Origin of the sequence: Lacticaseibacillus brantae DSM 23927, assembly GCF_001436115.1 — a bacterium.
Taxonomy (GTDB): Bacteria; Bacillota; Bacilli; order Lactobacillales; family Lactobacillaceae; genus Lacticaseibacillus; species Lacticaseibacillus brantae.
Genome location: NZ_AYZQ01000002.1, coordinates 57,672 through 115,342, shown reverse-complemented (window position 1 = coordinate 115,342; position 57,671 = coordinate 57,672). Strand labels below are relative to the sequence as shown.

General features: G+C 48.2%; 60 protein-coding genes (2 of these 60 cut by a window edge). 29 read left to right on the top strand and 31 right to left on the bottom strand.

Annotated features, from left to right (window positions below; genetic code table 11):
• Positions 1–274 carry the start of an alpha/beta hydrolase gene (locus FC34_RS04735; protein ID WP_057894256.1) on the bottom strand. 572 nt of this gene lie to the left of the window's left edge, so only the first 274 of its 846 coding nucleotides appear in the window; its start codon is at positions 272–274; its stop codon lies off the left edge, out of view.
• Entirely contained in the window at positions 271–1,086 is an 816-nt protein-coding gene (locus FC34_RS04730) for a hypothetical protein (protein WP_057894255.1), read from the bottom strand. The genes FC34_RS04735 and FC34_RS04730 overlap by 4 nt, the downstream gene beginning before the upstream one ends.
• 63 nt (positions 1,087–1,149) lie before the next feature.
• Between FC34_RS04730 and FC34_RS04725 the strand changes: the two genes are divergently transcribed.
• A complete protein-coding gene (locus FC34_RS04725; protein ID WP_057894254.1) occupies positions 1,150–1,974 on the top strand; it encodes an aldo/keto reductase in 825 nt (274 codons plus the stop codon).
• Positions 1,975–2,023: 49 nt separating this feature from the next.
• Complete coding sequence (nrdI, locus tag FC34_RS04720) at positions 2,024–2,503, top strand: class Ib ribonucleoside-diphosphate reductase assembly flavoprotein NrdI (RefSeq protein WP_235803400.1); 480 nt, start codon at positions 2,024–2,026, stop codon at positions 2,501–2,503.
• Between the two features lie 60 nt (positions 2,504–2,563).
• Here the strand turns inward: nrdI and FC34_RS04715 are convergent, their stop codons facing one another.
• Positions 2,564–3,487, bottom strand: coding sequence for an alpha/beta hydrolase (locus FC34_RS04715; RefSeq protein ID WP_157052253.1), 924 nt, complete (start codon positions 3,485–3,487; stop codon positions 2,564–2,566).
• A 172-nt stretch (positions 3,488–3,659) separates the two neighbouring features.
• Between FC34_RS04715 and FC34_RS04710 the strand changes: the two genes are divergently transcribed.
• Positions 3,660–4,121, top strand: coding sequence for a MarR family winged helix-turn-helix transcriptional regulator (locus FC34_RS04710; protein WP_057894251.1), 462 nt, complete (start codon positions 3,660–3,662; stop codon positions 4,119–4,121).
• Between the two features lie 75 nt (positions 4,122–4,196).
• The gene (locus tag FC34_RS04705; protein ID WP_057894250.1) at positions 4,197–5,201 is read left to right on the top strand and encodes an acyltransferase; all 1,005 of its coding nucleotides are present in this window, start codon (positions 4,197–4,199) and stop codon (positions 5,199–5,201) included.
• 44 nt (positions 5,202–5,245) lie between these two features.
• Here FC34_RS04705 and FC34_RS04700 read toward each other — a convergent pair whose 3' ends face one another.
• Genes FC34_RS04700 through FC34_RS04685 form a run of 4 tightly spaced genes read right to left on the bottom strand, consistent with a single transcriptional unit; the run spans position 5,246 to position 9,750 of the window.
• A complete protein-coding gene (locus FC34_RS04700) occupies positions 5,246–6,133 on the bottom strand; it encodes a DNA/RNA non-specific endonuclease (RefSeq protein ID WP_057894249.1) in 888 nt (295 codons plus the stop codon).
• A gap of 58 nt (positions 6,134–6,191) precedes the next feature.
• Positions 6,192–7,163: a LacI family DNA-binding transcriptional regulator gene (locus FC34_RS04695; protein ID WP_057894248.1), complete on the bottom strand. Its 972-nt coding sequence runs from the start codon at positions 7,161–7,163 to the stop codon at positions 6,192–6,194.
• 15 nt (positions 7,164–7,178) lie between these two features.
• Positions 7,179–9,092 carry a cation:proton antiporter gene (locus tag FC34_RS04690; protein ID WP_057894247.1) on the bottom strand — a complete coding sequence of 638 codons (1,914 nt, stop codon included), beginning with the start codon at positions 9,090–9,092 and terminating at the stop codon, positions 7,179–7,181.
• A gap of 7 nt (positions 9,093–9,099) precedes the next feature.
• Entirely contained in the window at positions 9,100–9,750 is a 651-nt protein-coding gene (locus FC34_RS04685; protein WP_057894246.1) for an HAD hydrolase-like protein, read from the bottom strand.
• A gap of 184 nt (positions 9,751–9,934) precedes the next feature.
• Between FC34_RS04685 and FC34_RS04680 the strand changes: the two genes are divergently transcribed.
• Together FC34_RS04680 and FC34_RS04675 are read left to right on the top strand one after the other, a co-directional pair.
• Positions 9,935–11,125, top strand: coding sequence for an MFS transporter (locus FC34_RS04680; RefSeq protein WP_057894245.1), 1,191 nt, complete (start codon positions 9,935–9,937; stop codon positions 11,123–11,125).
• A gap of 111 nt (positions 11,126–11,236) precedes the next feature.
• Entirely contained in the window at positions 11,237–11,575 is a 339-nt protein-coding gene (locus tag FC34_RS04675) for a hypothetical protein (protein WP_057894244.1), read from the top strand.
• Between the two features lie 51 nt (positions 11,576–11,626).
• Here FC34_RS04675 and FC34_RS04670 read toward each other — a convergent pair whose 3' ends face one another.
• The 5 genes from FC34_RS04670 to FC34_RS04650 all read right to left on the bottom strand — a co-directional run bounded on the left by FC34_RS04670 (position 11,627) and on the right by FC34_RS04650 (position 17,047).
• Complete coding sequence (locus FC34_RS04670) at positions 11,627–11,893, bottom strand: SemiSWEET family transporter (protein ID WP_057894243.1); 267 nt, start codon at positions 11,891–11,893, stop codon at positions 11,627–11,629.
• A gap of 111 nt (positions 11,894–12,004) precedes the next feature.
• A complete protein-coding gene (locus FC34_RS04665) occupies positions 12,005–13,150 on the bottom strand; it encodes a cation:proton antiporter (protein WP_057894242.1) in 1,146 nt (381 codons plus the stop codon).
• Positions 13,147–14,328, bottom strand: a complete 1,182-nt coding sequence (locus FC34_RS04660; protein WP_057894241.1) for a multidrug effflux MFS transporter — start codon at positions 14,326–14,328, stop codon at positions 13,147–13,149. The genes FC34_RS04665 and FC34_RS04660 overlap by 4 nt, the downstream gene beginning before the upstream one ends.
• A 231-nt stretch (positions 14,329–14,559) precedes the next feature.
• Positions 14,560–16,152: an ABC transporter permease gene (locus FC34_RS04655; protein WP_057894240.1), complete on the bottom strand. Its 1,593-nt coding sequence runs from the start codon at positions 16,150–16,152 to the stop codon at positions 14,560–14,562.
• Positions 16,145–17,047 (bottom strand): ABC transporter ATP-binding protein, encoded by a 903-nt coding sequence (locus FC34_RS04650; RefSeq protein ID WP_057894239.1) that lies wholly within the window; start codon positions 17,045–17,047, stop codon positions 16,145–16,147. Before FC34_RS04650 ends, FC34_RS04655 begins: the two co-directional genes overlap by 8 nt.
• A gap of 175 nt (positions 17,048–17,222) precedes the next feature.
• Between FC34_RS04650 and FC34_RS04645 the strand changes: the two genes are divergently transcribed.
• Positions 17,223–17,819 (top strand): TetR/AcrR family transcriptional regulator, encoded by a 597-nt coding sequence (locus FC34_RS04645; RefSeq protein ID WP_162259765.1) that lies wholly within the window; start codon positions 17,223–17,225, stop codon positions 17,817–17,819.
• 58 nt (positions 17,820–17,877) lie between these two features.
• On the opposite strand, the gene FC34_RS04640 is transcribed toward FC34_RS04645, so the two are convergent.
• Positions 17,878–18,153 carry a hypothetical protein gene (locus tag FC34_RS04640; RefSeq protein WP_057894237.1) on the bottom strand — a complete coding sequence of 92 codons (276 nt, stop codon included), beginning with the start codon at positions 18,151–18,153 and terminating at the stop codon, positions 17,878–17,880.
• 82 nt (positions 18,154–18,235) lie between these two features.
• Positions 18,236–19,135 carry a proline iminopeptidase-family hydrolase gene (locus tag FC34_RS04635; protein WP_083479271.1) on the bottom strand — a complete coding sequence of 300 codons (900 nt, stop codon included), beginning with the start codon at positions 19,133–19,135 and terminating at the stop codon, positions 18,236–18,238.
• A gap of 201 nt (positions 19,136–19,336) precedes the next feature.
• On the opposite strand from FC34_RS04635, the gene FC34_RS04630 reads away from it, so the two are divergent.
• From FC34_RS04630 to FC34_RS04610, 5 genes are all read left to right on the top strand, one after another.
• Positions 19,337–21,676, top strand: a complete 2,340-nt coding sequence (locus tag FC34_RS04630) for a cation-translocating P-type ATPase (protein ID WP_057894235.1) — start codon at positions 19,337–19,339, stop codon at positions 21,674–21,676.
• 185 nt (positions 21,677–21,861) lie between these two features.
• On the top strand, positions 21,862–22,668 hold the full coding sequence (locus tag FC34_RS04625; RefSeq protein ID WP_057894234.1) for a transporter substrate-binding domain-containing protein: 807 nt from the start codon (positions 21,862–21,864) through the stop codon (positions 22,666–22,668).
• Between the two features lie 78 nt (positions 22,669–22,746).
• Positions 22,747–23,463: an amino acid ABC transporter permease gene (locus FC34_RS04620; protein ID WP_057894233.1), complete on the top strand. Its 717-nt coding sequence runs from the start codon at positions 22,747–22,749 to the stop codon at positions 23,461–23,463.
• Positions 23,464–23,474: 11 nt separating this feature from the next.
• The gene (locus FC34_RS04615; protein WP_057894232.1) at positions 23,475–24,224 is read left to right on the top strand and encodes an amino acid ABC transporter ATP-binding protein; all 750 of its coding nucleotides are present in this window, start codon (positions 23,475–23,477) and stop codon (positions 24,222–24,224) included.
• 128 nt (positions 24,225–24,352) lie between these two features.
• The gene (locus FC34_RS04610) at positions 24,353–25,780 is read left to right on the top strand and encodes an MFS transporter (protein ID WP_057894231.1); all 1,428 of its coding nucleotides are present in this window, start codon (positions 24,353–24,355) and stop codon (positions 25,778–25,780) included.
• Between the two features lie 39 nt (positions 25,781–25,819).
• Here FC34_RS04610 and FC34_RS04605 read toward each other — a convergent pair whose 3' ends face one another.
• Positions 25,820–27,358: an ABC-F family ATP-binding cassette domain-containing protein gene (locus FC34_RS04605; RefSeq protein WP_057894230.1), complete on the bottom strand. Its 1,539-nt coding sequence runs from the start codon at positions 27,356–27,358 to the stop codon at positions 25,820–25,822.
• A 355-nt stretch (positions 27,359–27,713) separates the two neighbouring features.
• Here FC34_RS04605 and pepF point away from each other — a divergent pair, with 355 nt between their 5' ends.
• Positions 27,714–29,519: an oligoendopeptidase F gene (gene pepF, locus FC34_RS04600; protein ID WP_057894229.1), complete on the top strand. Its 1,806-nt coding sequence runs from the start codon at positions 27,714–27,716 to the stop codon at positions 29,517–29,519.
• A gap of 34 nt (positions 29,520–29,553) precedes the next feature.
• Here the strand turns inward: pepF and FC34_RS04595 are convergent, their stop codons facing one another.
• Entirely contained in the window at positions 29,554–30,030 is a 477-nt protein-coding gene (locus tag FC34_RS04595) for a flavodoxin domain-containing protein (RefSeq protein ID WP_057894228.1), read from the bottom strand.
• A 216-nt stretch (positions 30,031–30,246) separates the two neighbouring features.
• Here FC34_RS04595 and FC34_RS04590 point away from each other — a divergent pair, with 216 nt between their 5' ends.
• Positions 30,247–30,744 carry a peroxiredoxin gene (locus tag FC34_RS04590; RefSeq protein ID WP_057894227.1) on the top strand — a complete coding sequence of 166 codons (498 nt, stop codon included), beginning with the start codon at positions 30,247–30,249 and terminating at the stop codon, positions 30,742–30,744.
• 126 nt (positions 30,745–30,870) lie between these two features.
• Here FC34_RS04590 and FC34_RS04585 read toward each other — a convergent pair whose 3' ends face one another.
• From FC34_RS04585 to FC34_RS04560, 6 genes are all read right to left on the bottom strand, one after another.
• The gene (locus FC34_RS04585) at positions 30,871–31,320 is read right to left on the bottom strand and encodes a DUF2798 domain-containing protein (protein WP_057894226.1); all 450 of its coding nucleotides are present in this window, start codon (positions 31,318–31,320) and stop codon (positions 30,871–30,873) included.
• Positions 31,313–31,735, bottom strand: coding sequence for a MarR family winged helix-turn-helix transcriptional regulator (locus FC34_RS04580; protein ID WP_057894225.1), 423 nt, complete (start codon positions 31,733–31,735; stop codon positions 31,313–31,315). Before FC34_RS04580 ends, FC34_RS04585 begins: the two co-directional genes overlap by 8 nt.
• A gap of 117 nt (positions 31,736–31,852) precedes the next feature.
• Positions 31,853–32,332, bottom strand: a complete 480-nt coding sequence (locus FC34_RS04575) for a DUF2798 domain-containing protein (protein WP_057894224.1) — start codon at positions 32,330–32,332, stop codon at positions 31,853–31,855.
• An 89-nt stretch (positions 32,333–32,421) separates the two neighbouring features.
• Positions 32,422–32,856, bottom strand: coding sequence for a pyridoxamine 5'-phosphate oxidase family protein (locus tag FC34_RS04570; RefSeq protein ID WP_057894524.1), 435 nt, complete (start codon positions 32,854–32,856; stop codon positions 32,422–32,424).
• A 158-nt stretch (positions 32,857–33,014) separates the two neighbouring features.
• Positions 33,015–33,998: an AEC family transporter gene (locus tag FC34_RS04565; protein ID WP_057894223.1), complete on the bottom strand. Its 984-nt coding sequence runs from the start codon at positions 33,996–33,998 to the stop codon at positions 33,015–33,017.
• Positions 33,999–34,002: 4 nt separating this feature from the next.
• The gene (locus tag FC34_RS04560; protein ID WP_057894222.1) at positions 34,003–35,667 is read right to left on the bottom strand and encodes a malolactic enzyme; all 1,665 of its coding nucleotides are present in this window, start codon (positions 35,665–35,667) and stop codon (positions 34,003–34,005) included.
• A 115-nt stretch (positions 35,668–35,782) separates the two neighbouring features.
• Between FC34_RS04560 and FC34_RS04555 the strand changes: the two genes are divergently transcribed.
• From FC34_RS04555 to FC34_RS04515, 9 genes are all read left to right on the top strand, one after another.
• Entirely contained in the window at positions 35,783–36,664 is an 882-nt protein-coding gene (locus tag FC34_RS04555) for a LysR family transcriptional regulator (protein ID WP_057894221.1), read from the top strand.
• A 4-nt stretch (positions 36,665–36,668) separates the two neighbouring features.
• On the top strand, positions 36,669–37,610 hold the full coding sequence (locus FC34_RS04550; RefSeq protein WP_057894220.1) for a magnesium transporter CorA family protein: 942 nt from the start codon (positions 36,669–36,671) through the stop codon (positions 37,608–37,610).
• A gap of 166 nt (positions 37,611–37,776) precedes the next feature.
• On the top strand, positions 37,777–39,159 hold the full coding sequence (locus FC34_RS04545; protein ID WP_420805041.1) for an Nramp family divalent metal transporter: 1,383 nt from the start codon (positions 37,777–37,779) through the stop codon (positions 39,157–39,159).
• A gap of 547 nt (positions 39,160–39,706) precedes the next feature.
• Positions 39,707–41,068 (top strand): MFS transporter, encoded by a 1,362-nt coding sequence (locus FC34_RS04540; RefSeq protein ID WP_057894218.1) that lies wholly within the window; start codon positions 39,707–39,709, stop codon positions 41,066–41,068.
• Between the two features lie 2 nt (positions 41,069–41,070).
• Positions 41,071–41,430, top strand: a complete 360-nt coding sequence (locus tag FC34_RS04535; RefSeq protein ID WP_057894217.1) for a DUF488 domain-containing protein — start codon at positions 41,071–41,073, stop codon at positions 41,428–41,430.
• The gene (locus FC34_RS04530; RefSeq protein ID WP_057894216.1) at positions 41,417–41,968 is read left to right on the top strand and encodes a 5-formyltetrahydrofolate cyclo-ligase; all 552 of its coding nucleotides are present in this window, start codon (positions 41,417–41,419) and stop codon (positions 41,966–41,968) included. The genes FC34_RS04535 and FC34_RS04530 overlap by 14 nt, the downstream gene beginning before the upstream one ends.
• Positions 41,969–42,051: 83 nt before the next feature.
• Complete coding sequence (locus FC34_RS04525) at positions 42,052–43,170, top strand: hypothetical protein (RefSeq protein WP_057894215.1); 1,119 nt, start codon at positions 42,052–42,054, stop codon at positions 43,168–43,170.
• A 209-nt stretch (positions 43,171–43,379) separates the two neighbouring features.
• On the top strand, positions 43,380–43,994 hold the full coding sequence (locus FC34_RS04520; RefSeq protein WP_057894214.1) for a flavin reductase family protein: 615 nt from the start codon (positions 43,380–43,382) through the stop codon (positions 43,992–43,994).
• A gap of 20 nt (positions 43,995–44,014) precedes the next feature.
• Complete coding sequence (locus FC34_RS04515) at positions 44,015–44,962, top strand: AEC family transporter (RefSeq protein WP_057894213.1); 948 nt, start codon at positions 44,015–44,017, stop codon at positions 44,960–44,962.
• Positions 44,963–44,995: 33 nt separating this feature from the next.
• On the opposite strand, the gene FC34_RS04510 is transcribed toward FC34_RS04515, so the two are convergent.
• From FC34_RS04510 to FC34_RS04500, 3 genes are all read right to left on the bottom strand, one after another.
• Positions 44,996–45,622 carry a thermonuclease family protein gene (locus FC34_RS04510; protein ID WP_057894212.1) on the bottom strand — a complete coding sequence of 209 codons (627 nt, stop codon included), beginning with the start codon at positions 45,620–45,622 and terminating at the stop codon, positions 44,996–44,998.
• A complete protein-coding gene (gene lexA / locus FC34_RS04505) occupies positions 45,622–46,251 on the bottom strand; it encodes a transcriptional repressor LexA (RefSeq protein WP_057894211.1) in 630 nt (209 codons plus the stop codon). The genes FC34_RS04510 and lexA overlap by 1 nt, the downstream gene beginning before the upstream one ends.
• Before the next feature lie 418 nt (positions 46,252–46,669).
• Positions 46,670–46,861, bottom strand: coding sequence for a hypothetical protein (locus tag FC34_RS04500; protein ID WP_057894210.1), 192 nt, complete (start codon positions 46,859–46,861; stop codon positions 46,670–46,672).
• Between the two features lie 206 nt (positions 46,862–47,067).
• Here FC34_RS04500 and FC34_RS04495 point away from each other — a divergent pair, with 206 nt between their 5' ends.
• The 3 genes from FC34_RS04495 to FC34_RS04485 all read left to right on the top strand — a co-directional run bounded on the left by FC34_RS04495 (position 47,068) and on the right by FC34_RS04485 (position 50,258).
• A complete protein-coding gene (locus FC34_RS04495) occupies positions 47,068–48,237 on the top strand; it encodes an AI-2E family transporter (protein WP_057894209.1) in 1,170 nt (389 codons plus the stop codon).
• Positions 48,234–48,704 (top strand): hypothetical protein, encoded by a 471-nt coding sequence (locus FC34_RS04490; protein ID WP_057894208.1) that lies wholly within the window; start codon positions 48,234–48,236, stop codon positions 48,702–48,704. The genes FC34_RS04495 and FC34_RS04490 overlap by 4 nt, the downstream gene beginning before the upstream one ends.
• A 126-nt stretch (positions 48,705–48,830) precedes the next feature.
• Positions 48,831–50,258: an MFS transporter gene (locus FC34_RS04485; RefSeq protein WP_057894207.1), complete on the top strand. Its 1,428-nt coding sequence runs from the start codon at positions 48,831–48,833 to the stop codon at positions 50,256–50,258.
• 53 nt (positions 50,259–50,311) lie between these two features.
• On the opposite strand, the gene FC34_RS04480 is transcribed toward FC34_RS04485, so the two are convergent.
• Positions 50,312–50,695, bottom strand: a complete 384-nt coding sequence (locus FC34_RS04480; protein ID WP_057894206.1) for a hypothetical protein — start codon at positions 50,693–50,695, stop codon at positions 50,312–50,314.
• Positions 50,696–50,735: 40 nt separating this feature from the next.
• On the opposite strand from FC34_RS04480, the gene FC34_RS04475 reads away from it, so the two are divergent.
• A complete protein-coding gene (locus FC34_RS04475) occupies positions 50,736–51,725 on the top strand; it encodes a zinc-binding alcohol dehydrogenase family protein (RefSeq protein WP_057894205.1) in 990 nt (329 codons plus the stop codon).
• On the opposite strand, the gene FC34_RS04470 is transcribed toward FC34_RS04475, so the two are convergent.
• The 5 genes from FC34_RS04470 to FC34_RS04450 form a co-directional block, all read right to left on the bottom strand.
• On the bottom strand, positions 51,722–52,099 hold the full coding sequence (locus tag FC34_RS04470; protein ID WP_057894204.1) for a hypothetical protein: 378 nt from the start codon (positions 52,097–52,099) through the stop codon (positions 51,722–51,724). The genes FC34_RS04475 and FC34_RS04470 overlap by 4 nt on opposite strands.
• Positions 52,100–52,107: 8 nt before the next feature.
• Entirely contained in the window at positions 52,108–52,407 is a 300-nt protein-coding gene (locus FC34_RS04465) for a hypothetical protein (protein WP_057894203.1), read from the bottom strand.
• 140 nt (positions 52,408–52,547) lie between these two features.
• Positions 52,548–53,519, bottom strand: coding sequence for a glycosyltransferase family 2 protein (locus tag FC34_RS04460; protein ID WP_057894202.1), 972 nt, complete (start codon positions 53,517–53,519; stop codon positions 52,548–52,550).
• Between the two features lie 16 nt (positions 53,520–53,535).
• Positions 53,536–55,647: a glycosyltransferase family 39 protein gene (locus FC34_RS04455; protein ID WP_057894201.1), complete on the bottom strand. Its 2,112-nt coding sequence runs from the start codon at positions 55,645–55,647 to the stop codon at positions 53,536–53,538.
• Complete coding sequence (locus tag FC34_RS04450; protein WP_057894200.1) at positions 55,622–56,029, bottom strand: GtrA family protein; 408 nt, start codon at positions 56,027–56,029, stop codon at positions 55,622–55,624. Before FC34_RS04450 ends, FC34_RS04455 begins: the two co-directional genes overlap by 26 nt.
• 114 nt (positions 56,030–56,143) lie before the next feature.
• Here FC34_RS04450 and FC34_RS04445 point away from each other — a divergent pair, with 114 nt between their 5' ends.
• Entirely contained in the window at positions 56,144–56,821 is a 678-nt protein-coding gene (locus tag FC34_RS04445) for a response regulator transcription factor (protein ID WP_057894199.1), read from the top strand.
• A 60-nt stretch (positions 56,822–56,881) separates the two neighbouring features.
• Positions 56,882–57,671 carry the 5' portion of a sensor histidine kinase gene (locus FC34_RS04440; protein ID WP_057894523.1) on the top strand. It continues 431 nt past the right edge of the window, so the window shows 790 of its 1,221 coding nt (coding positions 1–790); its start codon is at positions 56,882–56,884; the stop codon falls past the right edge of the window.

Sequence of the window (57,671 nt, the reverse complement as noted above, 5' to 3'; positions counted from 1 at the left end):
CCTTTTTAGGCGAACCCGTCCACGTGACTTTCCCAGACGGCGCCACGGTTGCAGTGAGGACTTTGGTTGCGCCATCAGCTTCGGCATTTTTGATTAATGTATTGGTTGACCCGGCGCCGCCACTATATCCATGTAGATAAACTGTTGCAGGATTGCCAATCGTTGTTTTTGCGGTAATTGGTTGGCTGGCAGCTTGACTATTTTGCCACCAGAGTCCCCCACCAATCGCAGCAAGTACCACAATAATGCCCGTCCAAATCCACCATTTTCTCATTCTTGAATCAAGTCCTTTCGGCGTACAAGATAACTTATCGCCGCTAATAATAAGCCTAATACAATAACAACACCAGCAACATGCTGCCAAGTGGGTGCAAAATGAACCACAACCAAAGTAAGAATGTCGCCATCGGCCCAGCTCCCAACCAATCGGGTGGTAATTTGCTCAATCCCTACCAACAAGGCCGCAATCCCACCTAAGAAACCGATGAAATAGGTCGTACGCCCAACCACTAGTAACCAGCGCCACAATTTGTGACTCGTCAATCCCATGAAAAACCAAACGATGACAATCAAAATCCCAGCCACAATTGTCCCAGTTTGCGTCATTAACACAAAAAGCGGGTAAACCACACCCAGGCCGCCTTGAAAGTAGGAATCAACACCCTTAGACAGATCTTGATGGATTGCTTTGGTGACTGGTGCTGGCACGGGTTTGACGGTCGCAGCACCAAGGTTTTGCGTAATCATCTGCTCGGCCGGTTTGAGATTGATTGTTAAATTGTCATTCATACTCTTATTGAACCCCTGACGAAGTAAGCGTTGGACTTCACCTTCTGACAGAAGCTTTGCATCATTGACTTTGAGGCCAGCCTTTTGAACTGTCGTGGTCAATTGATGATTAATGTTTTTTGAAATTTGCGTGAGTGCTGGCCCGCTCGAAACGAAATCGCTCGTTTTGTCAGGCGTCCCAACCGTCAGCATAAAGGCGCATGACACGGCACCGATGACCAATAGTACCGCATAGATGATGGCAAAAAATCCGAGCCAACCGCGGCTGGTCCAGCTGATTTTTTCTGTTGTTTGCAATGCACTCACCCCCTGTCCTATAGTATACCTGAAACGACAGCCATCCCCAAAGGAGGAACCAGTATGAGTTTTCAACTTAATGACGGGCTTACCGTCCCAGAAATCGGTTTTGGGACCTACCAACTAAATGGTGCCACTGGCGTGAACACAATGGTGAGTGCCTTGAACAATGGGTATCGCCTCTTAGATTCTGCTTTCAACTATGAGAACGAAGGCGCAGTCGGCCAAGCCATTCGTCAGAGTGGCATCCCGCGGACCGATATTCTTGTCTCTTCGAAACTTCCAGGTCGCCATCATCGTTATCAAGACGCCATTGCAACCATTCAGGAATCCTTGTACCGGGCTGGGCTTGATTATTATGATTTATATCTCATCCACTGGCCTAATCCACTAGAAGATCACTATGTTGAAGCGTGGCAAGCCCTCATTGATGCCCAAAAGTTCGGTCTGGTACGTTCGATTGGGGTCTCGAATTTTCTGCCTGAACATTTGAATCGCATCATTAAGGAAACTGGCGTGACGCCGAGTCTCAATCAAATTGAATTACATCCTTACTTTAATCAGGCCGATCAACGCCAATTTGATACTGAGCACCATATTCTGACTCAGGCGTGGAGCCCACTCGGCCGAGCCAGCGAAATCCTCAACGACCAAACTTTGACCGCCCTAGCAACCAAATATCACGTTTCGGTGGTCCAACTCATTTTGAAATGGGATATCCAGCATGGTGTGATGCCAATTCCAAAGTCCAGCAACCCTGTGCGCCAGCGTCAGAATTTGACGTTGGACTTCACAATCGATGCGGCCGACATGGCAGCTATTGATCAGTTGACCAAGCCTGACGGCCGGACGCATGATCAAGATCCAGCGCGTTATCAAGAATTTTGATTTTCACGCCGAGGCTGAGCCAAAACGTGCTACAGTAAAAGGACGGAGGATGACACTTATGCAACCGATACAGATTCGTTTTATTTCAATCTCTGGCAATACCCGCGCCTTTGCTGAGCACTTACAGCGCTTCGCCCAAGCTGCACATGACCAGGATCCAAGCCAGCCCACAATTGAATTAGAAGAAATTTCTGACGCAACCCTGGACACTGATGAGACCCAGCCTTACGTTGCCATGGTCCCAACTTACCTTGATGGGGGTAACGGTATCGACAATGGCGTCAAAGAGTTAATGACCAATGCACTGGGTGAATACATTCAAGACGGTGATAACGCCCGCTATTGCCTCGGCATTATTGGCAGTGGTAATCGTAATTTTAACGAACAATATTGTCTCACTGCTAAACGTTATGCCCAGGCTATTGGCGTGGAGATGATTGCCGACTACGAACTTCGCGGAACTGATGCCGACGTGAAACGGATTTATCCCATTCTTGTGACGACCTTTGCCCAAGCTGCAGCCCGCTAGCCAAGATTTAGGCCACAACAAAAGGAGCTATGACAAGTCATTGTCTTAGCTCCTTTTTGCTTAGCTCATATGCTGTTGCAGCCAGCCGATAACTTTCTGGGTGTAACGCTTGGGATCCTTGCCATAGCTCTGCGCATGCTTAGCACCAGGTACGACCCACAATTCTTTGTCAGCCGAGGTTGCTTTGTAATTCTGATAGACCATGCTTGTCGGCACAAACGTATCTTTCGCCCCATGAATGAACATGATTGGCAGATGATTCTTCTTCAAGGCATTGATGCTGCTGGCCGCAAAGACGTTGTAGCCTGTACGAATAGAAGCTGTCAGTGCCACTGCTGGCACCAGTGGGAAACTCGGGAGATTGTACATCTGCTTAGCTTGATACCCGAGCTCATCCATGATGCTGGTATAACCACAATCTTCAACAATCGTCTTCACCTGTGAGGGCAGCTTCTCACCACTCATATACATTACTGTTGCCCCACCCATTGAGACACCAAACAGGGCGATTTCACTCTTGTCACCCAGTTTCTGAATCACTTGCTGCGTCCACTTTGTGTAATCAAGACGATCAGGCCAGCCCCAGCCAATATAATTCCCCTGCGATTGGCCATGCCCCCGGTCATCGGGTGCGAGAACATTATAGCCGGCGTTATGAAACATGCGAATGTATTCAGCCATATCTTCTTTCGTATTCATATAACCATGAGCGACGACCACGGCCTTGTTTGTAGGTTTTGTAGCTGGTAGATACAGCGCATCAAGTTTTAAATCGCTATTCACTGCGGTTTCATGCCAAGTGGCAGGCGATTGCTGCTTCAACCAGGTTTGGGCGGCTTTCTCGCTCGTTGTTTGCTTATTGCTCAGAAAGTCTTTATGCGAGGGCACAAAAGCGTATTGGTAGAAGTACAAACTTGCTGCGGCCAACACGATGATAAAACCACCAAAAACCAAACCAACCGTCCATTTAACCCACTTAGGTATGCGTTTCAATATTACATCCTCCGAATAGTTCACGTAATTAACTGATTCTTACAGTTTACATAATCAAGATTGATTTGCAAGCAATTGGATAACTTTTCAGCAAAAAATTTCGCATTTAAAATGAACATTTGGTAATATTCATAGAAGAATAACATTAAAGGAGAACCACCTTATGAGCAACGATGCCTTACTGTCTGCCTTTGTTGAGACCTATTTCACAACAATTAAAAATTTTAATGATTTGATTTCGGCACCAATGGCGGAATACAAACTGTCCTTTGAACAATATCAAATTTTGCATGACGTTGCTGAAAATGAAGCCATCAGTCTCACTGACATTGTCAATAAGCGCCACGTGACCAAGCCTGCCATTGCGCGGCAAATTCGCGTGCTGCGCGACTTAGACTACTTACGCCAGGAACAATCCAATCTTGATCGGCGGCGATTTCTTCTTCACCTGACGCCACTAGGTGTCCGGGTTGAACACAATGTAACTGAAGCAGCACGAATGCAGTTCAATCGGTGGCTCACTGTTCTAGGACATGATAAGGCTGAACAATTGCTCTCACTTCTCAATGAAGTCGGCGAGAAATTGATTAACACTGATTCTAAAGGCGAGTCGCCACAAGCATAAAACGCCACCACAATCCATTTCAACTATGGTATGTTATTTACTGGGTTTGATTAAAGTTGGGATGGGGTTGTGATTATGAAAGAACGGAATGTATCATTTGATTTATTAAAAATTCTCGCGTGCTTCTTGGTTATCGTGAACCATTCATCAGCTGTCTTCATCCAGTTTTCTGGCTTGAATAGCAGCTGGGTCTTGGCGACGGTAACTTTTTTTATTGCAAAAACGGCGGTGCCACTCTTCATGATGGTTTCAGGCGCGCTTCTGTTGAACAGGCAACGGTCGTACACCTATAGTTTTACTAAGGCGGGCCATTTCTTCTTGCTGCTGCTCATTTGGGACTATGGCTATTGGCTGTTGGGGCCGCGGCCTGTTGCTTGGTGGCGGCTAGATGCTTACTTGCAGCATTTCTTCGCCCAGCCGGCGGCGATTCATCTCTGGTATTTATATATGCTGGTCGGCTTTTACTTGATGCTCCCATTCATCAGTCGCTTGACAGCGAACTTTACTAAAAAGGATTTTGAAATTTTTCTAGGCTTCTGGATCGGCTTTGGCACCACAGTGCCTTTCTTTCAGGCGTTGTTGCATTTTCACATCAGCCCGTATTTTCAATTACCACTCTACATGGGCTTTCTCGGTTATTTTGTTTTGGGTCGATACTTGTTCCTATATCCACCGCGTAAAATGTGGCTCGTTCTGGTTGGCCTTATCAGTTTAGTCGTCGTTTCTGGGCTGACAATCAGTCAATCACTGGTGGACCAGCGCGCATACCTTGGGTTTGACAATGTTTTGTTTCTCCCAGTTGTCTTGATTGCAATCACACTCTTTGGACTGATTGCAGCCCCCACATCACCGAAACAATCAGCCGTCTTAGCCTGGATCAGCCAACTGACGTTTGGAATTTACTTGAGTCACTTTGTTATTCTCCATACAATTGTTAGACACTTAGAGCCACTGATCCCCGCCGGCGGCCTATTAAAGAACTTCACTTATCTACTGATTGACGCACTCGTGTTTATTGTTGCTGGTGCCTTAACATGGGTCTTACAGCACATCAAACCATTCAATCGTCTCGTTAGCTAATTAAAAAACCGTAACATCGCCATTCATGGTGATGTTACGGTTTTTTAATGAACTGCGCCAGTTTGATAGTTGATGCTGGCGCCCAACTGGGTGTTGAATGTCCAGACATTCACGTTAAGTGCTTGTGGCTGCTTAATGGCCTGGGCAATCACCCAGACGCCCCGGGGTACAAGCTCAGTGCCAGCATAAATCGGAATTGCCTGATACGCGACAGCATCATCAGGATGAGCAGCAAGATAATCTCGGGTGACTGTTTCCGAATAGGCCATCCCCCCGGGATCTTTTTGCTGGTTGCTCCCGACGTTTTGGGCCCGGGTCCCCAGAATGACATTGTGCGTTAACATATCCCCGCCCAAAGACCAGGCTAACAAGTGACTCTTGTTATAGATATACCCGCGATAGCCCGGTAATTGCATGATTTTATTATTCCGGACCTGACCATGCCACTGGTGTGTCACGGTATTGTATTGCCCATCTGCGAATTCACCCGCAATCTTGGTCGCGGCTGGAAAAGCAGGCCGCTTCGTCACTCGAGACGAATGTGCCGTGACCATTTGTTCTGTCACAATCGCTGTAACCATTTGTGTCCGTCCCAGCCCGTCTAAGCCAGAATAATTAACCTGGGGGAGAATCTCCCCTTTTTGCTGAGCAGCCGCGACAGTCGCTTTAAACGCGCCGACAAAGACCGGGTCATTGTTATTCACGGGCATGAAGTACTCGGGATATTTGGCAATGTCAAATGGCACCTGGGCGAGTTGCTGCCCGTCTGAGGTCGCTTGGTTGGCTGCCGGGCTTGAAGATTGGGTGGACTGGACTTGTTGACTGGTGGTGTTAGTGGTTTCGGATTGCGAGGCCTTATTGGCATTGGATTGTACTTGGCAGCCACTTAGTAGGAGGCCAAGTACCAGTAGCACAGGAACAAATTTCTTCATATCATTCTCTTTTCTAGTAGGCGTAAACCCACGGGAGCTTTGTTAGACTTAGCTAATTCTAAAAACTTTGTCGCCGTTCTAAACGCGTGCTGACAATCATCTGTAAAGCAGGCCGATTTGGGGTCGCCAGCTGAGATTTCATCAACTGCACGGCCCAGAACCCCATTTGTTCAGTGTCTACATGAATGGCGCTGAGTGTGGGATAAACGTGGCGCGTAATTGAAGTGTCATCAAAGCTAACCACCTTCACTTGGTCCGGGACAGTGACACTGGCGGCTTGCAAGGCTTGTAAAGCGCCGATGGCCATCGCATCGCTGGTGACAAACAAGGCTTTAGGCATCACACCCAACTGAATTGCCACTTCGGTAGCTTTGCGACCACTCTCAGCAGTGAAGTTTCCCTGAAATTGGCGCGGCGCGGGTAGTTTTGCGTCAGCCATCGCTGCCAAAAAAAGCGGTAAGCGCACGTCGGCTAGCTGATCTTTGCCGTCACTGGTTTCTTCGCTGCCACTCAAAATACCAATTTCAGTCAGATCAGCGGCTTTAAATGCCTCAGCCACCTGTTGCATGGCTCCTTTAAAATCTGGGACGACTGTATCTGCAGCAATAATAGCCGTAGCCATATCAACAATCACGACATGCGCCGTCAGGGCTGCGAATTGGCGCTGTTGATCCGCACTAAATTTACCAATCGCAATTAAGCCATCAATATTGCCTAAATCAGAGATATCCCCGGCGAAAGTCTGAACGAGTTCAAACTCCACCTGTTGCGCTGCCTGTTCAATCGCCATGCGAATGGCTAAGTAATATAAGTCGGTCAACTCGCGATCTTTGGTGTACCACTGCACTAGGGCAATGCGGGCGACCTTGGCCGTGTGCTTTGTCTTGGTATAGTTCAAATCCGAAGCGACTTGAAGAATTTTGGCCCGGGTCGTGGTGGACACCGATAAAGTCGGATCCGCATTCAACACCCTGGACACTGTGGCACTGCTGACGCCCGCTTGCTTGGCAATATCTGCTAGTGTTGCCATGAGAATCCTCCTTCATTAATGTTGCTGCATGTAAACCATCTGGTCGTAAGAAATCTGTTCGCGCAACGCCTTGGCGACCTCATTGGTCATCAGTTTTTGGCGAAGTTGATTATCAATATACTGGTATTCCACCTGAAAAGCTTGAACGTATAAACTATTTTCTTCAGCTTGGAGATCGTCTTGGGTCAAAAACCGACTGTGCCGTTGCTGGTACATAGTCGCAAGCATTCCCATCTCTGGTGTTTCTTCGCCAGTCCGAGTCCAAGCCATGACGGCGTTATATCCGATGGTTTCGGCTTGAAGAAAGGCCGACTGACCATTTTTAACCACAGCTCGCATCTGAGGCGTCGCTTGCCCGCGATTAGGAATCTTCCCACGTAAACGCACACCCATAACCTGCCATAGTAACGACATGAGCATCCGTCGAAAAATATTGGAATTGTATTGCCCAGATTGCGCAGCCAGGTAGCGATTGTATGCTGGGGCGACAAAGGCGGGTAACTCAGCACTGTCGGTCGCTGCTTTGATGGCCGCCCGTTCGACGGTGTCTGCAGCCGCTAACAGCGCGCGTAATTTGGTCCTGTCAAAGCGCAGTCGCACACCAGACTGTTCCTGTAGCATGCCTTGCACATGCGCCCGAGCCACGGTATCTGGTTGATGTTTCAACCACTCTGCTGTACTAGCAAGCATCTCTTGCCGCGCCGTAGCCTCATCTGGCCCAACTGGTGCCGGTGCTGCCGGAACAAATACTGGGGCCAAGATTGTGGGCACAATCAAACTAAAGAGAATGACCAAGGCGGCGACAACCAATAATTGACTCCGCTCAGGAAAGTTCAGAGGTAACGATAATGCTAAAGCCAGCGTCATTGTGCCGTGACTGCCAAACATTGCCACCAACCAACTACTTAGGTTTCTAGGCAATCTCAGGGGTAGATTGAGGGTGAAGCGAACAAAAACAAAGCGCACGAGCAGCATCACGGCATAGATGGCAAACGCTAACGCTGATAAGCGCAGCCATTGCGTCCCGCCTTCATGAAAGACCAGCGGTAATATCAGTCCCAACAACACGAAGACGAGCCCGTTGAGCATATCGCTCACGACCTGCCAAACTGTGGTTGTGACCACTTGTAGGCGGGTCGATGTCATGCGCAACCGATCTCTTTCCAGGCCGTGAACCAGGCCAGCAGCGACGACAGCCAAAATGCCTGACACGCCAATTTGATTACCAATCAAATAGACCACAAACGGTGTCGCCAATTGAATCGGCACCATAATGGCGCTTTGATCTAAACCAAGCGATTGTAACCAAAGCCGGAACCAGACAACCAAATAACCCAAGGCAAACCCGAGAATGAGCCCACCAAAAAATTCAATCAAAAACTCACTAATCCCATGACCGATAGCCACCTGACCAGAGGCGATAACTGTCAGGCCAAAATCGAAAATTACGATGCCAGTTGCATCATTCAATAGTGATTCGCCTTCAAGAATCTGGGTCAATCGTTCCGGCAAAGTGAGTTGCTGAGTAATCCCGTTGACCGCAGTCGCATCCGTCGGTGACAAAACAGACGCTAAAACAAAAACCGTCCAGAACCCCAAGGTTGGAATTAGCCAGGCCGTTAGACCGGCTACAATTAGCACGGTGACCAGCACCAGTCCCACTGACAGCATCAAGACGTTCCACATGTTGCGACTCAGCGCCCGGCGCGACGTATTCTGGCCGTCATTAAACATCAATGGCGCGATAACGCCCAACAGGAATAATTCTGAATTGAATCCCTTCAGCGCGAAATTTTGATTAGTTAGACCTAACCCCACTCCCAATAGAATTTCAATGAGTGGCAGTGGCACTTTGGGGACAAACCGTTGGATAATTTGCGCCAGAATAATCAACCCAACAATGACTAAACCATCAAGTATTATTGTCATAATTGCCTCACATCAATTCCGAAACTGCGGCGTCCAAATCGCCTGGTGTCGCGACAATGACAGTCGCCTGCGCCTGTTGCAATTCAGCCTTGGAACCAAAACCGTACGTGACGCCAATCGTGCGCAACCCGTTGTCACGGCCACCGACCATGTCAGTATCCCGATCCCCAATCATTAAGCTGCTCTGATCCGCACCACTTTGTTGGAGTGCGTATTGCAGCACCTGCGTTTTGGTACTCCGAATCCGTTCATCCAGTGTAGCCCCATATTGGCCTGTAAAATAGTGTTCCAAGTTGAATTTAGCCGTGATTTCTTTGATCATCCCCTCGGGTTTAGCCGAGGCGATGTTCAAAACATACCCAGATGCTTGCAACTGAGTTAAGGCCGCTTCAATGCCAGGATACAGTGTTAGTTGGAAAATCCCGTCCTTGGTATAAAATTCCTGATACGTTTGAATGGCCGCTTGAACGGCAACATCATCCATCTCTGGATAGTACTTGTGTAAGCTATCGGTCAATGCCGGGCCAATGAACAAGCGGTACTGATCATCAGTCAGCGGCCGCAACCCCAGTTTATTCACGAAGTATTTAATCGAATTAACAATTCCTACTTCTGAGTCGGCAATTGTGCCGTCAAAATCAAAAAATAATTCTCCCATGATAGCCTCCATCTTGAAACATAACTGCCTCCATTCTACTAGAGTATCGAAATGGACTCAAAGAAAACCTGTGCCATCGGATTTCGATGAGCTGCAGGGCCTCAAACGGGTAAAGCCAGCCAGATAGCGCTACACTTAATGCTAAGAAAACTTGCGCCGCCACGGTGCTCATAGGGGCGATAATATGTTAACAACCTGGCGTCGAAACGCGACCCACTTTTTAATTAGTCAAAATCTGTTTGTCTTCGGCTCTTCAACTGTTACTTTCGCGGTGCTATGGTACATCGCTTTACAAACATCATCTGGGACCTGGATGACCTATGCTTCTTTAGCTGGATCATTGCCCGCTATCCTCGTATCCTTGTTTGCGGGTGTTTGGGCTGATCGGTGCAACCGTAAATGGTTGATTGTTGGAGCCAGTGCTGGTGTCACGGTCTTAACCGTTCTCTTTGCCATCATTTTCCTAACCCTGGATCACAGTCTGTGGTTATTGCTGGCAATTTCAGCAGTGCGGTCATTTGGGACAGGAATTCAAACACCAGCTGCCAATGCGTTGCTGCCGCAACTTGTGCCGCGGGATCAAATCACGCGAATGAATGGCCTCAACCAAATTATTATGTCGATTATGCTCCTGATGTCGCCATTATTAGCTGGTTGGATTCTGGGTGACTTGGGTATCTTTTGGATTTTCGTGGTGGATGCGACCACCGCTGTTCTGGCTATGCTGTCGCTTGCAACAATTACAGTCGAGAAGGTGGCACGGGCCCAAGGCACCGATTCGAACTTTGCTGAACTCAAAGATGGGCTCAGCTCAATCTGGCATAACCATACGTTGGCCTTGTTCATGGCTTTTACTGCCTTGGCCTTCATTTTGATTGCGCCCTCATCTCAATTGTCCACCCTCTATGTGAAGCGGACATTTGGGAGCGGCGTGTGGCTCCTAACTTTTAATGAATTGGCCTGGACCATTGGTGCCAGTCTTGGTGGTGTCTATATCGCTTCGCACAAAACGTTAAAGAATAAAGTTGGCGTGATTGCCCTCGGCTTTGTGGGGAGCGGGGTGTCCTTTGCAGTCATGGGCCTCAGTGAACCATTCTGGGTTTACCTCTTATTCATGGGTATTTCTGGAATTTTCTACCCGATTATGCAAGCTGCCCAGAACATTTACATTCAGGAGACTGTCGCCCCGGCATTGATGGGCCGAACATTTGCTGTCTTACAAATTCTTTCAACCGGGATTTACCCAATTGCGATGTTAGGTTATGGCCCGTTAGCTGATGTCATCCCGATTGGCCCAATTTTTGTCGTCACCGGGCTGGCACTGGTCCTGGTTGGTTTAGCTTTTGCTCGCGTTTTGCGACCCGCCCAAAACTAAATCAATTGACAAGATTCAAAGCTTTGATATTATCAATCAAGAGACGCAACCGGTTACACTTAACGCTGTCTCAGACCAAATTAAACCCTATTGAGAAATGGAGTGATTCTTGTGAAAGCATTACCTTGGATCAAGAGTGCGGCCGTTGTTGTTTGGCTGAGCCTCTTTGTACACGTGATTCTTTTACCATTTAGCCTGATTGCAGTTGGTTCAATTGGCGCGTTATTACTCGTCTTGACCACCGTGCAAATCGTCTTGCAACAGCGTTTGACTGGCCGCGCCGTGCCACAAACATCCACTGGCTTCAAGTGGGGCGTCACCGGTGCCTTCGTGGCGCTAGTTGTTGCCTTACACTACAGTCCAAGCGTGATGGTCAGCAGCGTGTTAGCGACGGTCTTTATCGCAATCATTTTGGCGCCAATCTTCTTTGGCCGCAAACGCCAAGCCTAAAATTTTCCACAAAAAAACGTGTCCTCAGAATCCTGAGGGCACGTTTTTGTTTTAATGTAAGGCAGTAAAAAAGGTAATTGCCCCAAGGAAAATGCCGGGCACATTGGCGAAAATAATCGGCCAATCGCGTTCTTTTTTGAGGATGCCATAGCACGTCCAAAAAATACAGTTGATCATCGCAACCAGTGGTTGAATTGGGTTGCCATATTGGCCATTTAAATTACTCATGATTTGAGGAATATATGAAACGTACATCAGAATTGACATAATTGATGAGACGCGGCCAAGAATTTGAACAGTCTTACTCTCTTCATTCATCTGTTTCACCTCTGAAATCATGGTAACACACTGAAATCAAAAAGCGATGGTGCTAAGCCTCGCCAAATCGCTGGACAAGGCACAAGCGCGGGCTTGAATCGCAGTCAAAATTTATGCTCGTCTGATGGCATCCTTGAGCATCAGTGGTGCAATCAATGTGGTCAAAATAATCACCACAATCACGGCAGAATAATACTCGCTACCCAATAAGTGGGCATCAAAGCCAATTTGCGCCACAATCAAGGCCATTTCGCCGCGGGAAACCATGCCGGCGCCAATCACGTTACTATCAGCCAAGTTGTCGCCAGCCAGCCGTGCGCCTAAGCCCCCACCCAACCACTTAGTCAGAAGGGCCAGCACTGTCAGAATCAGAATGAAGAGAATATCTTCCCACAAGCCGTCAAAGCGCATATTGAGACCAATGCTAACGAAGAACACTGGGATAAACACGGCATACCCGATGGCTTCAACGTTTTGGTCAACTTCTTTGCGGTAATCCGTTTGGCTGACAGCAATTCCGGCAAAGAATGCGCCAATCACTGCACTCAGACCAATCAAGTCCGCCACGTAGGCCATGCCCAAGCACAACAGCAGTGACATGATGGTCACTGCAATACTTGGATAAAGGCGTTGGGCCAAGTGCATTAAATATGGCGCCAACCATTTCACCACAATGTAGATTGCCCCGAAGTAGGCCACTTGCTCAACCAGCGTCAACCAAAGAGGTGCCGCGTTCGCCTTTTCGCCAGTCCCAAGCAAACTCACCGTGACACTGAGGATCAGCACCGTCAAAATATCATCAACCACGGCGGCGCCAAGAATGGTGGCGCCATTTTTGCCGTCCAAAGCATTCAATTCTTTCAACACTTCGACAGAAATCGAGACCGAAGTCGCCGCAAACGTGATCCCGAGAAATAGACTACTGGTGGGACTGAATCCCCAGCTCTCGCTGAAGAAAAAGATTACTGCAATCGGAAAGATGACCCCAATCACCGCGACAAACAATCCCGGTTTGAAATACTTCTTAAGTAAGCCAAGATCACTTTCTAACCCTGCAATGAACATGAGCAAAATGACCCCAATCTCAGAGAATTCCGAAACCAAGTGTGTCGGTTGAATCCAGTTGAGGACTGCGGGGCCGAGTAAGATGCCTGCCAACAGTTGCCCAATCACCGCTGGCATTCCGACCTGACGGCTGAGGTGGCCAAGGATGAGCGTTGAAATGAGAATCAGGGCTAACACGCCGAGAAAATTCATGATTGTTCTCCTTTAAATGTGAACAAAACGATAACCGCTAGTACTTCACTGGCAAGAATCAGGCTCGCCATCGGGGTCACGCTATTGGTACCAAACGCACCGACAAGCGGCGACATCAAGCCACCAATAGCGTTCATTCCCAGGCCCAATAACGCAGACGCTCCGCCCGCGTGTTCGCCAGACAATTGCATGCCTAGACTAGTCGCCGTCGTATTGACCATCCCGACCAGTGAAACAACGACTAACAGGCCTGCCACCATGATGGCAAATGCATTAATCGTCATGGCATTGATGAGCAAGACAATCGCTGCAACCGTCCCCAGCAGCACAGAAATTTTGAGCAACTTCTGTTCTGAGAATCGGCCGGTGAGATTCCCTGTTAGTTTGGTAACCGTGACAATCCCCAAACCATTGAAGGCATAGAATAAGCTGAAGACCCCCGCGCTCAGGCCGTAATAATCCTGATAAACGAATGTCGACCCCGATATATAACTAAACAAAGCGCCATAAACAAAGCCTTGCGCTAAGACATAGGTCATAAACGCCCGGTTGCCAACGAGTTGCCCCATTTCGATGAAGGCGCGACTGATGTGATTCGTTCGCCGATCAACTGGTAAGGTTTCTGGTAATGTCGTCATGGTCAGCCCTATCAGAATGAGCCCGATAACCGCCAGTAAAATAAAAATCCCGCGCCAACTCGTGAAGACCAGAATACCACTCCCGATGACAGGTGAAATAATCGGAAAAATCCCATTAATCGCCATCAGAATCGCTAAGAAACGTGTCAGCTGGTGACCATTGAATAAGTCTCTGGCAATTGATCGCGATAAGACTTGTCCCGCAGAGCCGCCCACACCTTGTAACACCCGTAAAATAATCAGCCACCAGATGTTATCCGTGATTGCAGCTAAGAATGAAGTGACCATAAAAATAACCAGACCAGCATAGAGCGGCTTTTTGCGACCAAGGTAATCTGACAACGGCCCCATGAGCAGTTGACCAACGGCTAACCCAATGAGGCTGGCCGTGATGGTCAGTTGTGCTAAAGCTGGCGTCGTGTGTAATTGCTGCTGTAATTCAGGCAAGCCAGGCAGATATAAGTCCATGGATAATGGGCCAAAGGCTGACAAGGTGCCTAATAGAACCAGCAACAACCAGCGGTGTTTAACGTTAGGCATTGGCATCCTCCACCTCAAACCCTAGCCGCTTGCGATCGCGTGGGGTTTTGACCCATTGGATATGATAGAGATCGATTGCAGGCATACTATCTCCTCCCAAAATTTAATCGTGTGTTTATTGTCCCGCATTCTGTCAGGCCTGACAAGTCGGCTCCCAGCCGGCACAAAAAAAGAACCTGCAATGACAGGTTCTTAATGACCATCTAAAAGTTGTCTCATGGTCAACCATGATCAGCCAATTTCCAAATCACGCCGGCGATACCAGCTCATACCAAAGAGAATCAAGATTACGGCTAAGCTCAACAACCACAAGGAAGTCGTCCAATCGACGGCCGCCACGGGAACTTTTGGCATCCAGCCATAGGGAGTCAATTTGCCCAGCCACGTTGGCAGTTTCAATAGATGACCAAAGTAGCCATCGAAAAAGGCCAAGTACGCCAAGAGCCAAATCAGGTTACGGAGTTTTGGTAGGGCCCCGATGATGAGGCCTTGGCCCAAGACCATCACAGTCATTGGTGCGACCATGCCCAAAAATGCCCGGCCAAAGACTGATAATGCCAATGGATGGGTCATATTAACCAACCCGCCGACATACATTCCCAGCAAGCCGGCAGCTAACACCGCCACACTGAGCACCCAACCAAAAGCCGCATAGCCGCTGAATAAGCGTAAGCGACCAACGGGTTTGGCATGCAAACTTTCGAGGTATCCCTTTTTCTCATCGGAAAACAAATGATTCATGACCATGATGCCGGGGACTGCACTCAAGATGCCAAAGAGCATAGTCAAAATAACGAGGAAGTTCATCACCACGGTGTGGCCACCATTACCCGCAATCACATTGCTGACGACCTGGTTGGTCTGTGCCAGATTATCCATCAGATTAAAGGCTGAGCCATAGGCATACCCAAAGACGAAAATCATCACGAGCCACACGACGCCGGTCAGACCCTGAGTCCGCACGAGCAATGTCAGAGGGCCTTTCAAGGTCCAGTTGGCCCGCTTGGCGCCTGGACGATCGGGCAGTAAGCCGGCATCCAAGTCGCGCCGTGCTAGTAAGGAAGCAGCCAGCGCATAAAAGCCCAGCACGCCAAGCACCAGAAGTGCTACAGGGCCCCGTTGATTGGTACTATAGACGCCAAACTCGGTTCCCCAGGCAACAATCGCTGCCCAGGTCCAGTTAGGGGCCTGTAGACTAGTCGCAAGAACCATCACCAAGTAACTCAGCGTCACGAACAGATAGGCGCCTATGGTCGTATTACGGGCCGTACCAAACACTTGGGCCATGACCAGACTGATGAGGCCAAACATCAAGCCAGTCAGCCCCACTAAACCAGCAAACAACCAGTCCCCACCGATTGTATGGCCGGGCATGCCAATCAGCATTAAGCCAAAACCATTCAGGGCGGTCAAGATGCCATTAAACAGCAGTAATTCCGCCGTCAAAGTATTTAACCATTGAAATCGAGACATGGCCCGAGCCAACAATAGCTCAACAATGCCCCGCTCCTCATCCCCGCGGCTATTGGCAACACTGATGCTCAGGTTCGCAACCACTGCCACTAAGATGACCCAAATGAGCATCTCATAGCCAAAAAGTCCGGCCGTCGTGTACGGCCGAGCCAATTTTGACGGGCCAAACAGTGCCGTCATAGCAGGTGACTGCAACACCACAGCCATCGCATCCCGGGCCGCCTGCGTGTGGTACAGCGTAGGGAAATATGCCCCCACACCGACAGTCATGGTGACAATACCGACCAAGAAACTGACGAACTTCACCCAATCTTTTTTGAGAAGCAACTTAAACAAAGTCCAATCAATCATGGGCATTCACCGGCTTTTCTCGGTAATAATGCAAAAACAAATCTTCTAACGTTGGTGGTTCAGCGGTCAGGCTCTCCGGTTGCGCCTGAGCCAGTAACGCGGTGACTTGTGCCAATGCATCCCCACTGACCTGAAAAGCGGCGTGGTGGCCGCTTGCTTGCAACCCAGTGACCCCAGCCACTTTGGATAAATCTGGCAGGGGTTGGATGGTTTTGACGGTGACCGTGGTCGCAGTCAAATGCCGCATCTCAGCGAGCGTGCCCGTCTCGATGATTTGACCATCCCGCAGAATCGCAATCCGATCTGCTAGCCGCTCCACTTCTGACAAAATGTGACTGGAAAGGAGCGTACTTCCCCCATTGGCTTTGAATTCCCCCAACACTGCCTGGAAGGTGGCCTCATTGAGTGGATCCAGGCCACTGGTCGGCTCATCCAGAATCAGTAACTCTGGCTGGCTCGAAAACGCAGCAATCAAGGCCACTTTTTGCCGATTACCCTTTGAATACGTGCGCGATTTCTTTGAAGGGTCGAGTTCAAAGCGTTCAATGAGTTCATCTGTTTCGGCCGAATGTTTCTGACCACCCAATTTGAGCAACAAATCAATCATTTCGCCACCGGTCAAATTTGGCCACAAATAAACATCGCCGGGCACGTAAGCCAAGCGCCGATGAATAGCAACCGCATCGCGCCAAGCATCTTGGCCAAAAATTTGGGCCGTACCAGCCGTTGGCTTTAAAATGCCCAGTAAGGTCCGAATTGTCGTCGACTTACCAGCACCGTTGGGGCCAATGTAACCAAAGACCTCTCCAGGTTGAACCTCAAAGCTGATCCCTTTAAGGGCGTGAAATTGGCCAAAATTTTTGGTCAGTCCTGATACTTCCATGACATTTGCCATTTTAAACTGCCTCCTGAAAGAATTGTCCCAATCATAGGCACGGCCATTAACCCTGTCAATAGTTTTGAACTCATAAAATATTTGAGTTCAAAACTTTCTAGCATGAATTCTGGCAATAGTGGATTCGTTGAACTATATTTATCGCAAAGTACATTTCATTTTGGGGAGTGATCTTGTGGCAACGCAAGCACAACGTAAGGCGCAAAAACGCGCACATATTTTGGACGTGGCCGATCGCCTGTTCCGCCAAGAAGGCGTTAAAGCGGTGAAAGTGACCGATATTGCCAAGGCGGCCGGTGTTTCGCAGGTCACCATCTTTAATTATTTTGGCACCAAACTCAATCTCGCTCATGAGGTTGTCGTCAAGGAGACTGTCGATGGTTATGAAGAATATGAACAGCTGCTGGATGATCCAACTTTGAGCTTTGAAGAGAAGGCCCGCGAAATGATTCGTCGCGAAAGTCAGACGGCTCGCCAGCTTCATCCCGATTTTGTTGCATTTTTGGTTGATGACTACCAAGGAAAACACGGCAATTTTGACAGTGTGACTGCCTACAATGATGGCCGCGATGACTTCTGGCAGAAGTTTCTCAAACTCGGTCGGGCAGAGGGTCAAATTCGGCCGGAAGTCAGTGATGCGGCCATCATGGCATTTACGACGATGCTCATCAACTACATTCAAAGCCGACCCGCTGGAGAAGAGTATCAGCAACCGGTCGAGCTTTCATCAGGTTTAAGTGAAATCTTTTTTCATGGCATGTTAAAAAACTAACCAACAAAAAACAGCAGTGACCATATCAGACGGTCACTGCTGTTTTTAAGCTTAACGTTTAGGCTTTGATTTTAAACTTAGGGTGGCGACCATGCCGCAGAGGAATGCCGCTTTGCAGCATGACCTGCTTGGTCTTCTCGCGTTCAATCTTCAAGTGTTGGTGACCAACAGCAACTTTCACGGCGCCGTGAATCACCATCGCAATGGGAACCAGGTGAATGAGCGCGAGTGGAATAATCAAGGCTGGTTCCTTTTCTAGTGCGGAATCAAACGCATTCCATGAACCAATCGCTGCCTCTTTGGCATCTCGAATCATTTTTTCCTGCTTAAGCATCGTACATTCCTCCTTCATCAATTACCTCCATCATACGCTATTTCCCGGGAAATAACGTCTTTGGGGCCTTTAGTCTAGCGAATTAGCGATGAGCCGCCAACCATTGACCCAAGGATTCAAAATAGTCACGGGGATTATCGAGCATCTGCCCGTGCCCAGCATTGGGCGTAATATGCAAAGTGGCATCGGGAATAGTGTCAGCCATCCGCTGGGCTGCATCCAGCGGCATCGTTTCGTGACCGCCAAAGGTTAAATAAGTCGGCACATTAATCCGATGAATGTCCTTGCGACGGTCCCAATCCTTGAGGGCACCAACCATGACGAATTCGTTGTCGCCCTGGAAATAATTGTAAACCGGTGTGGCCATCACTGAAATCAAGTGTTTGGGTTGGGGATCACTGGCATGATGCAGATAGTTCTCACCCAGTTGGGCAACCAGTGCTTGATAATGTGCGTCATCGAAATGATGGGCCGCTTCTTGGGCTTGCATATAAGCAACTTCTTCTGGTGAAAACATCGATTCGCGAATCCGATTGATGTTTACAATATACTCATCCAAATTATCAATCATGCTGGAAAGGATGAGCCCCTTCAAGTGCTGGCCATATTTAAGGGCATATTCAATCGCCAACACCCCACCCCATGACTGACCGAGCAAGAAGAACTGATCCAAGCCTAACGCTTGGCGGACTGCCTCGACTTCATCGACATAATAGGCGATATTAAAGAATTGCTCGCGAATTTGGGGGTCAGAGAAATCCGGTTGATCCGAATACCAAGAGCCCAACTGATCATAACGACTGACCTTGACCCCAAAAGGTTTCAATTCTTGGGCGAAATTCTCAAAAATTTCGTTCGTCCCCCCTGGGCCTCCATGTACCGTCATCAGTTGAATGTCACCTTCGCCTAAAGTTTGGGTCCAAAGATGATATCCATTGTCTAAGGTCACAAACCGGCTCCCTTGTGGATTCAATTTCACAATTACCATCGCCTTTCCTTTGTCTTCATTATGCGAGTTTCGTCAACTTCGTACAAGGCTTTGAATGTCATGATTGTGATATAAGATGCTACACTTAACGTGATAGTTATAGGAAACATCACCAAAATTGACCAAATCTTAACCACTCAAAATAGCTGTACGTGCTAGAGTAGATTATCAATCATCGTTTGAGGAGGATGCCCATTGGACGAAACAAACTTACAAACCGGCTTAGATGACAAGGCGGTTCAGCAACGACTAGATGCTGGTCAACACAACCTGCCATTAGCCCCGCTGACACGCTCAATCAGCCAAATCATTCAACAGAACACGTTCACTCTGTTCAACTTTGTGAACCTGGCTCTTGGCGCGCTCATTGTGACCACTGGTAGTTACAAGAATCTGTTGTTCCTGGGCGTTGCAGTTGTCAACACTGCCATTGGGACTTTTCAAGAAATTCGGGCCAAACGCCGCATTGATCATTTAAGTTTGATTGCGGCCGCCAAGACCACTGTCTTACGAAATGGGCAGGAGACAAGTATCGATCAGGAATCAATCGTGTTGGGCGACCTCATTTTGCTCAAACGCGGCGATCAAATTCCGGTCGATGGCAGCGTTCGAGCTACCAACGGCGTCGAGGTCGATGAAAGTCCACTCACGGGTGAAGCTCGCCCCATTACCAAGCAAGTCGGCGATCAACTGCTCTCTGGGAGCTTCATCCTCGCTGGCCAGGTCACCATGCAGGCCACCGCTGTTGGGGAAAATACCTTTACTTCTAAATTAGCTTTAGAAGCCAAGGCTGAAAAAACAAATTCTAGTCAACTCCTGGCCACCATTAATCGCATTATCCGTGTGCTGACTTATGTCTTGATTCCACTTGGTATTGCACTGTTTGCAGTATCAATGTGGCGACGAGGTGTTTATAACCGGGCGATTTTGACGACCAGCGCTGCGATGATTGGCATGATTCCTGAAGGCTTAGTCCTCTTAACCAATGTGGCGTTGGCGGTCTCTGCCCGTAATTTGGCCGCCCGGCGCGTCTTGGTCCGGGCGCTACCGGCAATCGAAGCCTTGGCACGAGTTGATGTCATTGCACTCGACAAAACCGGGACAATTACTTCTGGCAAACTCAAAGTTTCCCGCGCACTGCCCGCTGATGGCGTCAGTGAAGCTGATCTCACGCAGGCAGCTGCCACCGTTATCTATGGATTGAACGATGACAACGAGACTGCCCTCGCCATTAAGGGTGCCTACACCCAACCAAGTCAACAACAACCAATTGCAACGATGCCGTTTAGTTCGGCCCGGAAATGGTCGGGGGTCACGATTGCTGACAATCAAAGCTATGTCGTTGGTGCCCCTGAATTCATTTTTGCAAAGCCGTTACCAGCGCCTATTCAGCAAGAAATTAAACAGGCCGCTGAAACTGGTATTCGAGTCATTGCCGTCGCCCAAGTCAGTGGGGCACTGCAGCAACCCCTAACCAATCCCACTTTCATCGGATTGATTTTTATTACGGATGAAATTCGGCATAACGCGATTGACACCTTCAGCTTCTTTGAGCGTCAAGGGGTCCAACTGAAGGTCATCTCTGGCGACAACCCGGTCACGGTTGCGAATATCGCCAAGCAAGCCCATTTGACCGGTGCAGATGCTTACTTTGATATGAGTACCGTCACTGACGCCACTGACTTCCATGATTTGGTCAAGCAGTATAACGTTTTCGGGCGGGTGACGCCCGATCAGAAGAAATCACTGATTAGTGCCTATCAAGATCTCGATCACACCGTCGCCATGACAGGTGATGGGGTCAACGATGTCTTAGCCCTGCGGCAAAGCGATTGTGGGATTGCTATGGCCAGCGGTGCTGAAGCAGCCAGCTCAATTGCTGATTTCGTCTTGCTCGATTCCAACTTCGATGCCATGACTGGTGTTTTGAACGAAGGTCGCCGAGTAATCAACAATATTGAACGCGTCTCAGCAATGTATCTGGTCAAAACCATGTATTCTGTCATGTTGGCCATCATCTTCTTATTTATGGCCTCTGACTTCCCAATCGTCCCGATTAATTTGACCCCAGTTTCAGCTATCGCGGTCGCCGTCCCTTCATTCTTCTTAACGCTAGAACCTAACTTCCGGCGAGTCACTGGGCAATTCATGCAGAAGGTCATGACGGTGGCGGCACCTGCTGCCATCGCCGTGGTCATCTACACGCTGGTTCTCACTTGGCTGCAAGCCTGGCTTCACATGCCATTTGAAACCACATCAACCCTGGTTGTCTTATTGATTGCGGCTGTCTCGTTCAACGTCTTACTGTTCGTCTCTCAGCCCTTTAACCGCAATAAGATCTTCATGCTAAGTTTAGTCCTCGTTGCCTTGTTTATTGTCTTCTTCGTCATTAATGGCGTCTTCTCTCTGGTGAGTCTGTGGTCATGGTATCTAATGATTTTCTACGTGCCATTACTCATCTCAACGCTGCCGGTCTACTTCTTGCTACAAGAATTCTTGGGTAAGCGAGTCTTGGCTCGAATTAACTGGCGGTAAACTTTGGCATCATGGCGCATCAATTTGATGTGGCCATGATGCTTTTTTCATGAAAAGACTGATAACCATGGGGTTTTTAATGCGGACAAAAAGTAAGTAGTGTATAATGGTTTTTGAACTTATTTTACGAGAAATGGGGCACCCGCCCTTTAATGCCATAAAATAAAAATGGAGGAATGATACTTATGAAAAAAATGCTCACTGCCATCACCGGCATCGCTTTGGCGCTAATTCTGGTTGCTTGTGGGAACAGCAACTCACAATCATCCAGTACCAGTAAGTCTGACAGCTATTCAAGCGAACTTGTCACAAAGGACACCCTCACTGTTGGGCTTGAAGGCACCTATCAACCGTACAGCTACCACGACGATGGTAAATTGACCGGTTTTGAAGTCGAAATGGCTCGGGCCGTTGCCAAAGACATGGGCGTGAAGGTGAAGTTTGTCGAAAGCAAGTGGGATTCACTCATTGCTGGCTTAGACGTGAACAAATACGACGTCGTCTTCAACAACGTTGCCCAAACACCGGAACGCGAAGCTAAATACGCCTTTACCACCCAGTACATTGCTGGTAAAACTGAATTAGGGGTTAAGAAAGACAATACGACCATTAAAACCATTAAAGACGTTAAAGGCAAGAAACTGGCGCAAAGCGTGACGAGCAATAACGCTGTCGACGCCAAGCAATTAGGCGCCGAAGTTGTGCCCGTTGATGGCTTTGCCCAGTCGGTTGCTTTGATTGATCAAGGTCGAGTGGATGGCACTTTAAATGACTCCGCTTCCTTCCACGCCTATCTCAAGCAGAATCCAAAGGCTGACATCAAACTCATCAGCGCTGGCAACACGATTAAACCCCAACCAATTGCGGGTATTATGACTAAGTCTGACAAGGCTTTGTTGAAGCGGGTTGATCAATCACTGAAGAAGCTTAAGGCTAATGGCACCTTATCCAAGTTGTCTAAACAATTCTTTGGTTCCGATGTGACAAAATAATGGCTCACTGGACAGCACCCCAAATCTCAACTTGATTTGCGGGTGCTGTCCTTGTGTTAGCCAACTAATTAAGAAAGGATGATTGCCTTGGACACCTGGACCATTATCACTAAATCGCTGCCACCAATGCTTGAAGCCATGCTGAAATACACCATTCCCCTCACACTGATTTCCTTTGCCATTGGTTTACTTATCGCTGTTCTGGCAGCCCTCGTGCGCATTTCTGAAAGCCAACAGCCCTTCATGAAACTATTGAAAGGCATTGTGTGGTTCTACGTCTGGATTTTCCGCGGGACGCCGTTGCTGGTTCAATTATTCATCGTCTTTTTCGGCTTACCAATGCTTAAAGTGAGCGGGCATCCTATTTTTGAACTCAACGCTTGGACCGCTGGGATTATCACGTTTTCCCTCAACACAGGGGCGTATGCCTCCGAAACTGTTCGAGGCGCGATCTCATCTATTCCTCGTCCTCAATGGGAGGCGGCCTATGCATTAGGCATGACGCGGGGCATGGTCTTACGGCGCATTATTTTGCCTCAAGCCGCCCGAGTTTCTTTACCCCCGCTTTCCAACAGTTTCATCAGTTTGGTGAAAGACACCAGTTTGGCTAGTGGCATTACGATTATTGAAATGTTCCAAGTGAGCCAGCAGTTTGCAGCGTTGTATTATAACCCGCTGCTCTCCTACTCCCTGGTCGCATTCTTATACCTCATGCTCTCGTCAATCCTGAATATCCTACAAATCTATCTTGAGAAATGGACTAGTCGTTATGTCCAAGCCAGCCAAGAATTCTAAGGAGGTGCGCCATGCTTAAATTAACGCAAATCAACAAGGATTTCGGCAACGGTCATGGCCTCCATGACGTCTCGGTTGAATTTCCCGCTAACAAAACAACGGTCATCGTTGGCCCCAGTGGTTCTGGGAAAACGACCTTGTTGCGGACAATCGATTTTCTTGAAATGCCCGACTCTGGTCAGTATGAATTCGATGACTTACATTATGATCTCAGCCGACCGTTGACCAAACAGGAAGTACTCGCCGCACGGAAAAAGCTCGGAATTGTCTTCCAAGGCTATAACCTTTTCCCTCATCTGACCGTTCTGGCGAACATCACCGAAGGCCCGGTTCATGTGCTGAAACAGTCCAAACAAGATGCCGAAGCCAACGCAATGTCCTTGCTTCAAAAAGTGGGCTTAGCTGACAAGGCAAACGTGTATCCTGATCAACTGAGTGGCGGCCAGCAACAGCGAATCGCGATTGTCCGCATGGTCGCCATGACTCCCGAATATATGCTGTTTGACGAACCAACCAGCGCATTGGATCCTGAGCTCGAGGTTGAAGTGTTGAAAGTCATTCTCGAGTTAGCGAAAATGCAAGACTCCATCGTCATCGTGACGCATAATATGGATTTTGCCCGTGGCGTTGCCGATAAAATCGTCTTCGTAGAAGATGGCAAAATCGAATACCAAGGTGACCCTGAGCAATTCTTTGCGCAACCGACACCACGGATTCAGGCCTTTCTAGCTGCCGGCACCTTTGATCCTAAACAAGCATAATCATACTGTGTTGTTCCTTTCGGAGCGACACAGTTTTTTTGTGCCTTTGGTGAGCAAGCGCATCAATTGACATTTTAATGAGTTAGCTCAAAATTATCAGTGAATTCGTTTGCGAAAGGACGACGCATATGGCACAACAACCGACCGGCTCAGAAAGCCGTAATATCTCAACTTTGATTGCTTTAGGGATTTTCAGTTTCATGTCTACCCTCGATGGCTCCATCGTCAATATTGCGATGCCCATCATGTCTAAATCGCTCCATGTTTCTTCCAGTGAGATTGAATGGGTCGTTTCCATCTATTTGATTACCATTAGCTCTCTGCTGATGTTCTTCGGCCGACTGGGAGACGTTGTCGGCCGCAGCCGCGTGTTCAAGATTGGGACGGCCGTCTTCATTATTGGCTCGTTCCTCTCTGGATTGAACATGGGGTTGGGATTACTGCTGGCGGCGCGCGTCATTCAAGCCACCGGTGCTGCGATGACGATGTCCAATAGTTTCGGGATTACCACCAGTACCTTCCCGGTTAGCCAACGCGGACGAGCAATGGGGGTCATTGGAACTTTTGTTGCTTTAGGGGCTGTCGCGGGACCAGCATTTGGCGGTCTCATTCTCAATTATTTGCCTTGGAATTACATTTTTTGGATTAATGTGCCAATCGGCATCATTGCAATTCTGATTGGTTTGCACGGCCTGCCAAAAGAAGCTCCTGCCCGGTCAGCTCAGATTGATTGGCTGGGGACAGCCACCTTCACCGTGGTCATTGTCAGCTTCTTCTACGCTATGCTTGAGGGCCAAGAGATTGGCTTTACTCAACCCGTTATTCTGGCTTGCTTTGCCATTGCTGTCGTGGCATTCATTGGGTTTATTTACGTTGAAAACCATGCCAAAGCACCGTTACTAGATCTTTCAATTTTCAAAATCCCTGACTACACATTAGGTCTCATTGCTGCCTTGCTCGTCTTCATCAATGGCTTCTTCTTCAACGTTTTAGGACCGTACTATCTGGTTAATGCGCGTGGTTTCTCATCTGGTTTCTCTGGACTATTGCTCTCAATTGTTCCCTTAACTATGCTGGTGTCTGGACCAGTTGGTGGGGTCTTGGCCGACAAGTTTGGCGGGCCAATTATTGCGGCTATTGGTCTCATTCTTGCGACAATCGCGCAATTTATGACCGCTACTTTCGGGTTGAATACGTCATTGGGCTTCTACGCGCTCACGACGATTATCTTGGGGATTGGCTTAGGGCTATTCCAGTCGCCGAATAATGCGACCGTCATGTCTGCCGTGCCTACGGATCGCTTAGGGATTGCTGGTAGTGTCAACGCCTTATCCCGGAACCTGGGGATGATTCTAGGGGTCAGTTTCTCAACGACTTCACTCTTTGGGATTATGAGTGCCCAAGCAGGGCGCCATGTAACTTCATATCCGCTCAAGCAGAATGATCTTTTCATCTCCGCGATGCGCTGGTCATTCCTTATTTCAGCAGGTTTACTGGTCATTGCCGCACTTATCGCACTGCAGCGCTTGCTTCGGCGTTCAGCTAAGAAAGCTTAGCCACACAAAAAGCCGCCAAATTTTTGGCGGCTTTTTTGATTAAATCAGGGCTTCAATATCAAGCACCTTATCGACCCAAGAGTCGTCATAGAAGTCTTCTTCATGGGTGACCAGCAAAACGCCACCTTCAAATTCCTTGATGGCTGTGCGCAACGCATTCTTCGTGTCGTCATCCAAGTGGTTCGTCGGTTCATCTAGGAGTAAGAAGTTACATGGCGTGAGCAGCACTTCGGCAATTTTGACCTTGGACTGTTCGCCCCCACTCAGTTGCTTGAGTGGCTTCATGACTTCTTCAGACGTCAGCCCGGTCCGCGCTAGCACTTGGCGCAATTCCTTGGGTTTAATCTCGGGATATTCCGCTTGCAGATATTGAAGCGCGGTTGCCAGTGGGTTAGGCCATTTCAAGTCCTGCTTAAAGTAGCCAAACTGCACGGTGCTAGCCACTTCAAACTCACCACTGATGGGCTTGATTTCATTAATGATGGTCTTAATCAGGGTCGATTTCCCAATCCCATTAAAGCCTTTGAGGACGACTGTTTGATGGTTTCCAATTGAGAAATTCAACGCTGGTAAGAGTGCCTTCGTGTAGCCAATTTCCAAATCGGTCGTTGTTAACAGAATCTGAGTTGCCGTGGCTGCATACGGGAACCGGAAGTTCGGCGTTGGCCGAGTGCTTGGTGGCGTGAGCACATCCATGTGGGCCAGTTGTTTCTCACGGCTCTTGGCACTAGTCGACCGGGAGCCCGCCTTAAACTTGCGAATGTAAGCTTTGGTTTTTTCGATTTTCTTCTGTTGGTTCTCATAGGCCTTCAAATAACTCTCGCGATTTGCTTCCTTTTGGCGGAATGCTTGCTGCAATGTCCCGGTATAACGGGTCAACTGGCCAAATTCCAAGTCACAGATACAGTTAGTCACACGGTCCAAGAAGTCGTAATCATGGGAGATCACGACAAAAGCGCCCTCGAAATGATTCAAATAATCGCTCAACCAATCAATATGATTCGTGTCCAAATAGTTGGTCGGTTCGTCCAGTAACAACATATCAGGTGCTTCCAGTAGCAACTTGGCCAGAATCAACTTCGACCGCTGGCCCCCGCTTAACTCAGAAACGTCATGATCAAAGCCTAAGGCATCAATGCCCAGACCAGTGGCCACGGTTTCCACAGTCGTATCAATGTCATAGAAGTTTTTGGCTTCGAGCAAACTTTGAATGGCACCAGCCTTCTCAAGCAACTTGTCATCCATATTGGTCGCATAATCGGTGTAATACTGATTCATTTTGGCTTCTTCTTCAAACAACTCATCAAAGGCGGTTTTCAGGAAATCAAAAATGGTCATCCCCGGTGTCAGTTTGGCATACTGGTCCAAGTAACCGACATGCAAATGCTTTTGCCACGTAATCTTACCCTCATCTGGAATGAGATCACCCGTAATGATATGAATCAAGGTACTTTTCCCGGCACCATTTTGGCCAGTAATCCCCATATGGTCTGTGGGATTCACCACTAGACCTGTATCACTATATAGTTGTTTATCTAAAAACTGATGGCTCAAATGTTCAACTTTTAAAAGACTCATGGTTTCCTCCAGTCGCTTGTTGCCAAGCAATAAAAAAGGGGCGGCTGTCCCAGCCGTCCCGCACGTGTTCTTGCAATCACCGATTCGACGCCACACCAAAAGACACTCGGGTAGTCGAGTCGATGACCCACATTCGGCTCTGTACGCTGGTCATCGTGAACTGTACAGAGCAGTTTTTCTTGTGAGTGGATGCAAAATGAACACTTCTTCCGTTGTAAATTGATGTTAACTTTACGCTAAATTGCTCCTTCTGTCAAATAGACCAGAGCTGTTTTCAGAAAATCTCAAGTCATTGACCCCACGCCGAACAATCGCTAAGCTAAAGGAGATTACAGACGATAAAGGGGGATTTAATATGACGGAAGCCTTGCCACGACGTAAAGATGTCGATCCTGCACTCACTTGGGATTTATCAGCCATTTACCCAGACCAAACGGCCTTCGAGCAAGATTTCAAAGATGTCCAAGCCTTGACGAATGATTTTGAGCGGATGTATACCGGCCAGCTCAACCGTGCAAGCACCATTATTGATGCGCTGGGTGACTATGAGAATATTTTGACCAAACTCGATCGCATCTCACATTGGGGCTTTATGCCTTATACCACTGATACGACCAACGCTGATCTGGCCGCCCAATTGAATCGAGTTGACCAACTGGCTGCCAAAATTGCTGGCCAAATCAGTTTCGTTGAGTCCGAGCTCAAAGCGCAACCGCAGGCCTTATTGGCTGACGTCGCAGGTCAAGCCCCTGACTTTGCCAGTTATATGCGCCATCTTGAGGCCCAAGCGGACCATCGGCTGGATCCTCACGTTGAAAAGGCCCTCGCTGAACTTGGGCCAACGCTGGCCGCGCCATCCAAAATTCGGGACCAAGCCATTTTTGGGGACATGGACTTTGGCACTTTCACCGCCCATGGCCAAGAATATCCGCTTTCATTTGTCAGTTATGAAGAAACTTACCAGAACCACCCTGATACTGAAATTCGGCGAAATGCGTACGCACAGTTCAACAAAACCTTGCGGCGCTACCAGAGCACCATGGCAACTGCCTACTACACCCAGGTTTCAACAGAGAAGACGCTCGCAACCATGGCTGGTTATGATTCAGTCATCGACTATCTACTGGCCGATCAGGAAGTCACCCGCGATATGTTTAATCGCCAAATCGATGTGATTATGACCGAGCTCGCACCAGTGATGCGGCGCTATGTGACTTACGTCAAAGAAGTCTGGGGTCTGGATTACATGGGCTACGCTGATTTACAAATTGACCTTGACCCGGACTACGCCCCAACAATTTCAATTGAAGACAGCAAGCAGTACGTTAGCGATGCTGTGGCGATTATGGGGCAAGCCTATCACGATCGGATTATGGCGAGCTACCCAGAACGCTGGACGGATTTCCCAGCCAACCAAGGGAAAGATTCTGGTGCATACACTGCTGGGCCTTACGGCGTACACCCATATGTCATGATGAGCTGGAGTGACAGCTTGCCAAGCTTATACACCCTCATTCATGAACTTGGTCATACCGGTCAGATGACGTTGGCCCAAGAGCACCACGGCTACCTAGCAGCGGCACCTTCCATGTATGTGGTTGAGAGCCCGTCAACATTCCACGAATTGCTCATGACCCACAGCCTCGAAGAAAAAGCGACTGACAATCGCCTGAAGCGGTTTGCCTTGTCACGCTTACTCGGTGATACCTACTTCCACAACTTCATCACCCATTTATTAGAAGCAGCTTTTCAACGGGAAGTTTACAAGCTGATTGATGCCGGGGAGTCATTTGATGCCGCCCGCTTGAATCAGATTAAACGCCAAGTGCTGACAGACTTCTGGGGCGATGCTGTCAAACTCGAAGAAGGGGCAGAACTGACTTGGATGCGCCAAAGCCACTATTATATGGGTTTGTATTCCTACACCTATTCAGCCGGCCTAACTGTATCTACCCAAGCTTATCTGCGAGTACTCAATGAAGGGCAACCCGCAATCGATGCGTGGCTCAATTTCTTAGCACTAGGTGACAGTCTCAATCCAATTGATTCCGCTAAGGTCGCTGGGGTGGATGTCACCACCGCAGAACCGCTCCACAACACAATTAAATTTCTCAATGATACCGTGGACGAAATCATCGACCTAGGCAATCATCTCGACTAAAAAAGCTGAACTGGCCTTGGGCCGGTTCAGCTTTTTAAATTTGTTGTTGGACGTGACGCACGAGTGGCGTGATCCGCTCAGCCTCACTACAAGCCAATTCATTGTGGTACTTGCGATTTAAGTAAGCGAGTTGTACCCGCCGCCAAAGTGGCACGGCATCAGTCGTCACTGAGCCTTGGAAATAATAGAACGGCTCGTTGGTCGTCAGCAATGCCTTCGTCTTGGCGGCGACTTTATCTAAGTTCATACTTGTTTCTTTCAGCAACCCAGTGCCAAACACCAATACGCGCCCAGCACAACTGGCTTGGTAACGCCGGTAGAAGCGCTGCAGCCCCGTGACATGGCCACTGACTACGTGCCCGCCATAGATAACGATGCGCCGATTATTGAGATCCTCTGCTGTGACAAACTTACTATCCAGGATCTCGCAGTGCAGTGCCCGCGCAATCCAAAGCGCATATTGTTGGGTGAAGCCTGTTTTGGAGGTGTAAATGACAATTGCGTCTTCCATCTTGATTCCCCCTTGCGACCGCGTTTCGACTCTTGTTAAGCTGATTGTAGCAAGACGGCCTAACGCCCACCAACTATAACGATTGCTATTTATTATTTATTTAATTTTGGCCTGACAGCTGTCCGCTCAACTCGCGTCGCTGCTGGCAGTCTCGGGTTGCTATTTTAGCGGGAATTGCGTATTCTACGGGTATGACAAAAAATGGAGGCTTTGAGCATGCAAATTACAAGACATGGTGCGACGATGCAAACCAACGGTGATGCACTGGCACTCGGGCACGAATTACCACGGTTCAGCGTTGAAAATGCACAACATCAGCCTGTGTCAAATGCTGACATGACCGGGGACATGGCACTGATTAGTGTCGTTCCAGATATCAATACTCGCGTATGTAGTATCTCAACCAAGGCATTTAATCAGGCAATGGACAGTTTTCAAGACATCAGTTTCTACACGATTTCAACCAATACCGTTGATCAACAACAAAACTGGTGTGCTGCCGAAGATGTCACCAAGATGCAATTGCTTTCTGACACGGACGCATCCTTTGGCCGCGCTATGGGCCTTTACACCCCTGACAACGGTACCGATGCCCGCAGCGTTTGGATTACCAACCGGGACGGCGTCGTGGTCTACCGCGAACTTATTAGCGAACAGACAGACGAACCAGATTATGCCAGCGCTTTGGCTTTCCTCGAAACCCATCGTGGCTAGCCTTCAATAGATGCTGTGACAAAAGCTGGTTTGAGAATGAAGATTCGGTCTGGATTCTCGATCTTTTGGAATGCAGCATTATAAAAAGAGCCCATGACAAATTGTCATGGGCTCTTTTGGCGTGCACTAGTTTTGAATCCGACTCAGGCCTGCTCGAGATAATGGGCCAACAATCAATAGTTGCAGGGGCAAGGCAACCACAATGTTAATCAACCACCCAGTAAAATACTGTGACCAGCCGATTTGACCAGTCATGATAAGCCCATAGGCGGTCATCAAGCTAACCATGCCCAACACCATTAACGTCGAAATCGTCAGTGCAATCCTGATTGGGGCCGTATTCTCAGGATCCTTAATCAAATACTTAAACACAATTCCCTTCACAATTGGGCCAACAAGGGCCAAATCCAAAATCCCGGCTACAATCAGGCCAAGTGGGAAACCGATGAGTGCTTTAGTCACAGCGGTTCCATTAACCCCGACCACGCGCATCACGTTATACAGACTCATGACCAGGACCATCATCCCCGCCATCATTCCGGTAAATAAAATTTCTTCTTTCAAATTCTTAGGCATGCTTGTCTACTCCTTTAATGATGTTTTCTAGTAATTGGGTCATTTCGCGGACTTGTTGATCTTCATAACCTACCAAGAGCTGCTGATCAGATTCTTGCATGTAGGCTTGAATAACTGTTTCCAGTGCTTGCGCCTTGGGCAGCAACAGAACTTGTTTCTGCCGCGCATCACTCGCTAAGTTCTCCCTGCGAACCAACTCCGCCTTCTCCATCCGTTGTAATATTAATGTAGCGGTTGAGCGTTGAATATTGAATTCCTGTTCGATGTCGCGCTGCGTCACCATTTCACTACGACTAAGGTAGTCAATCATGGCCATTTGGGTACTGGTCAGGTCATACTGCTTGGCAAACGCATCAAAGTCCCGTGTCAGTTGATTCGCCGCCAGTTTAACCAAGCGGCCAAAATATATCGTCATGCTGTTCCTCCAATTCGTTAGTCAGCTAACAATTATAACGAAAAAAAACAGATTTTTCAAGTCACCAAAAAACGGTTGTGACAATGACCAACTGAGGTCTTGTCGCAACCGCTAATTTTAGTCTTGCTGTTTTGAACTGATTGGATGGGCCTTCTGATAGTGGGTCAACCACCAACGGGCCAAGGGCCCAACAAGCAGGAATTGCAAGGGCAAGGCCACCAAAATATTTAACCACCAGTCGTGCCAATAAATGGCTACGCGCCATTGACCGGTTTTAAACAGGCCATAAACCGTCATAAACGTGACCATGACCAGCACCATCAAACCGGAAATCGTCCACTCGGTCCATAAAGGCTTTGTGTGGTCAGGGTCTTTAATGATGAACTTAAATACAAAGGCCTTCACTAATGGCGCCCCAATCATAAACGCAATGGTACAGGCGATGAAGAAGCCGATCGGAAAGCCAAGTAAGACCTTCTTCAAAGCCAACAGATTAATGCCGATGGCGCGCATCACATTGTATAGACTCATACCCAACGCCATCATGCCGGCCATCATCCCCGTATAGAGTAGTTCCTCTTTGAAGTTCTTCGGCACGGCCACATCCTCCTCGCCTGTCAGTTGAGACCAAAACAGCAGCGCCAAAACCATTAGGTCTGTACGCTGCTGCTTTGGTCATAAAATGTTTAGTGGGTAAAGTGATCGGTTGGCTTAGCGACACCTTCGTCTAAGTCTCCGGCGTGTGGGCCAGCATCGAGTAAGTAAACCCGATCAATAGCGATCACAACTGCCGCAATAACGGCTGGTAAGTGACGTTCTTCAGCAAACTTAACTGAATCTTGATAGATTTGGTCGTCGTCGTGGAAGCCTTCCACATGACCTTCGAACCGGAAGCCCTTCAAAGCGGCGTGGTCAACAGTGGCAACTGCGGCCTTACCGTTCACATGCAGGTTATGCCAAGCTTGCTTCCCAGTTTGTTCATTGTAAATCAGATGGGTGTCATCAAAGACCCGCATTGTACCCTTAGGGCCGACTTGAGGATTCCCGTCTTCATCAGCGGTGGACAAGAAATTGAGTTGCGCGCCAATCATGTCTTTCATTGCTTGTGTTAATGCTACCATGAAATCATCTGCTTCCTTATAAATTTTCAACAAGGCCATGCTAACACTTTTTAAGCATGGGTGCTAACATCTTGTCTTCCCCTGAAAACCCACAAAAAAAAGAACCTCACAGCGTCTTCACAACACCGTGAGATTCTTGTTAATTATGAGATTCGAGATTAGAAGTTTGCGACTAACATCATGATAACTGGCACAACAACGGCGAACAAAACAGTTGATAATGTTACGACGTTCGTTGCGTATTCAACATCACCATGACCTTCAGTTGCTAAGATTGGCAGCACAGCTAAACCAGGTGCAGAAGCCTGCACGATGAGGGTTTGTGCTTCTAAGCTAGGCATATGGAAGCCCATGTTCATCCCTAAGATAATCAGCCCAGCAATCAAAGCAGGTGCAATCACGAACCGACCAAGTAAGGCCACGATAGTATCGCGATCGAACTTGATTGACTTGAAACCAGCTTTGGCCAGGATGGTCCCGATGTAAATCAAGGATAATGGGGTAACCAAACTACCAACATAAGTTAAACCGTTCACGGCAAAGCTTAACCAGCCAACGTTAACAAATGGAATCCGGAGTAACAAGAAGACCAAAGCAACTAAGAAACCAACCAGTGGTGCTGGTAAAAGCTTCTTCCAGTTGAAGGTAGACTTGCCAGAACCATCTTGGGTCTTGGTTGGGTCATCCCAGTTCATTAAGAAGGCCCCTAATGTCCAGGTTGATACCGTGTTAACCACGTAGTACATGAGGAAATAAGGGACAGCCTTATCACCGAATAACGCCATGTTCAATGGTAACCCGATGAAAATCGTGTTGGCATTAACAAACATGTTAATGAATGTCCCACGACGACCAGGACGCACTTTTAAGATCCAGACAAGTAAGAATGCTACAATGTAGCCTAAAATCACGGCGCCAAAGCCGTAAACTAAGCCTGATGATAAGCTAACTAACTTATCCAACGTTAACCGTTGTAAAACTTGGATAAAGATTGATGCAGGCAAAGCGACTTGCATCAGTAATTTAGAGATTGTTCCCCCGAACTTGTCATCAAACCAGCCCTTACGTTGTAAGATATAACCCAACGCAATAATGATCACAATTGTTAAAATACTTTGAATTGAAGTTGCTAAAGCAGTCAAGAGCTTACCCCTCCTTGTTTACCGTAATATTATTTAATGGTTGATATTCAGGAACCCACTTCATATCAGCGACTGCCTTTTCGACGTCTTTGATTTCTTCCTTGTTTAAACCATCAGCAACAGCTTGCTTAGCAACAGCTAAAGCAACTGTTTGGCTGAATGCATCCAATTTCGTTACAGGAGGCAAGACAGCGGCGCCAGGTGCATCGGTGTTTACGATCCCACCTAAGCTGTGAGCAGCAGCAGAAATCATGCTGTCACTGAGTAACTTAGCCGTTGAAGCAATCGTCCCTAAACCAAGACCTGGGTATACCAAGGCATTGTTGGCTTGGCCGATTTGGTAAGTCACGCCATTGTAGTCCACGTCAGCAGCTGGAATCCCAGTTGCGACTAGGGCTTTACCATCAGTCCACTTGATCAAATCTTCAGCCTTAGCTTCAGCAAGCTTGGTTGGGTTTGATAATGGGAAGATGATTGGCCGTTCTGTGTGCGCAGCCATTTCCTTAACAATACTTTCAGTGAAAGTACCAGGAACAGTTGAAGTCCCAACTAAGATGGTTGGGTGGATTTCCTTCACAACAGCTTCAAGATTGGTTAAACTGTCTGGATTGCTGAATTCGCTCCGTGAACGCGCAAAAGGCTTTTGTTCAGGGGTTAAGTCGGTCATGTCATCAAACAATAAACCTTGCTTGTCAACCATGTAGAAGTGCTTCTTAGCTTCTTCAGGGCTCATGCCTTCTTGAATGAATTCTTCATAAATCCGGCTGGTGATCCCAGCACCGGCAGTCCCGGCACCAAAGCTCAAGTAAACTTGATCAGTCATCTTCTGCTTGGAAATGTTCAAAGCACCTAACAAACCAGCAAGCACGATGATCCCAGTCCCTTGAATGTCATCATTAAAGGTTGTGATCTTGTCCTTGTAGCGGTTCAAGATTTCAGCAGCATTGCTCCGACCGAAGTCTTCAAAGTGCAAGTACAAGTTAGGGAAGCGACGTTCAACAATTTCAACGAACTTGTCAACAAAGGCGTGATACTTGTCACCGTAAACCCGTTCATGACGGTTACCTAAGTACAAGTCATCATCTAAGAGCGCCTTGTTGTTCGTCCCAGCATCAAGCACAACTGGTAACACTTGGCTTGGGTCAATCCCAGCAGCGGCGGTATAAACCATCAACTTACCAACAGCAATATCGACACCTTGTGTACCCCAGTCGCCGATACCAAGAATCCCTTCAGCGTCGGTCACAACAATCAAACGGATGTCACGGCCATTAGCACTGTTCATGATGGCTGCTTCCATGTTGTCTTGATCGTCGATTGACAGGTAAGTGGCATTTTGTGGTTGAAGGTATAATGCACTATAGTTTTCAATCGTGTCAGCGATGGTTGGGTCGTAAACCACTGGCATGAATTCTGCAACGTGTTCAGAGAACAACTTGTAGAACAAAACGGTGTTGGTATTGAAGATGTCCATCAAGTAGAGACGCTTCTCTAAATCATTCACCTTCGTTTGGTACTGGGCATAAGTCCGCTTAACTTGTTGATCCAAAGTCAAGACAGCAGGTGGAACTAAGCCGTTTAAGCCTAATTCATTCCGTTCTTCTTTAGTAAAGGCTGCGCCCTTATTTAAGAATGGGTTAGCTAGAATCTGTTCTGGTGTGTAATTCATATATATTTCCTCCCATCAATATTGTTTACAAGCTGTACTCTAAACCCTCGAAAAAGTTATAGTCAACTTATTGCGTTACAATAAATATTATTTATAACTACAGAAAGGAAGCCGCATGAATACTCGCGATTTAGACTACTTCATTAAACTTGTGGAATTAAAAAACTTTTCTCAGGTGGCCCAAGCTTTCCATGTCACCCAACCGACCATTACCTTTGCCCTTAAACGGTTAGAAACGCAATACAACCAGACATTAGTCAGTCGGGACCACAGTCGCCAGCAACTCATTGTGACTGAGGCCGGACAGAAGTTGTATCAACACGCGTTAGTCATTACCCATGAACTCGCCTTGATTGAAGCTGAGCTCACCGCGCCTGAGACAATCACATTCGGCCTCCCGCCCATTATTGGCAATTACTATTTCCCAACAATCGTCCAGACACTGGCCGATACAGGCGTCATGAGTCAGCTGACCACTAAAGAAGCTGGATCAGCGGCGTTACTCGCATCGTTGCAATCCGGCGAAATTGATGTTGCTCTGCTTGGCTCCAGCGGCCCTCTGGTCAGTCCCGATTTACATGTGACACGTTTGGCGAGCTTTCCCTTTACCCTGGTCATGTCACCGGATTATCATTTAGCTAAGTCCAAAGGGGTCCGTCTCGAAGCAGTGGGACAGACGCCATTTATACTATTGAATGAAGGTTTTGTCCACGAGAAAGCTTTCGACTGGTTTGCGGCCACCGAAAGTGTTTCGCCAAACATCTTATATCGGACCAGTGATGTCAGCCTCGTCAAGCGCATGGTGCAACAACACTTAGGCCTCGGTTTCTTAGCTGAACTCGCTGTCACACCTGAGGACCACCTCGTCACCGTCCCGCTTATTGAACCAAACCAACCGCATTTTGAAATTTCTGTGGTTTATCGTCAGAACCAAGTCCTCAGCCCTGTGGCTCAAAACTTGGTCACCCATCTCGAACATCTCACGCAAGGAGGATAGTGCTATGCAAACGGCATATACCATCACTAACGGCGGAATCGTTTCTGCCCAGCCAGGTGAAAAGCCCAATTGGCTGCGAATTCAAGCCCCTAGTGAACAAGAGCTCAAAGCTCTAACTGATCAATATCACTTACCGCCAAGCTACGTGCTAGCGGCTACCGATCCCCACGAAGACCCGCGGATTGATGGCTTTAACGATGATCGCAATACCCCAGCTTTCATGCTGCTGCGTTTTCCAGTGGAAAGTCGCAATGCCATGGGCTATCGCCAATATATCACCCAGTCTGTCGCCTTATTTATCTGGGAGGACTGGGTGATGACAATTGCCAACCAGCCCATCACCATTAACGAGCAAATCCCCAACGCCCCCTTCCCACTGACTGCCGATCCTGAATCCTTCACCCTACAGCTGACCTGGACCGCATTGCATCAATTTGTCGATGCCATGGACAAGCTCAACGGTGAAACGGCCAGTTTGGAAGGCTCACTTGGCCATGCCGCCAAGAACACCCAGATGTATCAAATTATGTCGATGCAAAAGAGCTTGATTTACTTTGAAAATGCATTGCGACATTCGCAAGATTTTCTGCACCAGCTCATTACTAATGACCGCTACTTCACGACTTCGGCCTATCTTGATCAAATCAATGCAGTGAGCGTTGAAGCTAGCCAGGCCCAGAGTATGGTCTCCACCACTGAACGGGTCTTGGAGCAGTACAACAGCGCTGTCTCGAGTGTCATTTCAAATAATCTTAACTTAATCATGAAAGTGCTCACTTCACTGACCATCATTCTCACCATTCCGACAATAATCGGTGGCATCTATGGGATGAATGTTCGCCTGCCGTTTGCCCATGCCTACAATGCTTTTTGGTGGCTCATGGCCTTGACGGCGGTCTTGTGTGGTCTCGTCGCCTGGTGGTTGCATCGCCACGATTATTTTTAACTACGGCTCAACTTTGAAAACTTCAGCTATGCGGGTGAAAACTGTTGCCGAAACAGGCTTGAACCGCTACAATGGAAAATGGTTTAGGAGTACCTAACAATTTAGGTTGGTGGGAGCACTGACACAGAAAGAGGGAAATCCAATGGAGGACAAAAACAAGCAGAATTTGCGCCCTGAAGATTTAACCAAAAACGGGCACGAAAAGTTCATTCATTACGCAGACGGGGCTTCGCTGTCGGAAATTAATAACACCGTGGATGTGCCAGATAATGCCGGCTTCTGGAAGACTTTAGCCGCCTACTCTGGTCCAGGCGCGTTAGTCGCGGTGGGTTACATGGATCCAGGTAACTGGGTCACGAGTATCGCCGGTGGGGCGTCATACAAATACGCCCTGCTCTCAGTCATTCTGATTTCGAGCTTGATTGCGATGCTACTGCAAGCCATGGCGGCCCGGGTTGGCATGGTGACTGGGAAAGATTTGGCCCAGTTAACGCGAGACCAAACGTCTAAAGCCGGTGGATTCTTCCTATGGATTATCACCGAACTTGCCATTATGGCGACAGATATCGCCGAAATTATTGGGTCTGGGATTGCGCTGATGCTGCTGTTCCACATCCCGCTTGTCGCTGGTATTTTTATCACCGCATTTGATGTTTTCTTACTGCTATTATTAATGCGTCTCGGTTTCCGCAAGATTGAAGCCATCGTGGCTACATTAGTTGGTGTCATCTTAGTTGTCTTCTTGTATCAAGTGATTCTGGCAAAACCAGATATTGGCTCTATGTTCGCTGGTTTTGTGCCACATACAAACATCGTGACTGATAAGGGGATGTTGTACCTGTCCCTGGGGATTGTCGGTGCCACGGTGATGCCTCATAACCTCTACTTACACTCGTCAATTGCACAAGCGCGCAAGTATGATCGTAATGATCCCAAGAAGTTGCGCAAAGCTTTGAAATTCACAGTGATTGATTCAAACATTCAATTAACCATCGCCTTTGTGGTCAACTGTTTACTGTTAATCTTGGGGGCAGCCTTATTCTTCGGTCATGCATCAAGCCTCGGCCGCTTTGAAGACTTGTTCTACGCCCTGCAAAACAAAGATATCGCTGGCTCCATCGCTAGCCCTGTTTTATCCATGCTCTTCGCTCTGGCCTTACTGGCTTCCGGGCAGAATTCAACCATTACTGGGACCTTATCTGGGCAAATCGTCATGGAAGGTTTCATTCACATGAAGATGCCGATGTGGGCTCGGCGATTGATTACACGGTTACTCAGTGTGATTCCTGTGCTGATTTTTGCCATCATCTACCAAGATAATGAAGCTAAAATCGAAGAATTGCTAACGCTGTCGCAGGTCTTCTTGAGTATCGCCTTGCCGTTCGCCATGTTCCCATTAACGGTCTTCTCCAGTAGCGAGAAAATCATGGGTGAGTTCAAGAATAAGGCGTGGGTCAAGTACACCGCCTGGGCCGTCTCAATTATTCTGACCGGTCTGAATATCTACCTGATTCTCGGCGTGATTGGCGTCGTTCCAAGCATCGGCTAACCCTTTCATTGTCAATTGATTGGGTCTGATCTGCAGCGTTGCTATCTAGTCTTAGGTGCAGCGTTGCTGCAGAATTCCGCCGGTGGAACGCTGTGGGCCGACTTGAAGCCCGCCAAAACCGCGGTCTCCAAGCTCGACCTTGTTCAGGGTTGAGAAACCCACTCAACCTTGAACAATTTCACAGCTGACCAGCGGATTCTACGCCGCACGCTGTCAGCTTAATCCAGCTCTATTCACAAATATCTCAGCGACTGCCATCACGGTAGTCGCTTTTTTGCGCAAATGATTGTCAATCTAAACGAAAATCCAACTGCCACACGGCTTCTGCCGGTCAGCTGTGACATTGCGCGTAGCCGGCAACGGCTTAGCACAAGACCAAGCTTTGAGACCGTGAACTTCGGGCTCAAAGTTGTGTCCACAGCGTTCCACCAGCACAGAAGCCGAAGGCACAGCGAAAGAAGAGAAAGGTTAATCGCTTCCAAATTAGAATCATTCTTGATAATGAATTCTTTTTGGCCTAGGCTAGAAATAGCTTAGGAGGCGTATTATGCAAAAGACAGAATTTAACCATCCAGCATTTATTGCCACGTTATTAACTGGCACATTTTCGATGTCCATTTCTCAATCCGCACTCAGCACCGCCTACCCTGCATTCATGCGGACCTTTAACCTGGGTGCCGGCACGATCTCTTGGCTCACGACCGGTTTCATGTTGGTGATGAGTTTGATGATTCCTGTCAGCCCCTGGCTGCTAGAAAACATTCGATTTGACCGGCTGTTTCAAGCGGTCGTGGCAACCTTCGGGATTGGGACACTCCTGTGTGTTTGGGCGCCCAGCTTTTCGGTTCTGATGATTGGCCGTCTGCTTGAAGCGCTCGCAGTTGGGATTATTTTCCCCAGCTTCCAGACCGTTTTAATGAGCATTACGCCCGAGGAACAGCGTGGCCAAATCATGGGGATTGCTGGGCTCGTCATGGGTTCAGCATTAGCTGTTGGCCCTATTATTTCCGGGATTCTACTCACCTGGTTCCACTGGCAAGCATTGTTTGTCTTATTCTTAATCGTCAGCATTGTCGTCTTACTGCTCTCCTATCTCACAATTAAGCCTGTAATGGCACTCCACCAGAGCCCATTCGACTGGCTTTCAGTCATTTTAGCCGCCAGTTTCCCAGCCCTACTCTATGTGCTCACCAGCCTGACAAAAGGATTGAGCACCCAACTGCTGATCATCGCAGTCATCGCCATTATTGCAGCGGTGTGGTTCGTCTACCGCCAGCTCCATCGCAGCAAACCTCTGCTTGAACTGCGCGTGTTTGCGACTAAGCGGTTTACCCAAGCCGTCTTTTTGACTGGGATTTCATACGTTGCCTTGATTGTGACCACGATTGTGATGCCATTATTCTTTCAGACCCATTTACATGTGAGCCCACTAGTTTCCGGTTTATCATTGGTTCCGGCAGCCGTTGGCCTTAGTTTATTAAACCCCTACTCAGGTAAAATGCTGGACCAATTTGGACCACGGCGAGTGGTTTTGATTGGCATGAGCCTTATTGTTGCTGGCTTTGCGCTATTAACCATTTTGACACCACATCTCAATCTGATTGGCGCAATTCTTTTGGCCATGGTGACAGAAGCTGGGAATGCGTTCGTGATGATGCCAGCCGTCACAACTGGCGCCAATGCACTCCCCAAGAACCTATTGGCAGACGGAACGGCAGTCACCACAACGATGCGCCAATTGCTAGGTTCAGCCGGGGTTGTCCTAGCGACATTCTCGCTTCAACAAAGTCAGTTGATGACTGGTAACAGTACACTGAGTTTCCAAATCACCTTCGCAATCTTTGGGGTTATCGGGCTGATTGGGTTATTATTAGGGTTGAGTCTACCAAAAGTAATTAAGGAGGGCTAACCATGCTTAAACTGGATCGAATTTATGCTAAACCGCCGCAAGCAGGCTTTCGGGTCTTGGTCGATCGCCTCTGGCCCCGTGGTATTAGCAAGGTGGCCGCCAACCTGGATTTGTGGGCGAAAGATGTGGCTCCAACCCCCGCATTGCGGCAATGGTTCAATCACGAGCCTGATAAGTTCACTGCCTTTACTCAAAAGTATCGAGCGGAATTAGACACCAATCCAGCTGCTTCAGACTTTGTCAAAACCGTGGCCGCCCAATCACAACCGGTGATTCTGCTTTACGGGGCCAAAGACGAGGTTCACAATCACGCCCAAGTCCTGAAAGAATGGTTAACGGAGGCCCTCAATGAACAAAAATGATTTCCGCAAAGCCCAAATCGCCCAGCTCAATGCCCATGCGGCCCAAACCCAGGCTGCTGGCGCTGACTTATTACGCCAATTGTTAACCTTGCCAGTTTGGCAACACGCTAACACCATCGCGACAACGGTGAGTAGTCCCATTGAGGTCCCCACTGAACCATTAATCAAAGCAGCTAAGGCCGCGGGCAAAACGGTGTACCTCCCTAAAACCATGCCAAAACGTCAATTAGCGTTTTTGCCTGACGACGGGCCACGAATCACTAGCAAATTTGGTATTCCTGAGCCAGCCTTTGATGTGACCAAACAGAATCAAAATGTTGATTTGGTCATTGTTCCCGGCGTCGCCTTTTCTCTGGATTGCCACTATCGGTTAGGATTTGGTGCGGGTTATTATGACCGTTTCTTAGCTGAATATTCCGGCCCCACTGTCAGCCTTGTCGCACCTGTCCAACAATTTGACACTGCTCAATGGCCGGTTGAAATTTTTGACTGGCCGGTTGATACGCTAATCACGACTGACTTAAAGAACTCTTTGTAGAAAATTCATAATTTTTCGGTATACTGGATACAACTTCTAGAAAGGAAGATAAGGGGAATTCTGCCCTTATCGCCACATTCGATATGCGCCAACAACGAAGACATCATCGCTCCACTTTAATTATCATTCTAAGCTTAATTGGCCTGGCCATTATTCTGATTGGCGCCTTCCTCTTAATTCGGCGGGCACCTGATGTTTCTGGACCAAGTGTCTCAAGCAGCAGCTCTGCTACCGCGAAAAAGGCGAGCTTTGACACGGGTACCTATGCAGCCTCTGGTAGTGTGACCGATTCGACAGATAATTTGCGCCAATTATCTGTCTGGATAAAGCTGTCTAAGAACAAAAGTTACACGCGACTTCTCATTTATGATCGCGACTCAACACCGATGGTCATCAACGACCATGGGACTTTCACCAAATCTGGTGATGAGTTGAATTTAAAGAGTGAAGAAGCCAATGTCTATGCTTATGCGAATCCGACAGCCTATTCAGACAAGACCCCGAACTCAATCACCAACTATGTCGCTGACGCTGATTCCCAAAGCGACTCAACAACTGCTGGCTATCCCGATGCGATTTCGGATGTGCTCAACAACAAGATTTCACTCGATGATCGTGCCCCAGACAATTACTATTATTTGGAATCACGGCTGCCGATGAAATCATCTTCCTTTGACGTCAAATCTCTGGCTGATTTTGCTGAAGGTCAAGAGAAGACCCCAAAGCTCAGTGAAAGCTCGTCACCATTTACCAGCAGTAGTGAGACCACAACAGGCACCAGTTCGACAAGTTCTTCGTCCGCCTCATCCGGATTTGTGCCAACGGCGGCGATGATTCAAATCGCTCGGCAGCAATTACGTGATATTGGCAAAGATGATAAGCAATGGTCTGACGCTCAAATTTCAGCTGCTATTATTGAATCAGCCAATCGCGGTGGAGACTCAGTTGTGCCGATTCTTGTCCCTGGTTACTCAAGCAGCAGTAGCAGTTCCAACAACAACGCTAATGTAGGTACTGGTAAGATTAAATACGTCGATCAGGCCTATGCAATCTTGCTGCAGAAGTACCCTGCTTCTCAATATTCCGCTGAACAATCAGGAATGACGAGCGACGGATCTGGCTTCATTTTCAACGTTCGTAATCGTCAAACCGGCGAGTCCATGTCTGTGACAATTACCGGTGATGGCGCCATTCAAGGCTAAACATAAAAGAAGCTGTGACAAAAGACGCTTTGAGAATGAGGATTAACAAGAATTCTCAGTCTTTTGGAACGTGATTAGTTTAGTTTGTTTGGAAATTCAAAAAGGGGTTGTGACAAAACGTAGTTTTGTCACAACCCCTTTTCTGTTTTGGAGCGGCCATTTATCATTCACCAATTTTTGCGGTACACTATCACACTAGGAGGTGTCGTATGGACATTAATGCCGCTGACTTGTCAGCGCGGGACCAATATAAATTGCTGTCTGGCAGCATTATTCCCCGCCCAATCGCCTGGATGACCACGCAGACCCCAGATTTACAGACCGTCAATCTGGCGCCTTTTTCCTTCTTCACAGGCATTAGTAACCAACTACCGCTACTTTCGGTGGCAATCCTGCGCCACGATGGGCCAAAGGATACTGCCGTCAACCTCTTAGCCAATGAAGAGGCAGTCGTCCACATCGTCAGTCAGGATTTGGTGGGCCCAATGAACCAGAGTGCCGCCACCATGACCCCTGATCAAAGCGAACTGACGTCTCTGGCGCTACCAACCGTTGCAAGCGACGTGGTCCGGGTACCAGGCTTAGTTGCACCCAAGATTCGCTTGGAAACCCAATTGTATCAATATACACCAGTCACCGATGCAGCAGGAGCTATCATCACCGACTTGTTTATTCTCAAAGTCGCGGTCTTTCATTTCGCTGACGCCGTAATTGATCCAGAGCACCTATACATCAACAGTCAAGCCTTAGATCCTCTTGCGCGTCTGTCTGGCCCCACCTATGCCCATCTTGGCGACACCTTTATTCTGCACCGCCCGCGTTAATTCTAGAAAGTAGGTTTATCATGGCAGCATTTGTTTCAAGTGTTTTTGGGGTATTAGAAATTCTGATTCTCATCGGTTTAGGCTATTGGCTGACTGCACGTGGTTGGTTTGACGACCACAGTAGTAAACTGATTGCTAAGATTGTCACCCAGATTGCGCTTCCGGCGTATATGATTGTGACAATTAGTGACAAATTCACTGCCAATGAATTGAAACAGCTTCTGCCCGAATTACGGTTTCCGCTCTTATCAATGTTTATTCTGTTTGGTTTGTCCTATCTGGCCTGCTGGTTGATTAAAGTGCCTAAGGGTCGACAGGGGCTCTTCAAGTCAATGTTCTTCAATTCCAATACCGTCTTCATTGGCTTGCCGGTCAATCTCGCTTTGTTTGGCCCCAAAAGTCTGCCTTACGTGCTCGTCTATTACATGGCGAACACCACAATCTTTTGGACCATTGGCGTGTATCTGATTCAAAGTGATGGGCCTAAGTCAGCCGTCTTCTCAATCAAGCAAGCCTTGAGCAAAATTTTCTCACCGCCACTGCTTGGTTTCATTGTTGGCGTGATTCTAGTGCTACTGAAAATCAAGTTGCCGAGCTTCTTAATGACAGACTTAAATTATGTTGGCGGACTAACAATCCCGGGTTCGATGTTCTTCATTGGGATTGCCATTCACCAAGCAGGTCTCAATCACTTGCGCTTGAATCGGGAAATGCTGACAATTTTCTTTGGCCGGTTCATCCTGGCACCACTCATTATGTTAGGGCTGGTCTTCTTCGCCCATGTGCCTTTGATGATGAAACAGATCTTCATCCTACAATCGGCCATGCCCGTCATGACCAATGCCCCGGTTGTGGCCAAACTATACGGTGCCGATGCGGACACGGCCGCAATCACCGTGGCCGAAACTACACTCGCGGCAATGGTCGTCATCCCAATTGTGATGACTTTTGTCCAGCAACTCCACTAATGCCCACAAAAAAACTCGGCCTAGGCCGAGTTTTTATTTTGCAAAGACTTTGGGATTGAACCCACGATTGGTCACATAACCTTCACGCGACCAAATATTGAGTTTATTGGCTCGAGCAGTGGCTTGAGCCTGATTTAGCGCATTCAGGTAAGTGGTGCTTGGTGCAAAGACATAGGCCACGCGGGCCAAGCCTTTCTCAACCAGTTGTTGTTGTAGCAGTTTGCCATCGACAAACACATACACCAAGGCCCGGTGATACTTATCCGTGTAATCGCCTTTATCAAACATAATCGTAATTCGTTGCGCATCATTAAGCGCCTGGTGGGTATAATTGCTAGCCTGCATCCCATAAGGCATAACGGGGGTATTGGCTTTAACCGTTTCTGGGGTGTCAATCAGCAAGTACCGGGCTTTGATAACATGATTGTTCAAGCGAAAACTCGAAGTGTCCCCGTCCACATGATGTACAAACGTCACTGGAATCTGTTTATTCTTGGGCAGAACGTCAAAATTTCGGCCATCGAAAGCCTGAACGGCAGCCGTATTGACCGACGAACTTGTTTGGCTTGAATGCGTGGTCTGACTGGCTTGTTGCTGCCCACAGGCAACTAGTAACAGACTAGCAACGAACGCGAAGAGAAAGACTTGTAACTTTCGCATTAGAGCAGCACCGGCCGGTAGAGACTGACGACTACGCCAAGAATCACAACTGAATCAAAGAACATGTCTTCCATCGTGTCATTTTCAGGATGCAGGCGCACGCGATTGTCTTCCTTAAAGAAGCGCTTAACAGTTGCTTCACTCTCTTCAGTCATGGCAACCACCACTTGACCATTTTCAGCTTCATTCTGCTGGCGAACAATAATCTGATCACCATTCAGAATACCCATCTTGATCATGGAATCACCTTGAACCCGCAGCATGAATAAATCTTTAGAGGCATAGTTCAAATCATCTGGGAGTGGGAAATAGTCTTCAATGTTTTCAATCGCAGTGATTGGTGTCCCCGCAGCAACGGTCCCAACAATTGGGATACCAGCAGCTTCGCCAACTCCAATGAACTCACGCCCATCGCGGGTCAACTCCAGTGTCCGGGGCTTGGCCGGGTCTTTAGCGATATAGCCGGCGGTGAGTAACTTCTCAAGGTACGCAGCAACAGTACTAGAAGACGATAGCCCAACCGCTTTCCCGATTTCGCGGACAGTGGGCGGGTAACCCCGGCCTTCAATTGAAGTATTGATTGTTTCAAGAATTTCTTTCCAACGTTTCTGACTGGCTTGTGTCGGCATGGGGCGCACCGTCCTTTTCTTCGTCCGTAATTTTGTTAATTCCAGCATAACAAAGCGAACGCTTGTTTGCAACGGTTTCCCGCGGTTTCAGCGCGATTTCCGCAAAAAATAAGCTGTGACAAAAGACGCTTTGAGAATGAGGATTAACAAGGATTGAAGATAAAGCCCAAACCTAGGTTTTTGAATCAATCCCATAACGTGTTCAAACTCGCAACAACCTGTGCCCAACTTGCTTTGCCCTTGGCGAGGATGCCAAGTCAGCAAAGCTGTGTTGGGGCTCGGTTGCTGAGCGCGAGTGTTCACACTTCTTGTTAACAGGAAGTCTCAGTCTTTGGGAACGCGATTAGTCTAGTTTTTTCGGAAATTCAAAAAGGGGTTGTGACAAAACTACGTTTTGTCACAACCCCTTTTGGTTCCTTTACCGGATAAGGTTCATCTTGTGCATTTGGCGGCGATCGAGATCATTCTTATACATGAGGTAAACCCCAGCAAAGATGGCATCGAGGACCAACATCAAGATTCCGAATGTGGCGAGATTGGTTAGTAACAGCGCGAATGTGATCACGATGAAACTAACTAATGTCCACTTTAAACCGTGTAATAAAGTCATCAGCTGTCACTCCCTTTTCGTCAAGATAGCAACAATTATACACTGATTTTTGAGTTTGTAAAGGTAATGTATACATTACCTTTACAAAACGCTCAATCTAACCCATTTGTAAACATTTCGCTTACAATAATCGGCCGTCCGCCCGATTCGTAAATCCCGCGCCATTCGGTTATGATGAAGACAACCGATATAATGAGGTGACAACAATGGACAATAAACGCACTTGGTTTTACCGCCGTTTTCTTAATAATAAATTTGCAATCGCTATGGTCGATATTATTCTGGCCTTACTGGCAATTCTGCTCTTCACCAAAATTGCCTGGGTCTTTCAGCCAGTGCTCGACTTCTTCGGTATTGTCGCACCACCATTTATTTTGGCCGGGATTCTCTACTATTTGACCGTGCCCATTATTGATTGGCTTGAGCGTCACAAAATCAAGCGCGGTTGGGCGATTGGCGGAGTATTCCTCCTTTTGTTCGCACTGCTCGTATGGGGGATCCTCCGCTTTATTCCTGCTATTGAAGGGCAAGTCACGAATATCATGCAAACTTGGCCAACTTATTGGAAAGAATTCACCACTTGGCTCTCCGATTTGAACGCCAAACAAACTTTAATCTCACAAAAAGAACTTAATCAATTAGGTGCTGAGATTACCTCTGCCTTTCAAGGCAAACAGGGATCATTGCTTACTGGCACCGTCAGTTCCATCCAGAATGTTATTGGTATCGTCGGTAACGTTGTCGTGACCGTCGCCACAGCCCCGATTATCTTGTTCTTCATGCTTAAGGACGGGGCCCACTTCACCCCAAGCCTGATTAAACTTTTCCCCGTGAAACTGCGCACTGGCATCGGTGAAATGTTGACCGAAATGAACACTAAAGTCGGCTCCTATGTTCAAGGTCAAATCACTGTTGCCATGGCAGTTGCGATTATGTTTATGATTGGCTATAGTATCATTGGTTTGAAGTTCGGCTTGCTCTTAGGGTTACTGGCCGGGCCGCTGAATCTGATTCCTTATCTGGGCTCAGCTTTAGCAATGGTGCCAGCACTCATTATTGGCTTAACAACCTCACCACAGATGTTCTTTGAAGTTATCTTAGTCTTCTTCATTGAGTGGCTTCTTGAAACGCAAGTCATTTCACCGTTCGTCATGGGTAGCAAGCTCGAAATGCACCCGGTCACCATCGTCATCGTCTTACTGACTGCCGGCAATTTATTTGGCTTAGTCGGGGTGATCCTTGGGATTCCTGGATTTGCTGTCATCAAAATTGTCGTTACACGGATTTTCGTTTGGTATCAACAAGTCTCTGGCTTGTACCAGGAACCAGAGACACCACCAGCGGAAAAAGATAAAACGGAGGCGCCACAACAATGAATATCTTCTTAATCGTCTTAGATATCGTCCTGATTGGGATGGCCGGATACTATGTCTACTGGCAAAGTAAAGTTGAATATCAGGCTAATTACAGTTATCCGCAACTCTTTTGGGGCCTAATTCTGCTCATGTGGTTTGTAACCAGCCGCATCGTGAACTGGCCATACGTTATTTTCATCGCCATCTTTGTGCTCTTGTCAGTGATGGCAGGCATCGGGGGCTTAGGTCGCGACCGCTTGATTGCGACGGGTATTTTCCAACGGGTCATTCCTTACACCAGTTTGGCCGAAATTAACCTCACACCGCTGACGATGCCTAACGGTAAACAAGTCGTGATCGCGACTTTCTCGGTTTCACCGCGACGGTATGTGCGTTTGACATTTAAGAGCAACCTTGAAGGGATGCTTGCCGCCCTCAAAGAAGTTATTCCTGACACTGTCGCCATTAAAGTCCAAGAGGTGCAATAACCACATCAAAAGCCTGTGACATCGCGTTTGTCACAGGCTTTTTTGATGGCCCAAAATTGACATCAATTGGATTAAGTCTATACTTTTATCTATTGCGCTCCGTATTTAAACGAAAAGAGGCCCAACATGCTTAATTATGTTGATGATCCAAAAGTCCAAAGTCGTCGATGGTGGATTATAACAGCCATCGGGTTATTTACCATCATGTCGACACTTGATGGTTCAATCGTCAATATTGCCCTGCCCGTCATGGTCAACGACCTTCATATTTCCATGAATGAAGCCGAATGGGTTGCTTCCGTGTACCTCATTGTTATCTGTGCACTATTGTTGCTCTTTGGTAAGCTTGGTGACAGCATTGGTAAGATTCGGATTTTTAAATTCGGAAGCTTATTGTTCGTGTTGGGGTCCTTCATGGCTGGTTTCAGTGTCAGTTTCTGGTTCTTGATTCTGGCCCGCATCGTCCAAGCTGTAGGCGCGGCAATGACGATGTCCAACAATAACGGGATTATCACTGAAGTCTTCCCCATGGCTGAACGTGGGCGGGCCCTTGGACTCATTGGTTCATTCGTTGCCGTCGGGAGCATTGCCGGTCCCGGGATTGGTGGGATTCTCTTGGCTCACTTGCCTTGGGGCTATATTTTCTGGATCAACGTTCCAGTTGGGTTGATCACTATTATCTTGCAACATTACATCCTGCCAAAAGACGTTTTAAAATCACATGCGCCAATTGATTGGCGTGGTTTCTTAGCGTCGGTGATGTTTATCGTGCCATTATTCTTAGGGATTTTTATTGGCCAAGTCGTTGGGTTCACCACTTGGTATATTTTAGGCCTGTTTGTCCTTGCCATTCTATCCTTATTGCTATTTGTCCGCATCGAAAATCACGCCGAGAACCCTCTACTGGTTTTGAGTTTGTTCAAGAATCACGAGTTCACGATTAGTCTTATTACAGCGTTCTTGATTTTCGTGACGAATTTCTTTTTCAATGTGCTTTCGCCTTTCTACCTCCAAAATGCGCGTGGCCTGGCACCAAACTATGCCGGCTACATTCTGATGATTTTCCCACTCGTTCAAGTTGTCGTCGCCCCAATCGCCGGGAGTATCGCCGATCGCATTGGGCCTTATGGCCTCACCCTAGCCGGCTTGGGAATCATTACCTTGAGCCAAGTGGCTTACGCCGTGCTTGATTTACACACCAGCTGGTGGTTCATCATGCTTGCGATTGGCGCTGTCGGGGTCGGCAATGGGATGTTCCAAGCCCCTAACAATACCATCGTCATGAGTAGTGTTGAACCGCAGCATCTGGGAGTCGCAGGCGGCATGAATGCCTTGGCGCGGAATTTAGGGATGGTTGTGGGGATTTCTGCTGCAACCACGATCTTATTCGGACGGATGAGCGCCCAGGCGGGCAAAACGGTGACCTCCTATCAGGCTTCTGACCCACAACTGTTCATTGATGCCATGCACACTGTCTTCTGGGTCGCGACCGCGATCGCGATTGTTGCCTTCATCTTGACCGCGCGGCGCTATTTAACGCAACGCCGAGCATAAAAAGGGGCTGTGACACACCTGAGTTGGTGGTCACAGCCTCTTTTGTCACAAAATTAGTGTTGATTAAGTTGTTTTGCGCGTTGCGCGTTTGACTTTCGAAAGCTGAAGATTAGACTGACGAGGAGGACTAAGCCAGCTGCCGGAACCATGTATTGCAGGTCTGGTGTAGCACCAATAATGTAGAACTGAACCCAATAAGCCAGGATGATTCCGCCAATCACGTCAAAGCAGAACCGCCCCATTCGCGTGCGGACGACCCCGTCGTACCATGCCAATGCAATTAATCCGACCATTAGACTAATCCCGAAACTCACCGTGCTCAGTTTGCCGATGACCGAAGCTGGTTTCAAAATAAACCAGGCAGCGGAAGTGAATGCCACTGCTCCGATGAGTAAAATAGTGATGAGTCCAATTGATTGTCCGCGCGTCAGTTTCATGTTGTCCCCCTGAATTTTCATCTAAGAAAGGTTGATTCTTATGTCCAATCGCGCCATCGTTGCCCAGCCACATGCTGGGTTTATCGAAAGTGAAATTGCCATTCCTGAACCGTTACCGTTTGACCTTATTGTAAGGGTTGAGGCCGTTTCACTCAACCCGGTCGATCTCAAACGCCACGAAGGCCTTACTGCCGCCACAATTCTCGGTTACGATGCAGTCGGCATCATTCGCGCAGTCGGAGCGCGGGTGACAAATTTCAAACCTGGCGAACGCGTTTTTTATGCTGGCACGACCACTCGTCCCGGCAGCAACCAAGCCTATCAGGCTGTTGACGCCCGACTCGTTGCTAAAGCGCCTGAGGGATTTGATGTCGCCGAAATTGCGGCTCTCCCGCTTGTCAGTCTGACTGCCTGGGAGCTGTTATTCGAGAAAATGGGCTTTGTCCCCGAAGCAAATGCTAACGCCGGTCAATCATTGCTGGTGATTAACGGCGCCGGTGGGGTCGGCTCTGTCCTCACTCAGTTGGCCGCTTGGAGTGGGCTAACCGTGTTGGCCACTGCAAGTCCCAAAAACCACCAATGGCTGCTCAACCATGGCGTAAGCTCGGCCATTGATTATCATGATGACCTAGTGGCCAGCGTCCATGCAGCGGGCTTTGATTCCGTTGACGGCATTGCGATCTTGTATTCACCGGAACCGTATAGCCTTGCAGCCGGTAGTTTAATCAAACCATTTGGTCATGTCGGCACGATTGTTGGGCCCACACCAAACATCGATTTATCAAGCATCAAAGCCAAAGCTGCAAGTCTCGATTTTGAATACATGTTCGCCAAAAGCGACTTTGACGACCGGATTGCGACTCAGGGCCAAATCTTGGCTCAGATTAGCCAATTAGTCGGCCATCTGAACTTGCAGTCGCCTGTCACTAAAGTGTACGAGGGCTTAACCCTCGATAACATGACCGCCGCGGCCACCCTTCTTGAACAGGGGCACCAAGTCGGCAAAATTGTTATCACATTGCCGCATTAAACTAAATCATCATTAATCACCAATCGCTCATCTTGTGTGACCATAAACTGATGGACTGGATCAGCCAGTAAGCCATCTTCTAACAAACCTTCTAACGTCTCCACCAACGTATGGTATTCTTCGAGTTCATCCCCGTAAGCTAACATATCCTCATCTTCCAAGAATGAGACGGGTATCCGCAGAAAGCGGGCGGTATTTGTTGGAATATCGACTGTGGCCAAGTCTTCCACCTCGGTGATGGTTTTGGCTTCCATGATTTCAACCAAAGCGCGATGATCAACGGGAAATTCCTTCCCTTCAATCTGGATGTGATCGAAATATGTATCCGAATCTGTCTTAATTGTTCGTAAGACGTCATATACTGTCATTGTCATGTTGTCACCTACTTTTTGAAGCCCAAGGCATGTTGCAGTAACGTCTTGGCTTGCGCTTCATCGATTTGGGCTGGGTTATAAATAATCACACCCGTCCCCATATAATAATTAAACTTCTGCAAAACTGCGCGTTCGCTTAAACTGCGCAGGCGCAATTCGTCATTAATTTGAATCAACAAACGGTCAGCCCAATCGCTGTCCATCATTGCTGGCAGGTCACGCTCGGTGAGATAACCCTTATCCATAATTTCATTAGCGCCTTCTGTTTTCTGATACCGGGTAATGTCTTCGTCCATGGCCATGCCCATCCCTCCTGAACTCTCTTTTCTGTCAATGTACCGATAATCACAAGAAAATTCAAGAAAAGTGTGGTTGCAACTGTGATCCACAATGAAACAAGCCCGATGACTGAGTCATCGGGCTTGTTTTCTAGCTTTAAACGGGCTAATCAGCCTTGATTCTGCAACCGCTGTTGTTGGTACTGTTGAAATTTATTCTGAGCAAACCCCTGTGTCTGCGCCACAATATATAACGGCCGCTCACGCGATTGATTGAAGACGCGCCCCAAGTAACTGCCAATGATGCCTAAACTCAAGAAGAGGCCACTACCTAAGAAGAACAAACTAGCGACAATCCACACTGTGGCACCAAGTGTGCCTGTGAGCTCAGCAATAAGGACTGATAACACGCTAATGCCCAGCGCTAGGCCACTGAACCATAATGCCAGCGTCAACGGTATAGTTGAGAAACTGGTGATGCCATTGAGTGCTAGATGGAGCATCTTCTTAAGCGGATATTTAGATTTACCTGCGTTGCGATCTTGCCGGTCATAGAGCACGCCGGTTTGTTTGAAGCCAACCCACGAGACCAACCCGCGAACATATGGATCAGTTTCATCGAATTGTTTTAATACATCAACGACTTTGCGGTCCATCAGCCGAAAGTCTCCGGTATCAACGGGAATATCCGTGCTAGTCATCGCTCGCAGCAATCGATAGAAGGCCGCGGCAGACACTTTCTTGAACCACGTTTCACCATCCCGGTGGCGCCGCTTGCCATAGACGACCGCATAACCTGCCTGCCATTGTGCAATCATGGCCGGAATGACGCTGGGCGGATCTTGCAAATCTGCATCCATGACCACAACAGCATCACCACTGGCATACCGAATGCCGGCACTAATCGCCAATTGATGACCAAAATTACGTGAGAATTGTACTAGTCGCACGTTACGACATTGCGCCATTGCTGCATTAATCTTGGCGACAGTATCATCTGAGGAACCATCATCGACAAAGATTAATTCATACTGTTCATCGCGAGCTTCAACATAATTTTCGAGCACCGCAATGGTCTTCTTAATCCCCGCACTCTCGTTGTACACGGGTAACACGATTGAGATGAGTTGTGTTTGGCTCATGATGAGTCACTTCCTTTTATTTAAGTTGATAGAGGGTGCCTTGTCCGCCCATCCCCATCATCTTGGATGACGAACTGCTTTGGGTGAGGGTAATCTTCTTACCATTCTTTTCGACCCACTTGGCGATGGCAGAATTACCTGCTCGACCCGTGTCGTAATAGTATTTCACTTCACCCTTGGCAACGAGCGCCTTGAATTGTTTCAAGGTCAATGTTGGATCTGTCCCATTGAAACCACCAATCGCCATGACCGCTTTACCAGACTCAATAATATATGGCGCGGCCGTGCTGGCATCGCTTGTGGCAAACAAGTACTTAGCAGAACCTTGATGTTTCGTCACATAAGTCAATAGCGCCTTGTCCGCGGAACCTGAACCCATGGCGCCTTGGCCTTGACCGCTGGCTGCCAAAAGCGTTGGACTGGCATATGGAATCCCACTGGATTCACCAGACAGTGTTGGACTCAGTGACCACCAGGTTGGGGCGGCTAACATCGCAATTAAGGCGACAGTCGCCCCCAGCTTAGTTTTCTTCGTCCGAGTCGCAAATAAAATGGCTAATGCCGCCACGCCCATGGCCACAACCAGCCAAGTCTGCCATTGATAAACAAGACTGACATACCAGGCACCAAGACCGGTGGTGATGGCCACTGTCACCGGCAATAACCAGGTTTGCCATTGCGCCAGCTTACCTTTGAATTGCTTAGTCATCGTGACAAACCCAATCGCTGCCAGTGCAGCAATTGGCGGTGCCAACATAATCGTGTAATACGGGTGGAAGAAACTAGCGACGGAAAAGAACCCAGCGACTGGCACTAACCAAGCCAACCAGTAACCCAAATGTTTCTGTTCAGCGTTGAGTTGGTACCATTTCCGCTTGCGGTCATCATACGCTGCGTACGCACTGATAAAGCCAATAAGTGCCGCAGGCAGCATCCAACTAATCTGTGGCCCTAAGTCCGATTGAAGTAGACGCAATGGGCCGACAGTCCCAATCGAGAAGGCCCCATTGGCACCGCCCATGCTACCGGCACGACTGCCACGACCTTTACCAGTGAATCCACCAGGCATGCCTTCAGCTCCAGTTGGTTTGGCAGGCCGCGTCCCACTGGTCATCGGTTGCTTGCCGGTCGTTCCAGCTTTTTGACCGGCACCGGTTGGTGGTGTCCCTCCAGGCCCATTACCTTTGGCTCCAGATGGTGGCGTCCCGGTTGGCTTCTGGCCAGTCGGGGCCCCCGTACCTTGCGCGCCTGTTGGTGCAGTGCCGGTCGTTGGTGACTTGGTTGCCTCTGAACTACCTGACTTGCTGGTCATGCCACTAAAGGCGGCCCCGGTCCCAGTGGTTTGTCCGAGCAACCGCTCCGTCCCGTTGTAACCGAAAGCCAGTTCCATTTCGGAATTGGTTTGTGAACTCCCAACATAGGGGCGATTAGCAGCACTGGTACTATCAACGGCCATCGGCCAGGCCACTGTAAAGCCAACTAAGGCCACAGCAGCGACGCCCAAGGTAATCATTTTCTTATGCCATTTTTGATTGCTAGCCAACCAGTAGAATAGGAGTAACGCTGGCAGAATCATAAAGGCTTGCAACATTTTAATGTTGAAACTAATCCCAATCAGGGCAAAACTGACGATCACCAGCCACGGCTTGCGTGCAGAGACGGCTTTCATCAGGGCCCAAGTGGCTAACAATAGGAAGAATAGTAGTGTGGCATCCATATTGTTCGTCCGAGAATCTGCGACGACAATCGGGGTTAAAGTCAAAATCAGTGCGGATAACCGGGCGGCCCACGCGCCAAATCTGGGTTTAATCAGCGCATACATCAAGCCGACGGATCCGATACCAAAAAGCACAGACGGTAAGACCACAGACCAGCCATGGACGCCAAAGATTTTGGCAGAAATCGCCATGAACCATAATGCGACGGGCGGCTTATCAACTGTAATAAAGCCAGCTGGATCAAAAGCCCCGTACCAGAAGTTGGACCAACTTTGGACCATACTTGTGATTGCCGCCGTGTAATAGGCGTTGGCTGAGCCTGCTTCCCAAATCTTCCAGCCGTACAGGAACCCCGCTAAGACTAGAATTCCGACGAGCCACCAATCAAGCTTTCGACGTTTTATCACCATTCACCACATCCTTATCTGATTTAAAAATCCAAAATTTACTCAGCAAGAAGTTCATTGGTACAGTCACCAATAAGCTGAAAGCTGGCGCCAGCGTCGCATTCAATTGCCACCAGTCATTCCACGTTGTCGTCAGGATTAAACTAATCACCAGCGACATGCCATAAGTGAAATAATACTTGAGCACCGTATCAGGATGTCTGGCTTGATGGCTTTGAAAAACCATCCGGTCATTCAAAATAATGCCGAGAATTGATGTGAGCCCATAGCCCACGCCCATGGCTGCCGTTGGATTAATCAGGCGATACAGACTAAGATAGATGACATACGTCAAAACGGTATTGATTGCGCCGACAGCCCCAAAGCGAATGAATTGCTTAATCATTGGCGTCCCTCCTTTGCTTTGACCCCACTATAGGGACGCCACCATAAAACAACCTTAAAAAGACTTAAGTTTATTTTATGGTCAATCTGACATGATAACAGCGAGGTGAAAATCATGGTTGCTCAACCGCATTTATTAGTCGTAGAAGATGATCGAACGCTCAATGCCAGCATCACAAAATTCTTAAGCCCGTTTAGCCAAGTTGATCACGCTTATACCGGCGAAGAAGGCCTGTATTTAGCCGAACAGGCAATTTATGATGCAATTATTTTGGATGTCATGCTGCCAGAACTAGACGGCTTTACTTTGCTCAAACAATTACGGGCGCGCCAAATCTCAACCCCTGTTCTGATGTTGACCGCTAAAGCGGAACTGAACGACAAGCTGCACGGCTTTGAAGTCGGGGCCGATGATTACCTCACCAAGCCGTTTCACCGCGAGGAACTGATTATGCGACTCAAAGCACTCCTCAAGCGTACGGGGCATTTCTTTGATGACCATGAAATCTTAGTTGGCCAACTGAAGCTCAACTTGGCCACGCATTCAGCAAGCGCTGGAGCTGAACCACTCCAACTCAACACCCGCGAATTTGATTTGCTCGCCTACTTAATGCAAAACCATGACATGATTATTACTAAGGAACAGATTTTTGATCGACTCTGGGGCTTTGATTCCGAGACTGCCCTGTCGGTCGTGGAAGTCTATATGTCCAACCTGCGCCGCAAACTTAAACCCAGCGGTGCCGACCAGCAAATTCAAACCATCCGCAACGTCGGTTACATCATGAAATAAGGAGGCCAGAGCGTGACCAATCAATCCAACATTAAGCGCCAACAGCGTCATTTGTTTCGCATGGAACTTTTTAGTTTTGCGGGCCTCTTCATCGTCTTGGGCACGATTGTCTTCTTGCTTTATCAACATTCTGTCTACACAGATATCGACCAAACGTTGACACAGCAAAAGAACATTCTGGTGACCGGCCCAGAGAAAATGCCCGCTCCCGGTCAACGCGGTCCCACGACTGCCCCTTTTCGCACTGATCTGCTCGTCTTTGATACTCAAGGGAAGATTACAAACCAAGCCAACCTCGGCAATCGCTACTACTCCTATTTCAAGAATCTCAAGCTCGACGTCAGTCAGCTCAATCAACGCAAAACCACTGTTGTCGGTACTGGGACGTTTCGGACCCTCCTCATTAAAATTCCACTTGATACTGGTGATCCGATTTATGCTGGCCACTATGTCCTTATCCTGCAAAATATTAACGGGCAAATTAATGCCCTGCAAGCCTTCGCCCGCGCACTCATTGTGACCATTGTTATCTTCTGGCTGGTCGTAATTATCTTGGCAGATTGGCTGTCTAAACGTGCGATGCGGCCAATCATGCAGTCCTGGCAACGTCAACAGGATTTCGTTGCCGATGCTGCCCATGAACTCCGCGCACCGCTGGCAGTGATCCAAAGCCAGCAAGAGGAACTTTTAACCCACCCTGAGGCCGCTATTGTCGATCAAAGCGAATCGATTGCCACTTCATTGAATGAAATTACTCGCCTACAGCAATTGACTAATGACCTACTCACCATTGCCAAAACCGACAGCAACGCCGTTGAAGTTCTGCCTGAGCCGGTAGCCGTCGCAAGTT

Excerpts from the sequence above, each read along its gene's own strand:
- FC34_RS04495 (WP_057894209.1), top strand. The coding sequence starts at position 47,068 with ATGGACAATAAACGCACTTGGTTTTACCGCCGTTTTCTTAATAATAAA.
- FC34_RS04480 (WP_057894206.1), bottom strand. The coding sequence starts at position 50,695 with ATGAAACTGACGCGCGGACAATCAATTGGACTCATCACTATTTTACTC.
- FC34_RS04535 (WP_057894217.1), top strand. The coding sequence starts at position 41,071 with ATGCTTAAACTGGATCGAATTTATGCTAAACCGCCGCAAGCAGGCTTT.
- FC34_RS04665 (WP_057894242.1), bottom strand. The coding sequence starts at position 13,150 with ATGAATTTTCTCGGCGTGTTAGCCCTGATTCTCATTTCAACGCTCATC.
- FC34_RS04605 (WP_057894230.1), bottom strand. The coding sequence starts at position 27,358 with ATGAGTCTTTTAAAAGTTGAACATTTGAGCCATCAGTTTTTAGATAAA.
- nrdI (WP_235803400.1), top strand. The coding sequence starts at position 2,024 with ATGACACTTATGCAACCGATACAGATTCGTTTTATTTCAATCTCTGGC.
- FC34_RS04540 (WP_057894218.1), top strand. The coding sequence starts at position 39,707 with ATGCAAAAGACAGAATTTAACCATCCAGCATTTATTGCCACGTTATTA.
- FC34_RS04620 (WP_057894233.1), top strand. The coding sequence starts at position 22,747 with ATGATTGCCTTGGACACCTGGACCATTATCACTAAATCGCTGCCACCA.
- FC34_RS04475 (WP_057894205.1), top strand. The coding sequence starts at position 50,736 with ATGTCCAATCGCGCCATCGTTGCCCAGCCACATGCTGGGTTTATCGAA.
- FC34_RS04500 (WP_057894210.1), bottom strand. The coding sequence starts at position 46,861 with ATGACTTTATTACACGGTTTAAAGTGGACATTAGTTAGTTTCATCGTG.
- FC34_RS04655 (WP_057894240.1), bottom strand. The coding sequence starts at position 16,152 with ATGATTGATTGGACTTTGTTTAAGTTGCTTCTCAAAAAAGATTGGGTG.
- FC34_RS04650 (WP_057894239.1), bottom strand. The coding sequence starts at position 17,047 with ATGGCAAATGTCATGGAAGTATCAGGACTGACCAAAAATTTTGGCCAA.
- FC34_RS04520 (WP_057894214.1), top strand. The coding sequence starts at position 43,380 with ATGGACATTAATGCCGCTGACTTGTCAGCGCGGGACCAATATAAATTG.
- FC34_RS04465 (WP_057894203.1), bottom strand. The coding sequence starts at position 52,407 with ATGGGCATGGCCATGGACGAAGACATTACCCGGTATCAGAAAACAGAA.
- FC34_RS04725 (WP_057894254.1), top strand. The coding sequence starts at position 1,150 with ATGAGTTTTCAACTTAATGACGGGCTTACCGTCCCAGAAATCGGTTTT.
- FC34_RS04670 (WP_057894243.1), bottom strand. The coding sequence starts at position 11,893 with ATGAATGAAGAGAGTAAGACTGTTCAAATTCTTGGCCGCGTCTCATCA.
- FC34_RS04610 (WP_057894231.1), top strand. The coding sequence starts at position 24,353 with ATGGCACAACAACCGACCGGCTCAGAAAGCCGTAATATCTCAACTTTG.
- FC34_RS04555 (WP_057894221.1), top strand. The coding sequence starts at position 35,783 with ATGAATACTCGCGATTTAGACTACTTCATTAAACTTGTGGAATTAAAA.
- FC34_RS04485 (WP_057894207.1), top strand. The coding sequence starts at position 48,831 with ATGCTTAATTATGTTGATGATCCAAAAGTCCAAAGTCGTCGATGGTGG.
- lexA (WP_057894211.1), bottom strand. The coding sequence starts at position 46,251 with ATGCCGACACAAGCCAGTCAGAAACGTTGGAAAGAAATTCTTGAAACA.
- FC34_RS04455 (WP_057894201.1), bottom strand. The coding sequence starts at position 55,647 with ATGGTGATAAAACGTCGAAAGCTTGATTGGTGGCTCGTCGGAATTCTA.
- FC34_RS04570 (WP_057894524.1), bottom strand. The coding sequence starts at position 32,856 with ATGGTAGCATTAACACAAGCAATGAAAGACATGATTGGCGCGCAACTC.
- FC34_RS04550 (WP_057894220.1), top strand. The coding sequence starts at position 36,669 with ATGCAAACGGCATATACCATCACTAACGGCGGAATCGTTTCTGCCCAG.
- FC34_RS04705 (WP_057894250.1), top strand. The coding sequence starts at position 4,197 with ATGAAAGAACGGAATGTATCATTTGATTTATTAAAAATTCTCGCGTGC.
- FC34_RS04450 (WP_057894200.1), bottom strand. The coding sequence starts at position 56,029 with ATGATTAAGCAATTCATTCGCTTTGGGGCTGTCGGCGCAATCAATACC.
- FC34_RS04515 (WP_057894213.1), top strand. The coding sequence starts at position 44,015 with ATGGCAGCATTTGTTTCAAGTGTTTTTGGGGTATTAGAAATTCTGATT.
- FC34_RS04460 (WP_057894202.1), bottom strand. The coding sequence starts at position 53,519 with ATGAGCCAAACACAACTCATCTCAATCGTGTTACCCGTGTACAACGAG.
- FC34_RS04660 (WP_057894241.1), bottom strand. The coding sequence starts at position 14,328 with ATGCCTAACGTTAAACACCGCTGGTTGTTGCTGGTTCTATTAGGCACC.
- FC34_RS04595 (WP_057894228.1), bottom strand. The coding sequence starts at position 30,030 with ATGGAAGACGCAATTGTCATTTACACCTCCAAAACAGGCTTCACCCAA.
- FC34_RS04710 (WP_057894251.1), top strand. The coding sequence starts at position 3,660 with ATGAGCAACGATGCCTTACTGTCTGCCTTTGTTGAGACCTATTTCACA.
- FC34_RS04585 (WP_057894226.1), bottom strand. The coding sequence starts at position 31,320 with ATGCCTAAGAATTTGAAAGAAGAAATTTTATTTACCGGAATGATGGCG.
- FC34_RS04695 (WP_057894248.1), bottom strand. The coding sequence starts at position 7,163 with ATGGCAACACTAGCAGATATTGCCAAGCAAGCGGGCGTCAGCAGTGCC.
- FC34_RS04685 (WP_057894246.1), bottom strand. The coding sequence starts at position 9,750 with ATGGGAGAATTATTTTTTGATTTTGACGGCACAATTGCCGACTCAGAA.
- FC34_RS04680 (WP_057894245.1), top strand. The coding sequence starts at position 9,935 with ATGTTAACAACCTGGCGTCGAAACGCGACCCACTTTTTAATTAGTCAA.
- FC34_RS04530 (WP_057894216.1), top strand. The coding sequence starts at position 41,417 with ATGAACAAAAATGATTTCCGCAAAGCCCAAATCGCCCAGCTCAATGCC.
- FC34_RS04615 (WP_057894232.1), top strand. The coding sequence starts at position 23,475 with ATGCTTAAATTAACGCAAATCAACAAGGATTTCGGCAACGGTCATGGC.
- FC34_RS04590 (WP_057894227.1), top strand. The coding sequence starts at position 30,247 with ATGCAAATTACAAGACATGGTGCGACGATGCAAACCAACGGTGATGCA.
- FC34_RS04490 (WP_057894208.1), top strand. The coding sequence starts at position 48,234 with ATGAATATCTTCTTAATCGTCTTAGATATCGTCCTGATTGGGATGGCC.
- FC34_RS04510 (WP_057894212.1), bottom strand. The coding sequence starts at position 45,622 with ATGCGAAAGTTACAAGTCTTTCTCTTCGCGTTCGTTGCTAGTCTGTTA.
- FC34_RS04580 (WP_057894225.1), bottom strand. The coding sequence starts at position 31,735 with ATGACGATATATTTTGGCCGCTTGGTTAAACTGGCGGCGAATCAACTG.
- FC34_RS04445 (WP_057894199.1), top strand. The coding sequence starts at position 56,144 with ATGGTTGCTCAACCGCATTTATTAGTCGTAGAAGATGATCGAACGCTC.
- FC34_RS04525 (WP_057894215.1), top strand. The coding sequence starts at position 42,052 with ATGCGCCAACAACGAAGACATCATCGCTCCACTTTAATTATCATTCTA.
- pepF (WP_057894229.1), top strand. The coding sequence starts at position 27,714 with ATGACGGAAGCCTTGCCACGACGTAAAGATGTCGATCCTGCACTCACT.
- FC34_RS04560 (WP_057894222.1), bottom strand. The coding sequence starts at position 35,667 with ATGAATTACACACCAGAACAGATTCTAGCTAACCCATTCTTAAATAAG.
- FC34_RS04700 (WP_057894249.1), bottom strand. The coding sequence starts at position 6,133 with ATGAAGAAATTTGTTCCTGTGCTACTGGTACTTGGCCTCCTACTAAGT.
- FC34_RS04625 (WP_057894234.1), top strand. The coding sequence starts at position 21,862 with ATGAAAAAAATGCTCACTGCCATCACCGGCATCGCTTTGGCGCTAATT.
- FC34_RS04470 (WP_057894204.1), bottom strand. The coding sequence starts at position 52,099 with ATGACAATGACAGTATATGACGTCTTACGAACAATTAAGACAGATTCG.
- FC34_RS04690 (WP_057894247.1), bottom strand. The coding sequence starts at position 9,092 with ATGACAATAATACTTGATGGTTTAGTCATTGTTGGGTTGATTATTCTG.
- FC34_RS04640 (WP_057894237.1), bottom strand. The coding sequence starts at position 18,153 with ATGCTTAAGCAGGAAAAAATGATTCGAGATGCCAAAGAGGCAGCGATT.